This is a genomic window from Streptomyces sp. JLYT201 (assembly GCF_059448825.1).
The window spans coordinates 344,192-399,006 of sequence record NZ_CM182551.1; the positions used below are offsets into that span (position 1 = coordinate 344,192).

53 protein-coding genes (1 of these 53 cut by a window edge) are annotated in these 54,815 nt (G+C 73.8%); 23 read left to right on the top strand and 30 right to left on the bottom strand.

Annotated elements, in window-relative coordinates:
- From AC5WAM_RS01290 to AC5WAM_RS01305, 4 genes are all read right to left on the bottom strand, one after another.
- A protein-coding gene (locus AC5WAM_RS01290) for a non-ribosomal peptide synthetase (protein ID WP_495521207.1) crosses the window boundary here: on the bottom strand, positions 1 to 3,415 show its 5' end (the start). Its footprint begins 15,149 nt before the window's first position; 3,415 of the gene's 18,564 nt are visible here — the first part of the coding sequence; the start codon lies at positions 3,413 to 3,415; its stop codon lies off the left edge, out of view.
- A gap of 103 nt (positions 3,416 to 3,518) precedes the next feature.
- The gene (locus AC5WAM_RS01295) at positions 3,519 to 4,868 is read right to left on the bottom strand and encodes a serine hydrolase domain-containing protein (protein WP_495521208.1); all 1,350 of its coding nucleotides are present in this window, start codon (positions 4,866 to 4,868) and stop codon (positions 3,519 to 3,521) included.
- An 85-nt stretch (positions 4,869 to 4,953) separates the two neighbouring features.
- The gene (locus tag AC5WAM_RS01300; protein ID WP_495521209.1) at positions 4,954 to 6,174 is read right to left on the bottom strand and encodes a cytochrome P450; all 1,221 of its coding nucleotides are present in this window, start codon (positions 6,172 to 6,174) and stop codon (positions 4,954 to 4,956) included.
- A 1,113-nt stretch (positions 6,175 to 7,287) separates the two neighbouring features.
- Positions 7,288 to 8,007, bottom strand: a complete 720-nt coding sequence (locus tag AC5WAM_RS01305) for an RNA polymerase sigma factor (RefSeq protein ID WP_366795969.1) — start codon at positions 8,005 to 8,007, stop codon at positions 7,288 to 7,290.
- 146 nt (positions 8,008 to 8,153) lie between these two features.
- Between AC5WAM_RS01305 and AC5WAM_RS01310 the strand changes: the two genes are divergently transcribed.
- On the top strand, positions 8,154 to 9,176 hold the full coding sequence (locus tag AC5WAM_RS01310) for a MerR family transcriptional regulator (protein ID WP_495521210.1): 1,023 nt from the start codon (positions 8,154 to 8,156) through the stop codon (positions 9,174 to 9,176).
- Between the two features lie 48 nt (positions 9,177 to 9,224).
- Here the strand turns inward: AC5WAM_RS01310 and AC5WAM_RS01315 are convergent, their stop codons facing one another.
- The gene (locus tag AC5WAM_RS01315) at positions 9,225 to 9,884 is read right to left on the bottom strand and encodes a fasciclin domain-containing protein (RefSeq protein ID WP_495521211.1); all 660 of its coding nucleotides are present in this window, start codon (positions 9,882 to 9,884) and stop codon (positions 9,225 to 9,227) included.
- A gap of 236 nt (positions 9,885 to 10,120) precedes the next feature.
- On the opposite strand from AC5WAM_RS01315, the gene AC5WAM_RS01320 reads away from it, so the two are divergent.
- Positions 10,121 to 11,764: a molybdopterin-dependent oxidoreductase gene (locus AC5WAM_RS01320; protein ID WP_495521212.1), complete on the top strand. Its 1,644-nt coding sequence runs from the start codon at positions 10,121 to 10,123 to the stop codon at positions 11,762 to 11,764.
- A gap of 28 nt (positions 11,765 to 11,792) precedes the next feature.
- On the opposite strand, the gene AC5WAM_RS01325 is transcribed toward AC5WAM_RS01320, so the two are convergent.
- Positions 11,793 to 12,548, bottom strand: coding sequence for an anti-sigma factor (locus AC5WAM_RS01325; RefSeq protein ID WP_366795965.1), 756 nt, complete (start codon positions 12,546 to 12,548; stop codon positions 11,793 to 11,795).
- A complete protein-coding gene (sigK, locus tag AC5WAM_RS01330; protein WP_366795964.1) occupies positions 12,545 to 13,129 on the bottom strand; it encodes an ECF RNA polymerase sigma factor SigK in 585 nt (194 codons plus the stop codon). The genes AC5WAM_RS01325 and sigK overlap by 4 nt, the downstream gene beginning before the upstream one ends.
- Before the next feature lie 282 nt (positions 13,130 to 13,411).
- Here sigK and AC5WAM_RS01335 point away from each other — a divergent pair, with 282 nt between their 5' ends.
- Together AC5WAM_RS01335 and AC5WAM_RS01340 are read left to right on the top strand one after the other, a co-directional pair.
- Positions 13,412 to 15,031 (top strand): SDR family oxidoreductase, encoded by a 1,620-nt coding sequence (locus AC5WAM_RS01335; RefSeq protein ID WP_495521213.1) that lies wholly within the window; start codon positions 13,412 to 13,414, stop codon positions 15,029 to 15,031.
- A 112-nt stretch (positions 15,032 to 15,143) separates the two neighbouring features.
- Positions 15,144 to 16,520, top strand: a complete 1,377-nt coding sequence (locus tag AC5WAM_RS01340; protein ID WP_495521214.1) for a cryptochrome/photolyase family protein — start codon at positions 15,144 to 15,146, stop codon at positions 16,518 to 16,520.
- A gap of 51 nt (positions 16,521 to 16,571) precedes the next feature.
- Here the strand turns inward: AC5WAM_RS01340 and AC5WAM_RS01345 are convergent, their stop codons facing one another.
- From AC5WAM_RS01345 to AC5WAM_RS01360, 4 genes are read right to left on the bottom strand one after another with little or no spacing between them, the layout of a single operon-like run.
- Positions 16,572 to 17,174 (bottom strand): Asp23/Gls24 family envelope stress response protein, encoded by a 603-nt coding sequence (locus AC5WAM_RS01345; protein ID WP_366795961.1) that lies wholly within the window; start codon positions 17,172 to 17,174, stop codon positions 16,572 to 16,574.
- Entirely contained in the window at positions 17,171 to 18,196 is a 1,026-nt protein-coding gene (locus AC5WAM_RS01350) for a DUF6286 domain-containing protein (protein WP_495521215.1), read from the bottom strand. The genes AC5WAM_RS01345 and AC5WAM_RS01350 overlap by 4 nt, the downstream gene beginning before the upstream one ends.
- Positions 18,193 to 18,378: a hypothetical protein gene (locus tag AC5WAM_RS01355; RefSeq protein ID WP_030677279.1), complete on the bottom strand. Its 186-nt coding sequence runs from the start codon at positions 18,376 to 18,378 to the stop codon at positions 18,193 to 18,195. Before AC5WAM_RS01355 ends, AC5WAM_RS01350 begins: the two co-directional genes overlap by 4 nt.
- A 52-nt stretch (positions 18,379 to 18,430) precedes the next feature.
- Positions 18,431 to 18,943 (bottom strand): Asp23/Gls24 family envelope stress response protein, encoded by a 513-nt coding sequence (locus AC5WAM_RS01360; RefSeq protein WP_495521216.1) that lies wholly within the window; start codon positions 18,941 to 18,943, stop codon positions 18,431 to 18,433.
- A 180-nt stretch (positions 18,944 to 19,123) separates the two neighbouring features.
- Here AC5WAM_RS01360 and AC5WAM_RS01365 point away from each other — a divergent pair, with 180 nt between their 5' ends.
- From AC5WAM_RS01365 to AC5WAM_RS01390, 6 genes are all read left to right on the top strand, one after another.
- A complete protein-coding gene (locus AC5WAM_RS01365; RefSeq protein WP_366795958.1) occupies positions 19,124 to 19,711 on the top strand; it encodes an RNA polymerase sigma factor in 588 nt (195 codons plus the stop codon).
- A complete protein-coding gene (locus AC5WAM_RS01370) occupies positions 19,702 to 20,412 on the top strand; it encodes an Asp23/Gls24 family envelope stress response protein (protein ID WP_495521217.1) in 711 nt (236 codons plus the stop codon). The genes AC5WAM_RS01365 and AC5WAM_RS01370 overlap by 10 nt, the downstream gene beginning before the upstream one ends.
- The gene (locus tag AC5WAM_RS01375) at positions 20,406 to 20,777 is read left to right on the top strand and encodes an Asp23/Gls24 family envelope stress response protein (protein ID WP_495521218.1); all 372 of its coding nucleotides are present in this window, start codon (positions 20,406 to 20,408) and stop codon (positions 20,775 to 20,777) included. The genes AC5WAM_RS01370 and AC5WAM_RS01375 overlap by 7 nt, the downstream gene beginning before the upstream one ends.
- Positions 20,778 to 20,937: 160 nt before the next feature.
- Positions 20,938 to 21,426 carry a beta-class carbonic anhydrase gene (locus tag AC5WAM_RS01380; protein WP_366795072.1) on the top strand — a complete coding sequence of 163 codons (489 nt, stop codon included), beginning with the start codon at positions 20,938 to 20,940 and terminating at the stop codon, positions 21,424 to 21,426.
- Between the two features lie 472 nt (positions 21,427 to 21,898).
- Positions 21,899 to 22,408, top strand: a complete 510-nt coding sequence (locus tag AC5WAM_RS01385; protein ID WP_495521219.1) for a hypothetical protein — start codon at positions 21,899 to 21,901, stop codon at positions 22,406 to 22,408.
- Positions 22,405 to 22,575, top strand: coding sequence for a hypothetical protein (locus tag AC5WAM_RS01390; RefSeq protein ID WP_495521220.1), 171 nt, complete (start codon positions 22,405 to 22,407; stop codon positions 22,573 to 22,575). The genes AC5WAM_RS01385 and AC5WAM_RS01390 overlap by 4 nt, the downstream gene beginning before the upstream one ends.
- 65 nt (positions 22,576 to 22,640) lie before the next feature.
- On the opposite strand, the gene AC5WAM_RS01395 is transcribed toward AC5WAM_RS01390, so the two are convergent.
- Together AC5WAM_RS01395 and AC5WAM_RS01400 are read right to left on the bottom strand one after the other, a co-directional pair.
- Positions 22,641 to 23,351, bottom strand: a complete 711-nt coding sequence (locus AC5WAM_RS01395; RefSeq protein WP_495521221.1) for a LysE family translocator — start codon at positions 23,349 to 23,351, stop codon at positions 22,641 to 22,643.
- 26 nt (positions 23,352 to 23,377) lie between these two features.
- Positions 23,378 to 23,728: a helix-turn-helix transcriptional regulator gene (locus AC5WAM_RS01400; protein WP_366795074.1), complete on the bottom strand. Its 351-nt coding sequence runs from the start codon at positions 23,726 to 23,728 to the stop codon at positions 23,378 to 23,380.
- Positions 23,729 to 23,863: 135 nt separating this feature from the next.
- On the opposite strand from AC5WAM_RS01400, the gene AC5WAM_RS01405 reads away from it, so the two are divergent.
- A complete protein-coding gene (locus tag AC5WAM_RS01405) occupies positions 23,864 to 24,592 on the top strand; it encodes an anti-sigma factor antagonist (protein WP_366795075.1) in 729 nt (242 codons plus the stop codon).
- A 49-nt stretch (positions 24,593 to 24,641) separates the two neighbouring features.
- Here the strand turns inward: AC5WAM_RS01405 and AC5WAM_RS01410 are convergent, their stop codons facing one another.
- Entirely contained in the window at positions 24,642 to 25,406 is a 765-nt protein-coding gene (locus tag AC5WAM_RS01410; RefSeq protein WP_495521222.1) for a GNAT family N-acetyltransferase, read from the bottom strand.
- Between the two features lie 331 nt (positions 25,407 to 25,737).
- Between AC5WAM_RS01410 and AC5WAM_RS01415 the strand changes: the two genes are divergently transcribed.
- Positions 25,738 to 26,082: a hypothetical protein gene (locus AC5WAM_RS01415; protein WP_366795077.1), complete on the top strand. Its 345-nt coding sequence runs from the start codon at positions 25,738 to 25,740 to the stop codon at positions 26,080 to 26,082.
- The gene (locus AC5WAM_RS01420; RefSeq protein WP_366795078.1) at positions 26,079 to 26,414 is read left to right on the top strand and encodes a hypothetical protein; all 336 of its coding nucleotides are present in this window, start codon (positions 26,079 to 26,081) and stop codon (positions 26,412 to 26,414) included. The genes AC5WAM_RS01415 and AC5WAM_RS01420 overlap by 4 nt, the downstream gene beginning before the upstream one ends.
- Here the strand turns inward: AC5WAM_RS01420 and AC5WAM_RS01425 are convergent.
- The 5 genes from AC5WAM_RS01425 to AC5WAM_RS01445 form a co-directional block, all read right to left on the bottom strand.
- Positions 26,401 to 27,627: a hypothetical protein gene (locus tag AC5WAM_RS01425; RefSeq protein ID WP_495521223.1), complete on the bottom strand. Its 1,227-nt coding sequence runs from the start codon at positions 27,625 to 27,627 to the stop codon at positions 26,401 to 26,403. The two genes, AC5WAM_RS01420 and AC5WAM_RS01425, sit on opposite strands and share 14 nt — an antisense overlap.
- Positions 27,628 to 28,015: 388 nt before the next feature.
- Positions 28,016 to 29,290 (bottom strand): alpha/beta hydrolase family protein, encoded by a 1,275-nt coding sequence (locus AC5WAM_RS01430; RefSeq protein WP_495521224.1) that lies wholly within the window; start codon positions 29,288 to 29,290, stop codon positions 28,016 to 28,018.
- A 93-nt stretch (positions 29,291 to 29,383) separates the two neighbouring features.
- Positions 29,384 to 30,502: a serine hydrolase domain-containing protein gene (locus AC5WAM_RS01435; protein WP_495523779.1), complete on the bottom strand. Its 1,119-nt coding sequence runs from the start codon at positions 30,500 to 30,502 to the stop codon at positions 29,384 to 29,386.
- Positions 30,503 to 30,781: 279 nt separating this feature from the next.
- Positions 30,782 to 31,543: a GNAT family N-acetyltransferase gene (locus AC5WAM_RS01440; RefSeq protein WP_495521225.1), complete on the bottom strand. Its 762-nt coding sequence runs from the start codon at positions 31,541 to 31,543 to the stop codon at positions 30,782 to 30,784.
- Positions 31,544 to 31,595: 52 nt separating this feature from the next.
- Entirely contained in the window at positions 31,596 to 31,802 is a 207-nt protein-coding gene (locus AC5WAM_RS01445; protein WP_495523780.1) for an antitoxin, read from the bottom strand.
- Positions 31,803 to 32,071: 269 nt separating this feature from the next.
- Between AC5WAM_RS01445 and AC5WAM_RS01450 the strand changes: the two genes are divergently transcribed.
- Positions 32,072 to 33,445, top strand: coding sequence for an alkaline phosphatase (locus AC5WAM_RS01450; protein ID WP_366795083.1), 1,374 nt, complete (start codon positions 32,072 to 32,074; stop codon positions 33,443 to 33,445).
- 224 nt (positions 33,446 to 33,669) lie between these two features.
- Positions 33,670 to 34,017: a DoxX family protein gene (locus AC5WAM_RS01455; RefSeq protein ID WP_495521226.1), complete on the top strand. Its 348-nt coding sequence runs from the start codon at positions 33,670 to 33,672 to the stop codon at positions 34,015 to 34,017.
- 95 nt (positions 34,018 to 34,112) lie between these two features.
- Here the strand turns inward: AC5WAM_RS01455 and AC5WAM_RS01460 are convergent, their stop codons facing one another.
- The gene (locus tag AC5WAM_RS01460; RefSeq protein ID WP_495521227.1) at positions 34,113 to 35,150 is read right to left on the bottom strand and encodes an alpha/beta hydrolase; all 1,038 of its coding nucleotides are present in this window, start codon (positions 35,148 to 35,150) and stop codon (positions 34,113 to 34,115) included.
- A gap of 319 nt (positions 35,151 to 35,469) precedes the next feature.
- On the opposite strand from AC5WAM_RS01460, the gene AC5WAM_RS01465 reads away from it, so the two are divergent.
- From AC5WAM_RS01465 to AC5WAM_RS01480, 4 genes are all read left to right on the top strand, one after another.
- On the top strand, positions 35,470 to 36,063 hold the full coding sequence (locus tag AC5WAM_RS01465; protein WP_495521228.1) for a hypothetical protein: 594 nt from the start codon (positions 35,470 to 35,472) through the stop codon (positions 36,061 to 36,063).
- Between the two features lie 29 nt (positions 36,064 to 36,092).
- Positions 36,093 to 36,500, top strand: coding sequence for a hypothetical protein (locus tag AC5WAM_RS01470; RefSeq protein WP_138965567.1), 408 nt, complete (start codon positions 36,093 to 36,095; stop codon positions 36,498 to 36,500).
- Between the two features lie 442 nt (positions 36,501 to 36,942).
- The gene (locus AC5WAM_RS01475) at positions 36,943 to 37,482 is read left to right on the top strand and encodes a kinetochore Spc7 family protein (RefSeq protein ID WP_495521229.1); all 540 of its coding nucleotides are present in this window, start codon (positions 36,943 to 36,945) and stop codon (positions 37,480 to 37,482) included.
- Between the two features lie 163 nt (positions 37,483 to 37,645).
- Complete coding sequence (locus AC5WAM_RS01480) at positions 37,646 to 38,029, top strand: winged helix-turn-helix transcriptional regulator (protein ID WP_495521230.1); 384 nt, start codon at positions 37,646 to 37,648, stop codon at positions 38,027 to 38,029.
- 22 nt (positions 38,030 to 38,051) lie between these two features.
- Here AC5WAM_RS01480 and AC5WAM_RS01485 read toward each other — a convergent pair whose 3' ends face one another.
- The 5 genes from AC5WAM_RS01485 to AC5WAM_RS01505 all read right to left on the bottom strand — a co-directional run bounded on the left by AC5WAM_RS01485 (position 38,052) and on the right by AC5WAM_RS01505 (position 44,497).
- Positions 38,052 to 40,916, bottom strand: a complete 2,865-nt coding sequence (locus tag AC5WAM_RS01485) for a type 2 lanthipeptide synthetase LanM family protein (RefSeq protein ID WP_495521231.1) — start codon at positions 40,914 to 40,916, stop codon at positions 38,052 to 38,054.
- Positions 40,917 to 41,044: 128 nt separating this feature from the next.
- The gene (locus tag AC5WAM_RS01490) at positions 41,045 to 41,242 is read right to left on the bottom strand and encodes a DUF6229 family protein (RefSeq protein ID WP_172387876.1); all 198 of its coding nucleotides are present in this window, start codon (positions 41,240 to 41,242) and stop codon (positions 41,045 to 41,047) included.
- Between the two features lie 395 nt (positions 41,243 to 41,637).
- Positions 41,638 to 42,120 carry an NUDIX hydrolase gene (locus AC5WAM_RS01495; RefSeq protein WP_495521232.1) on the bottom strand — a complete coding sequence of 161 codons (483 nt, stop codon included), beginning with the start codon at positions 42,118 to 42,120 and terminating at the stop codon, positions 41,638 to 41,640.
- Between the two features lie 46 nt (positions 42,121 to 42,166).
- Positions 42,167 to 43,792, bottom strand: coding sequence for an amidohydrolase (locus tag AC5WAM_RS01500; RefSeq protein ID WP_495521233.1), 1,626 nt, complete (start codon positions 43,790 to 43,792; stop codon positions 42,167 to 42,169).
- 144 nt (positions 43,793 to 43,936) lie between these two features.
- Entirely contained in the window at positions 43,937 to 44,497 is a 561-nt protein-coding gene (locus AC5WAM_RS01505; protein WP_495521234.1) for a TetR/AcrR family transcriptional regulator, read from the bottom strand.
- Between the two features lie 149 nt (positions 44,498 to 44,646).
- On the opposite strand from AC5WAM_RS01505, the gene AC5WAM_RS01510 reads away from it, so the two are divergent.
- Both AC5WAM_RS01510 and AC5WAM_RS01515 read left to right on the top strand, forming a co-directional pair.
- Positions 44,647 to 46,104: a purine-cytosine permease family protein gene (locus AC5WAM_RS01510; RefSeq protein WP_495521235.1), complete on the top strand. Its 1,458-nt coding sequence runs from the start codon at positions 44,647 to 44,649 to the stop codon at positions 46,102 to 46,104.
- A 63-nt stretch (positions 46,105 to 46,167) separates the two neighbouring features.
- Positions 46,168 to 46,914, top strand: a complete 747-nt coding sequence (locus AC5WAM_RS01515) for an MgtC/SapB family protein (RefSeq protein ID WP_495521236.1) — start codon at positions 46,168 to 46,170, stop codon at positions 46,912 to 46,914.
- A gap of 45 nt (positions 46,915 to 46,959) precedes the next feature.
- Here the strand turns inward: AC5WAM_RS01515 and AC5WAM_RS01520 are convergent, their stop codons facing one another.
- Both AC5WAM_RS01520 and AC5WAM_RS01525 read right to left on the bottom strand, forming a co-directional pair.
- Entirely contained in the window at positions 46,960 to 47,661 is a 702-nt protein-coding gene (locus tag AC5WAM_RS01520) for a response regulator (protein ID WP_172387883.1), read from the bottom strand.
- Positions 47,662 to 47,666: 5 nt separating this feature from the next.
- Positions 47,667 to 48,797 carry a sensor histidine kinase gene (locus AC5WAM_RS01525; RefSeq protein ID WP_495521237.1) on the bottom strand — a complete coding sequence of 377 codons (1,131 nt, stop codon included), beginning with the start codon at positions 48,795 to 48,797 and terminating at the stop codon, positions 47,667 to 47,669.
- 154 nt (positions 48,798 to 48,951) lie between these two features.
- On the opposite strand from AC5WAM_RS01525, the gene AC5WAM_RS01530 reads away from it, so the two are divergent.
- Positions 48,952 to 50,778, top strand: a complete 1,827-nt coding sequence (locus tag AC5WAM_RS01530; protein WP_495521238.1) for an alpha/beta fold hydrolase — start codon at positions 48,952 to 48,954, stop codon at positions 50,776 to 50,778.
- 9 nt (positions 50,779 to 50,787) lie between these two features.
- Here AC5WAM_RS01530 and AC5WAM_RS01535 read toward each other — a convergent pair whose 3' ends face one another.
- Positions 50,788 to 51,156 (bottom strand): hypothetical protein, encoded by a 369-nt coding sequence (locus tag AC5WAM_RS01535; RefSeq protein WP_366795098.1) that lies wholly within the window; start codon positions 51,154 to 51,156, stop codon positions 50,788 to 50,790.
- Between the two features lie 152 nt (positions 51,157 to 51,308).
- The gene (locus AC5WAM_RS01540) at positions 51,309 to 52,277 is read right to left on the bottom strand and encodes a helix-turn-helix domain-containing protein (protein ID WP_495521239.1); all 969 of its coding nucleotides are present in this window, start codon (positions 52,275 to 52,277) and stop codon (positions 51,309 to 51,311) included.
- A 100-nt stretch (positions 52,278 to 52,377) separates the two neighbouring features.
- Here AC5WAM_RS01540 and AC5WAM_RS01545 point away from each other — a divergent pair, with 100 nt between their 5' ends.
- Complete coding sequence (locus AC5WAM_RS01545; protein WP_495521240.1) at positions 52,378 to 53,418, top strand: saccharopine dehydrogenase family protein; 1,041 nt, start codon at positions 52,378 to 52,380, stop codon at positions 53,416 to 53,418.
- A gap of 83 nt (positions 53,419 to 53,501) precedes the next feature.
- Here the strand turns inward: AC5WAM_RS01545 and AC5WAM_RS01550 are convergent, their stop codons facing one another.
- Positions 53,502 to 54,362 (bottom strand): calcium-binding protein, encoded by an 861-nt coding sequence (locus tag AC5WAM_RS01550; RefSeq protein ID WP_495521241.1) that lies wholly within the window; start codon positions 54,360 to 54,362, stop codon positions 53,502 to 53,504.
- Between the last annotated feature and the right edge of the window lie 453 nt (positions 54,363 to 54,815).

A 54,815-nucleotide genomic window follows, 5' to 3' on the forward strand; every position in this document is an offset into this window, starting at 1 on the left:
CGGCGGTGCGGGGCAGGCACAGGGCCACCAGCGTCTCGGGCCCGGCGCCACGGGCGACGAGCTGCCGGGCGATGCGGTTGGCGCGCCGGTTCACCTCGGTGTAGTCGAGGCGTGTGGTGCCGCAGTCCACGGCGGTGTGTTCGGGCGTGCGGGCCACCTGGGCCTCGAAGAGTTCCGGCAGTGTGCGCGCGGTGTCGTCTTTCCCGGTGCGCGCGGGCGGGTTCCAGGTCTCCAGGAGGGTGCGCCGCTCGCCCTCCAGGAGCAGGGGCAGCTCGGCCAGCGTCCGGTGCGGGCCGTCCGCCATGTCCTCCAGGAGGCGGTGCAGATGGCGGCTCATCCGGGCGACGGTGTCCACGTCGAACAGATCGGTGTTGAACTCGACGGTCAGCTCACGGCCGCCGTCCGGGCGCGGCGCGAACTCGAGCACCAGGTCGAAGCGGGAGGCCGGGCGCGGCAGCGGGTGTTCCTCGACGCGCACCGCACCGGCCCGCGGCGGGTGGGCGGGGGCCGTCTGCTGGACCACGAGGGCCTGCACCAGCGGCGTACGGCTGGGGTCGCGGGGCGGTGCCAGCTCCTCGACGACGCGGTCGAAGGGCACCCCGTCGTGGGCGAAGGCGTCCAGGACGGTCGCGCGCATGCGCTCCACGAACCCGCCGACGGTGGAGGTGTCGTCGACCTCTTCGCGCAGCACCACGGTGTTGGCGAAGAAGCCCGTCACGTCCTCCAGGTCGCGGCGTCCGCGCCCGTTGGTGACGGTGCCGAAGGCCACGTCCCGCTGGCCGGAGTACCGGGAGAACAGCACGGCCGCCGCCGCGGCGAACAGGGTGAACAAGGTCGTGCCGCGGCCCGCGGCCAGCTGCCGCAGCCGCTCGACGAGGTCCGCCGGCAGCGGGTGGCGGTGGGCGGCGCCGGCGGTGGTGCGCACCGGCGGCCGGGGCCGGTCGGTGGGCAGGTCGAGCTGCTGCATGCCCGTCAGGTGCCGCTTCCAGTACGCGAGGTCGTCGCTGTCGGTGCCGGAGGAGCGCTGCCGCCGCTCCCACACCGCGAAGTCCGGGTACTGCACCGCCGGCGCGGGCAGGCCGTCGGGCGTTCCGGTCGCCTCCGCGTGGTAGAGCGCGGTCAGTTCGCGGGTGAGCAGGCCCACCGACCAGCCGTCGGTGACGATGTGGTGCTGGGCCAGGAGCAGCAGGTGTTCCGCGTCGGTGACGCGGATGAGGAGCGCCCGGGTGAGGGGGCCCGTGGCCAGGTCGAAGGCGCGGCCGAGCTCCTCGGTGAGGAGCCGTTCGGCGACCTCGGCGCGCCGGGCGGCGGGCACGTGCGCCACGTCGGCCGTGCGCAGGGGCAGTTCGGCCGCCGCGCTCACGCGCTGCACGCCCTGTCCCTCGACGGTGGCGAACGTGGTGCGCAGCGCGTCGTGGCGGGCGGCGAGCCGGTCCAGGGCGCGGCGCAGTGCCGCGCCGTCGAGGTCGCCGCGCAGCCGCAGCGCCACGCCGGTGTTGTACTCCGTGCCGCCCTGGGTGAGGTCGTCCAGGAACCACAGCCGCTGCTGCGCGCTGGACAGGGGCAGCGGGCCGTCGCGCGGGGCGGGCGGTATCGGCTCGGGCGGTGCGGTGGCGGACGGGTCGCCGAGGAGCAGGGCGAGAGCGGCGACGGTCCGGGCGGTGAACACGTCCCGCACCGCGAGGCGTACGCCCAGTTCCTCGGTGATCCGGGACAGCGTCCGGGCGGCGAGGACGGAGTCGCCGCCCAGGTCGAAGAAGTCGTCGTCGGCGCCCACGGCGTCGACGGCGAGGACCTCGGCCCAGATGGCGGCCAGTGCCTCCTCCTGCGGGGTGCGCGGCCGGGTCCAGCCGTCGGCGGTCTCGCGGACGGGGGCGGGCAGGGCGCGGTGGTCCACCTTGTGGTGGCTGGTGAGCGGGAGTTCGTCCAGGACGACGACGGCGGCGGGGACCATGTGCGCGGGCAGGGCGGTGGCCGTCGCCGCGCGCAGCGCCGCGGGCTCCGGGGCGCGGTCGGCGTCGGTGGGCGTGACGTAGCCGACGAGCCGCCGCCGTCCCGGGTCGTCCTCGCGCACCACGACGACGGCCTCGCGCACGCCGGGGTGGCGCAGGAGCACGGCCTCGATCTCGCCGGGTTCGATGCGGAAGCCGCGGACCTTGACCTGGCGGTCGGCGCGGCCGAGGAACTCCAGCTCTCCTTCGGCGTTCCAGCGGGCGCGGTCGCCGGTGCGGTAGAGCCGGGCGCCGGGCGGGCCGAAGGGGCTGGCGACGAAGCGGGTGGCGGTCAGGCCGGGGCGGCCGTGGTAGCCGCGGGCCACGCCGTCCCCGCCCACGTACAGCTCGCCGTCGGCGCCGGGCGGGACGGGGCGCATCGCCGCGTCGAGGACGTGCACCTGGGTGCCGGACAGGGGGGTGCCGATGCTCGGTGCGCCGCCGCCCGCGGCGAGGGGGCCGGTCCAGGAGGCGACGACCGTCGCTTCGGTGGGGCCGTAGGAGTTGATCATCCGGCGGCCTGGGGCCCAGCGGTCGACGAGGGCCGGCGGGCAGGCCTCCGCTCCGACGATCAGGGTGCTCAGGTGGTTGCCCACGGCGCCGTGCGCCGGGTCGGGCAGGGTGGCGAGGGCGGCGGGCGGGATCAGGGCGTGGGTGATGCGGTGCTCGTCGAGGACGGCGGCGAGTTCGTCGCCGAGCCACGGTCCGTGCGGCGGCACCACGAGGGTGGCTCCGGACAGGACGGAGCTGCACAGTTCGAGGACGGCGGCGTCGAAGCTGGGCGAGGAGAACTGCAGGATCCGGTCGCCGGGCCGCACGGCGTACTGCTCGGCGCAGCCGCGGCTGAAGCCCGCGATGCCCCGGTGGGTGACGGTCACGCCCTTGGGGGTGCCGGTGGAGCCGGAGGTGTAGATGACGTACGCGGCGTGGTCGGCGCCCACCGGCTCGGGCCACCGGTCGGGCACAGGACCGGCGCCGTCGTCGAGGACGGCGCGGACCCGGGCCGGGTCGTCGAGGACCACCACCGGTGCGGCGTCGGCCAGCATCAGCGCGCGCCGCTCGGCGGGGTAGCCCGGGTCCACGGGCAGGAAGGCGGCACTAGCACGTGTCACGGCGATCTCCGCCGCGATCAGTTCCATTGATCGCGGCAGAACGAGCGCGACCGTGCGATCCGGTCCGGCCCCGCGCCGCACGAGGTCGGCGGCGAGGCGGTCGGCCCGTTGTGCCAACTCCCGGTAGGACCACGTCCGTCGGCCGTCGGTGACCGCGGGCGCGTCGGGCGTGCGGGCCACCCATGCGGCGAACAGCTCACCGAGCGACGGGTGCGGGTGTGCACCGGAGCTCCCGCTTCCGCCGCCTGGGGCGGCGTGGTCGGCCGACGGCGGGTTGGTCGCCGGGGTGGGCTTGTCATGCAGGTCCGTCATGGGGGGATGTCCTTCGGCGCGGGGACGGTGCGGGTGCGCGCGGGCACGGGTTGCTCCCCCGGCACGGGTGGGCCGGGGCGTGCTCACGCCGGAGCTGGTGTGCTCAGGAGGTGCGGGTGCGGCGGGCGGTGCGGCCCGAGATCTGCACGCGGTCGACGGTGCCGGTGGCGGCGTCGCGGTGGAAGCGTCCGCCGGGCTCGCGGCGACCGGTGGCCGGGTCGACCAGGTCGCACGTCAGGTCGGCGTAGCAGACCAGGGGCAGCGGAAGGTCGCCGTCCACGGACAGCGCTGGGGAGCCGTCGACGTCGAGGGTGATCCGGTATTCGAGGGCGCCGTTGCGGTAGGTGCCGACGCACTCGGGAAGGGCGATGGGTTCGCCCCGCTGTGCGGGTGCCGGAGCGGTCGGCACGCGCACCCCGGTGAGCCGGGTGAGGTCGTCGGCGAGGTCCTGCCACAGGGCGGTGGCGCCGCCGGCGTTGCCGGTGAAGGCGACCACCACGCCGCTGTCGGGCTCGGCCCGCAGGTGGCAGGAGGTGCCCTGGGCGTTCCCGTCGTGGCCGCACCACCAGCGGCCGTCCTCCTTGAACAGGGCGACGCCCAGGCCCCAGGCGTCCGCGAGGACCCCCGGGTCGGCGCCGGGCACGGGGGTCCGCATGAGCGCCGCGACGGCGGGCGGCAGCACGGCGGACCGGCCTATCAGGGATCTCCCGAGGGCCGTCAGGTCGAGGGCGCTGGCCAGCAGGGCGCCCGCCGGTGCCTCGACGGCGGCGAGGTTCTGCCGGGCCGGGCGCGGCTGTCCGGTCGCGGTGTTCAGCGCGTGGCCGACGGCGGCCGTGCGGGTGGGGGCGGGCTCGCCGAGGTAGGCGGCCGTGGTGCCGAGGGGCTCCAGGAGCAGGGCGCGGACGGCCTCCTTCCAGGTCATGCCGGTGACCGACTCGATGATCCGTCCGGCGGCGATGTAACCGGCGTTGGAGTACGAGAATCCGGCTCCGGGCGCGAACAGCGTGTCCCGGGCGGCGCAGACCTCCGCCAGGTAGCGCGGGACGGTCGTCCCGGCGGCGGTGTCCGAGTCGGGTCCGGTGGGCAGCCCGGCGGTGTGGCTGAGCAGGTGACGTATCGTTACCTCAGGTAACGCGCGTAGCTCGGGTATGAACGAGGCCGCGGGGTCGTCGGGCTCCAGATCGCCGTCGTCGGCGAGGAGCATCACGGCGGCGGCGGTGTAGACCTTGGTGACGGACCCCAGGGGAACGGCCGTGTCCGCGGTGAAGGGAGTGCCGGTGGAGGCGTCGGTGGTGCCGGTGTGCACGCTGACCACGTCCGTCCCGGTGTCCACGGCGAGGTGGGCACCGGGGACCCGGTGGGTGCGCGCGAGCACGTCGAGACGTTCCTGCAGGGCTTCGCGTAAGCGGGACGGCGACCGCTCGATGATCGTGGCGGCGGTGGTGTACGGCATGACGAAGTGGCTCCCGTTAACAGTGGCTCAGGGCGGGTGGCGCGACGGCCGGCGGGCTCCGGGCCGGACGTGAGGGCGCGGGTGCTTACGGTCTGACGACGTCGACCGGCAGGTGGCGGACGCCGACGAGGACGGCGGGGTTCTGGTACGTGACCTCGCCGTAGGAGGAGACGGAGAGGTCGCGGAAGCGGTCGAGCAGCATCCGCAGCGCGATGCGGGCCTCCAGGCGGGCCAGGGGCGCGCCGAAGCAGAAGTGGATGCCGTGGCCGAAGGTCAGATGGGGATTCGGGCTGCGGGTCACGTCCAGGACGTCCGGCTTGGTGAAGCGGTCGGGGTCGCGGTTGGCGGCACCCAGGTGGGCCATCACCAGGGTGTCGGCGGGCAGTTCGTGACCGCCGAGGACCACGGGGCGGGTGACACGGCGACCCAGCTCGGGGAAGGGCGGCAGCCAGCGCAGCACTTCCTCGATGGCGTCGGGCAGCCGCGCGGGGTCGGCGCGCAGGGCGGTGAGCGTGCCGGGGTTGCGGTCGAAGGCGACCAGGGCGTTGCCCAGGAGGGCGGTGGTGGTGATGTGTCCGGCCACCAGGAGCAGGGCGACGAACCCGACCATCTCCTGGTCCTCCAGGCGGACCCCGTCCACCTCGGCGGCGATGAGCTTGCTGATGAGGTCGTCGCCCGGCTCGGCGCGGCGGCGGCGGATGTGGTCCAGGACGTAGCCGTTCATCTCGCGCACGGTCGGGGCGATGGCTTCGAGGGCGCGCTCCAGGTCGGCCATGTCGGGCGACTCACCGAGCTGGTCACCGCCGAAGAGGGTGGCCGCCCACTCCTGGAACAGCGGGTGGTCCTCGGTGGGGATGCCGAGGAGTTCGGCGATCACGATGATGGGCAGGGGGTAGGCCAGCGCGTCGACCATGTCGATCCGGTCGCGGTCGGCCACGGCGTCGAGCAGTCGGGCGCAGACGGCTTCGATGCGCGGTTCGAGCCCGTGCACCACGCGCGGGGTGAACGCCTGGCTCACCAGGGTGCGGAACTTGCGGTGCTCGGGCGGGTCCATGCCGACGAAGTTGCCCTGCCTGAAGGCTTCGAAGTCCTCCTGGGAGGGGGCGATCGGGGTCATGTCCGAGGAGTACGTCGCCGAGTCGGCGAGCACGGCGGCCACCCCTTCGTGGTTGACGACGTGCCACACCCCCTGCGCCTCGTCGTGGCGGACCGGGCCGGCCTCGCGCAGGGATCGCCACTGTTCGGTCAGCTCGTCGAACAGTAAGTGGCCCTGTGTCGAGGAGCTGTTGGTCGAATTGCTGGTCACTTCTCTCCCTTGGGTGGGGGGATGCGGAGGCACGACGAAAGCAGGGGGTGGGGCGGTCGCTCGGGCTGAGTCGACTCCGGCACGCGGGGCGGGGCCACCGTGGCCGGTGCGGGCCGCATGTCCCCGCGCGCGCCGAAGGGCCCCACGCGGTGAACTGCGGTGTGCGGACAGGCCGATGGAGCGTCCGTCACGGAGGGCGGGCAGGCCCTAGCGACGGGTCGTGGTGTCCTCACCGACCCGCACGCCTGCTCTCCGCCGTCACCGGGGCCGCTTGTCCTGGCTCAACACGTCCGCCCCATCGCACTTCGGCTTTCGGTCCGCCCTTCGGCGAAGGGCGGCACCTGTTGTGCGAACCAAGCCGACATCACTCATCCCCCAGTGAAACGATCCTCGCGGTTGCGCGAGATTTCCCCTTGCTCGTACGAATCGGTGGCGCGGGCCCGCGAAGGCGGAACTCCCAGCTGCGGACGACAACGTACGCGCATCCCATGGATGCGGTCCTGTGCTTTGCACCACGCATATTCAGAGCACCCTCGCCCCAGTCTTCACGGTGGGTCACTCGATAGCAACCCCCAGAAGTTGAACGAAGGGTGCTTCCGCCGTCTGTTTTGCGTAACCGTCGAGTAGCTTTCGAACGGTCTCGTTCGAGCCTCAACAATCCAGTACGGACCGCCGCCACGCGTGTGCCCCACCGCCCCATGACCAAACACCCAACCATAGAAATCGCCGCCTTCCGTCCACCCGCATCCGGCCAGTAACGCCTTCGACCAGGCACAGCCGCCGAGGCCCGGCCATGAACGACTACCGCGATGGAAGATGCTGACCGAATACGCACCCTCGCTGCCCACTTGCCCTCCATCCCACGACATGGACGGATCGGGGATGTCCAGTCCCTGGAGGGCCCATCGGGCCGAGGTGCAGGCGTGGCTGAATTCCATAGGGGGCGCACAGGGGCGCACAGTCACGCATTGTGCGCGGGCACGCGCTTCCGGCAGAAACTTCTTCCCTTCTTCATCTCTGTGGAATTCTCTCCGGTTAACGGCGAATGTCGGGTTGATGGCCAATGCCTTGGCCAATGCTTGGGATATGCACGCGACAGTGACTGACCCGTTCTCAGTGATCGCGATCGCGTCCCCCCAGGTTTCCGTCATCGCCTTCCTCGCCCGCTTCCACGGCGCCGCTCTCCCGCAGTCGGCGGCGCAGTTGTTCCAGGCCCCGACGCGCGTGGCTCTTCACCGTGCCGAGCGGCCAGCCGGTGACGACGGCGATCTGCGGCTGGGTGAGGTCGTCGTAGAAGGCGAGCCTGAGCACGCGCCGTTGGGCGGGTGACAGACGGCTCACCTCGTGGCTGATCATCACGCGGTCGAGCACGGCCTCCGGGTGGTCGGCGCACCGGTCCGCGCGCGCGGGCGGCACCGTCGCCGCGAGCGTGACGAGGTCCGCCCTGCGGGACCGGGCCGCGAGAGCGTCGGCGATCTTGTGTCGGGTGATGCCGACGAGCCATCCGGGGAAGGTGCCCTTGCCGACCGTATAGGTGGCACGCGCCCGCCAGGCGGCGAGGAACACCTGTTGCGTGACGTCCTCGGCCTCGCGCGCGTCGCCCAGCGCCCGCCGCCCCCGCGCGTGGACCAGAGGTCCCCAGCGGTGGAAGGCGGCGGCGAGGGCGTCCTCCTCGCCGGACACGAAGCCACGGGCGATGTCCTCGTCGCACGGCTGCCCCTCGGCCCCGTCGGCGCCCAGGTGCCGCGGCCGGGGCGGCAGCCGGTCGGCCGCGAGCGCTCCCCGTGTGCCGCGGGTGCCGGACGTCCGGCGAACAGTGTGGGTGGAGGGCATGACTGCGGCTCCTTAGGCAGGGGGCTGTACCGGCGTGACGAACGGCCGGGGCGCGGTCCACCGGAGGGGTGCGACCGGACTCCCATCGTCCGCAGGCCGCGTCGAAGGCAGCAACATGCGTCGTTTATGCGTCGTATGGTGGCCGTGTGGTCGACGAACAGCAGGAAGATCGGGACGGGGACGACGGTGCCGCCGTGACGACCGGGGCGCTCGCTCGACGCCTCGGCGTCTCGCCGACCACCCTGCGGTCCTGGGACCGGCGTTACGGCCTGGGACCCGCCGTGCGCGCGGACGGCAGGCACCGCAGATGGAGCCGCCGGGACGTCGCGATGGTCGAGGACATGTGCCGCCTCACCGCCACGGGTGTGCCACCGGCGGAGGCGGCCCGCATCGCCAGGGAACGCGGCCCGGCCGAGCGGGCGGGCGGCGCGGCCCCGCCCGCTCCCGTGCTCGGCGACCGCGCCGGGGCCGGGCTGCCGCTCGGGGATGTGCGCCAGGAGTCCAGGGGCCTGGCCCGCGCGGCGGTGCGGCTCGACGCGCCGGAGGTGCAGAGCCGGCTCAACGCCCTGGTCAGGGGTCACGGCCTGACCGTCACCTGGGACGAGGTCATGGTGCCGACCCTGCGGGCCGTGGGGCGGAAGTGGGCGTCGTCCGGGGACCGTTACGTGGAGGTCGAGCACCTGCTGTCGTGGCACATCTCGACCACGCTGCGCAGCGTTCCGCTGCTTGTCCCGGCGGGGCCGCCCGTCGACGCCGCCCCGGTGCTGCTGGCCTGCGTACCGGACGAGCAGCACACCCTGCCGCTGGAGGCACTGCACGCCGCCCTGGGCGAACGGGGCGTGCCCACGCGCATCCTCGGCGCCGCCGTTCCCGTGGAGGCGCTGCTCGCGTCGGTGCGCCGCGTCGGCCCGGTGGCCGTGGTCCTGTGGTCCCAGGCGCGCTCCACGGCCAGCGTCCCGCTCGCCCAGCACCTCACCACCATGGAGTGGGGCGTGAAGGGGGCGCGGCGCAGCCCGGTGGTCCTGACCGCGGGCCCCGGCTGGGCGGGCAGGACGGTGCCGGGGCTCGTGCGCTGCCACGGCCTGGGGGACGCGACGTCGACGCTCAGCGCCCTGTACGGCGACCTCCCCGGCCCGGCGGCGCCGGGAGGGCCCGCGGCCGACGGCTGACCACCGCCCCGGCCGCGGGGATCACCGTGCGTGCGGTCCGCACGCGCCTCACTTCTTCGGCATCAGAACGGTGTCGATGATGTACACGTTCGCGTTGGCGGTCCTCACGTTGCCGCACACGACGTCGGCGGAGCCGTTGACCTTGTACGACTCGCCCGATCCCGAGGTGCGGATCCGGCCCTTCTCCAGGGTCGGGAAGGTTCCGTCCGCGAGGTCCGCGGGGGCGAGCCGCTTCCCCACGACGTGGTAGGTCAGGATGCTGGTCAGCTGTGCCTTGTCGTTGAGGACCTTGTCCAGGTCCGCCTTGGGGATCTTGGCGAAGGCGTCGTTGGTGGGCGCGAAGACGGTGATGTCCTTCGCGTTGTTCAGCGTGTCGGCGAGTCCGGCCTTCTTGACCGCGGTGACCAGGGTCGACAGGGCCGGGTTGTGCGAGGCGGCCGTGGCGACCGGGTCCTTGGCCATGCCGTCGAAGCTGCCCGCGCCGTCCTGGGGAACCGAGGCGCAGGCGGGGCCGAACGGCTCGTCCGCGCTCTTCGCGCCGTCGGCGGAGGCGTCCTTGCTCGCGTCGTCCCGCGCGGCGGAGGACTTCTTGCCGGAGGCGCTGTCCTTGCCGCCGCCGTCGTCCGAGCAGGCGGTAAGGGCCAGCGGCAGAACGGCCGCCGCGGCCAGGGCCGTGGCGACGCGGCGGATACGGAAGGTGCTGCTCATCATCTGCTCCTCGATGGGGGTGGAACTGCGGAAGCGGAACTTCTGGTGTGCTCCGTACGCCGGTGATTCGAAGCTGTGGCCCTTCCGGCTTGGTGATTCACCCGAGGAGATCGACACGTTCCGGATCCATGCAGGTCAGCGGGGAGCCGTCGGCGGAATTCGGGTGACGCGACACGGTGTGCTCCACCCGTGGCCCGGCACCAATCCGCCCCCGGGAGCGGCTACGGATGTCCCGTATGAGCGATGAACTGAGAACCTCTGGGCGGCGCAGGGCCCTCGGGCGGGGCGCCTTGGGGGCGTTGAGCGGACTGCTGGCGGGTTACACGGCCCTGGGCGTGGCCGAGCTGGTGTCGGCCGCCGTGCGCCCCGAGGCCGGGCCGGTGGTCGCTGTCGGCGGCGCGGCCATCGACCGGACCCCGACGTCCCTCAAGACATGGGCGATCCGCTCCTTCGGCGCGAACGACAAGCTGGTCCTGCAACTGGGCATCCTCGGCGTCCTGGCCCTGTTCGCCCTCGCTCTGGGGCTTTTGGCCGCACGGCACCGGCGGGTCGGCTCCGCGGGCGTGCTCCTCTTCGGAGCCGTCGGAGCGCTCGCCGCGACCAGCCGTCCGGACTCCGTGGGCGCGCGGGACGCGCTGCCCTCCGTCGTGGGCGCCCTGGTCGGCGCGGCGCTGCTGTACCGGCTCGCCGGGCGGCTGCGGCCCGCGCCGCGCACCGCCGGGCCCGGGGGCCCCGAGGGTCCCGGGGGTCCCTGGGGTCCCGGGGGTCCCTGGGGTCCCGGGGGTTCCGGATGGGACCGGCGCGGGTTCCTCGTCGCCGCCACCACCGCGGCCGCCGCGTCGACGGGTGCCGGGCTGCTCGGCCGGGCGCTGCACGGCGCGGACGCCGAGCGGGCGGTGAAGGCCCGCGACCGCGTCACCCTGCCGCCGCCGTCCTCGCCCGCCTCCCCGGTGCCCCGGGGAGCGGCGCTGCGCGTGCCGGGCATCAGCCCGTTCACCACGCCCAACGCGGACTTCTACCGAGTGGACACCGCCCTCGTCGTGCCCAAGGTCGTGCCGTCGTCCTGGAGCCTGCGCATCCACGGCGAGGGCGTCACCCGTGCGCTGCGGCTCTCCTACGACGACTTGCTGCGCATGCCCCTCATCGAGCGCGACATCACCCTCACCTGTGTGTCGAACGAGGTCGGCGGCCCCTACGCGGGGACCGCGCGCTGGATCGGCGTACCGCTGGCAGGGCTCCTCGCCCGATGCGGCGTCGAGCCGCCGTCCCGGGGCGGCCCCGCCGACCAGCTGGTCGCCCGCTCGGTCGACGGCATGACCCTCGGCACGCCCGTGGAGGACGTCATGGACGGCCGCGACGCGCTGCTCGCGCTCGGCATGAACGGCGAACCGCTGCCCTTCGCCCACGGCTTTCCGGTCCGCATGGTCGTGCCCGGGCTCTACGGGTACGTGTCCGCCTGCAAGTGGATCGAGGACATCGAGCTCACCACCTTCGACGCCTACGACGCGTACTGGGTCAAACGTGGCTGGGCCCGGCGGGCCCCCGTCAAGACCCAGTCCCGCATCGACACCCCCCGGCCCTTCGCCCGCCCCGAGCCCGGCACGGTCGTGATCGCCGGGGTGGCGTGGGCCCAGCACCGCGGCATCACCACGGTCGAGGTCCGCGTCGACGACGGCCCCTGGCGCCGGGCCGACCTCGCCGCGCAGGACACCCGGGACACCTGGCGCCAGTGGTCCCTCCCCTGGAAGGCCACGTCCGGGAGGCACACCCTGACCGTGCGCGCCACCGACGGCACCGGCACCCCGCAGACCGAGGAGCGCACCCGCACCGTCCCCGACGGCGCCAGCGGCTGGCACTCCGTGCTCGTCACCGTGCGCTGACGCCCGCCGGGGCGGCCGGGCGGGGCGGTCAGGCGGGGAAGTCCATGAGGGCCACGGGCGGTGAGGTCGGTTCGGGCGAACCGCCCGCGGGCTCCACGGTGATGCCCATGCCGGTGGCCCCGCCGACCGGGCCCGTCAGGAGGACCGCCGCGGTCGTGCGGTCGGGGTCCATGAGCCCGGCGGGGCGCATGGACCCCTTGTCGTCGAACCACAGCTGGTAGACCTTGCCGCGCGGCGGCCTCGCCATGCCGGACGCCAGGAGCGCGGCCCGGTCGCGGCTGCTGGAGACGACCACCGTCGCCCTCGCCCCGTCGGGCAGCTTCGCCGTGCGCGCCCGGGCGTCGGGCGCGGCCAGCAGGGCGGCCAGGTCCTCGGACCGCGCCTGGGCCCGGCGGGCCGTCTCGCGTGCCTCGTCGGCCTGCCGGTGCTGCCAGACGGCGGTGCCGCCGAGGCCCGCGGCCGCGGCGAGGCAGACGGCCAGGGCCCAGCGGGATCCGCGGCGGGCCCGGTGCCACGCGGTACGGGCCTGCGGTTCCTGCCGGGGCCGCGGTGCTTCCTGGCGGACCGTGGTGAGGCGCCGCAGCACCTCGTCCTTCAGCGCGCGGCGGGGTGCGACGGCCGCCGCGAGGCCGAGCCGCGCCGCGGCGGCCGTCAGCTCCCGCACCTCTTGGGCGCAGGACGGGCACCGGGCCAGGTGCTCCTCGAACGTGCGGCGCTCGTCGTCGTCCAGGGCGTCGGTGGCGTAGGCACCGGTGAGGGTGTGCGGGTCCGCGCCGATGGTCATGCGCTCGCTCCCAGGCAGTCGCGCAGCCGGATGAGTCCGTCGCGCAGGCGGGTCTTGACGGTGCCCAAGGGCAGCGAGAGGAGTTCGGCGACCTGGCGATAGGTCAGGCCGCGGTAGTAGGCGAGCGTCACGGACTGCCGTTGGACCTCGGTGAGCGTGCGCAGACACCGGCGGACCTGCTCGCGCTCGAGGCGGGTCTCGACCTGCTCGCTGACCTCGTCGTACTCCGGGGTGCGCGTGAGCAGCGCCGCCTTGTGCTCGCGGGCGGCGGCGGCCTCCACGGACCGGACGCGGTCGACCGCGCGGCGGTGCGCGAGGGTCAGGACCCAGTTCATGGCGGTGCCCCGGTCCTGCCGGTAGCGCGGCGCGGTGCGCCACACCTCGATCAGGACCTCCTGGGTGACTTCCTCGGACTGGGCGTGGTCGCGCAGCACGCTGCGCACCACCCCGAGGACGGCGGCGGCCACCGCGTCGTACAGGGACGAGAACGCCTGCTGGTCGCCGCGGGCCACCCGGGCCATCAGCTCCTGGAGGTCGGGCCCCGGTGCCGCCCGGGACCCGATGTGCACGACTTCCTTCACGCGATGGCCTCCCGGAGAGCGGCGGATGTTGTTCCGTATTCCGGAGCCGACGGCCTGATGGATTGGCCCGCCGCACGTTTTTTCGCGGCACCGCGCGATCGGCCCGGGCGCCGCCCGGCCGTACCGCACGCGGGTCGCGCTGCAGTACCGCGCGGATGGCGCTGTGGTCACTCGCGCAGGCCCCCGTACCAGGCGCATCCGTCCGGCACGCTCGCACCGTAGAAGTAAGGGAGAGCGCTACGGCGACGACGGACGACGAGCAGGCGAGCGGCGGGAGCCACCATGAGTGACGACGACACCACCCCGACCGGGCAGCGGGCGGACGGTGGTCGCACGTGCCTGGTGACCGGTGCGAGCGGCTACATCGGGGGCCGGCTGGTCCCGGAGCTCCTCGACGCGGGCCACCGGGTGCGCTGTCTGGCCCGTACCCCGGAGAAACTGCGTGATCACCCGTGGGCCGGGCGGGTGGAGGTGGTCCAGGGGGACGTCACGGACCCCAAGTCGGTCGCGCGCGCCCTGAGCGGCGTGGACGTCGCCTACTACCTGGTGCACTCCCTCGGCACCGGGCGGAACTTCGAGGACACCGACCGGCGGGCGGCCCGCGTGTTCGGGGAGCAGGCCCGCGAAGCCGGTGTCGGCCGGATCGTCTACCTGGGCGGGCTCACCCCCGACACGGTGCCGGAGCGGGAGCTGTCGCCGCATCTGCGCTCCCGTTCGGAGGTCGGCCGCATCCTGCTCGACTCGGGGGTGCCGACGGCCGTGCTGCGCGCCGCCGTGATCATCGGCTCCGGCTCGGCCAGTTTCGAGATGCTGCGCTACCTCTCCGAACGGCTGCCGGTGATGGTCACTCCGCGCTGGGTGCACACCCGGATCCAGCCGATCGCCGTGCGCGACGTCCTGCGCCTGCTGGTCGGCTGCGCGGAGCTGCCCCCGGACGTGAGCCGCACCTTCGACGCCGGCGGCCCCGAGGTGCTCACGTACCTCGACATGATGCGCCGTTACGCGGCCGTCGCCGGTCTCCCCCGGCGGCTGATCCTGCCCGTCCCCGTCCTCACCCCCGGTCTGTCCAGCCACTGGGTGGGCCTGGTGACACCGGTACCGACCCGGATCGCCCGTCCCCTGACCGAGTCCCTGCGGTACGAGGTGGTGTGCGGCGAGAACGACATCGCGCGGTACGTACCCGCTCCGCCGGGCTCTCCCCTCGGCTTCGACCGTGCCGTCGCCCTCGCCCTGCACCGCATCCGTGAGGCCGAGGTCACCACCCGCTGGTCGTCGGCCGCTGTGCCCGGCGCGCCCAGCGACCCGCTCCCCACCGACCCCGACTGGGCGGGCGGCAGCCTCTACACCGACGTGCGCGAACGGGCGGCCGAGGTCGCGCCGGAGGCGCTGTGGGACGTCGTCGAGGGCATCGGCGGGGAGAACGGCTGGTACTCCTTCCCGCTCGCGTGGGCGGTGCGCGGCTGGCTCGACCGGCTGGTCGGCGGCGTCGGCCTGCGCCGGGGCCGACGTGACGCGCACCGGCTCAGGGTGGGCGACTCGCTGGACTTCTGGCGGGTGGAGGAGATCGAACGCGGGCGGCTCCTCCGGCTGCGCGCCGAGATGCGCCTGCCGGGCCTGGCCTGGCTGGAGATGCGGGTGGACGAGGACGGGGCCGGGCGCGTGCGCTACCGGCAGCGGGCCCTGTTCCACCCGCACGGCCTGCTCGGCCAGCTGTACTGGTGGAGCGTCTCGCCCTTCCACGCGGTGGTCTTCGGCGGCATGGCCCGCAACATCGTCCGCGCGGCCGAGCGCGCGGCTCCCCCGGCGTCCGAGCCCTCGGCTCCCCCGGCGTCCGGGTACGACGGCACCCGACCGGACGCGGCGCCCCCGCATCCGGGCGGCCGTTTCCGGCCGAAGCCTTGAGTGGTCCGGAGCCCTGGGTGCCCGGGGTCCTGAGGGCCCGGGGTCCTGAGGGCGCGTAGCGGCTGCCCGCCCGCCGGAAGAACTCCCCGCCCACCGAAAGAAGCTGACACGCATGCATGTCTCGGTCGTCCTGTTCACCTCCGACCTGCGCCTGGCCGACCATCCACCGCTGCGGGCGGCCCTGGACGCGGCGGACGCCGTGGTGCCGCTCTTCGTCCGGGACAGCGCCGTGGAGGCGACCGGGTTCGCGGCGCCCAACCGCGCCGCGTTCCTCGACGGCTGCCTGGCCGATCTGGACTCCGCGCTGCGTGAGCGGGGCGGGCGGCTCGTGGTGCGCTCCGGCGATCTGGTGGAGCAGGTGTGCCGGGTCGTGACGGAGGCGGACGCCGACGAGGTGCACATGTCGGCGGGACACACCCGCTTCGCCGCGCGGCGCGAGGAGCGGCTGCGCTCGGCCCTGGAGGCGGCGGGCCGCCGGCTCTTCGTGCACGACGCGGTCACCGTCGCCGTGCCGCCGGGCACGGTGACCCCCGCCGCGTCCGACCACTTCGCCGTGTTCACCCCGTACTACCGGCAGTGGGCGCAGGTGCCGCTACGGCCGGTCGTCGGCACTCCGCGCGCGGTGCCCGTGCCCGACGAGGTGGCGGGCCAGAAGGTGTGCGCGCCCGACGTCAGCTCCGAGGTGTCACCGGCGCTGCCGCCCGCCGGGGAGAGCGAGGCCCGCAAGCGGGTGGGCGCGTACTGGCGCCGCGGTCTGGACGCCTACGAGGACACCCGCGACGACCTGGCGGCCGACGCCACCTCGCGCTTCTCGCCCCATCTGCACTTCGGCACCTTGTCCCCCGTGGAGCTCGTGCGGCGCGCGCACCGCCACGGCGGTCCGGGCGCGGAGGCCTTCGTCCGGCAGCTGGCCTGGCGCGACTTCCACCGCCAGGTCCTCGCCGCCCGGCCGGACGCCGCCCACGCCGACTACCGCACCAAGCACGACCGCTGGCGCACGGAGCGCACCGCCGCCGACGACATCGCGGCCTGGCGGGAGGGCCGCACGGGCTATCCGCTCATCGATGCGGCCATGCGGCAGCTGCGCCACGAGGGCTGGATGCACAACCGGGCACGGCTGCTCACCGCGAGCTTCCTGACCAAGACCCTCTATGTCGACTGGCGGGTGGGCGCCGAGCACTTCCTGCACTGGCTGGTGGACGGCGACGTGCCCAACAACCAGCTCAACTGGCAGTGGATGGCGGGCACCGGCACCGACACCCGTCCCAACCGGGTCCTCAACCCGGTCACCCAGGCCAAGAAGTACGACCCGGACGGCACGTACGTACGGCGCTGGGTGCCGGAACTGTCCGGTGTCGGGGCCCCGTCGGTGCACGAGCCGTGGAAGCTGCCCGGCCTGGACCGCGCGGCCCTCGACTACCCCGACCCGATCGTCGAGCTCCCCTACGGGCTCGACCGCTTCCGGCAGGCGCGCGGCAAGCAGCCGTAGCGGCCGCGCGCGTCTCCCGGCCCGCCGCCCGCGCGGTGAACGCCGCCGCGGTCACCGCAGTCGGCGCGGGGCGTGGGCACGGACCTCGAAGTGGATCTCGGCGCGGAGCGTCCGGGGCGCCGCGGCCGCCCGTGCCTCGGCGATCGCGTCGCGGGTGAGCCGCTGGAGGACGGCCCGCGGTGCGACGCCGGGCGCGAGCGTGACCGTGACGTGGGCCCGCAGGTGCCGTGGGCGGCCGAGGAGGCGCACCCGGGCCCGGTCGACACCGGGCGTGGCGCGGGCCCGGTCGGTGACCGCCGCCGCGAGGGCCGCGCCGGACAGGGTGATGTCACCGTGGCGCGCGTGCTCCGGCTCTCCGAGCGGCAGGTGCCGCAGTCGGCCCGCCCGCACTTCGTACGCCGCCCAGGCCGCCGTCGCGAGCAGCCCGAGCGCGAGCGCGGCGATCACGGCGGCGGCCCACCAGCCGTGGGCCCGCCACCGGTCCAGGGCGGCCCCGTCCAGCCACACCCGGTCGGGGTCCAGGCGGGGCAGGGCTTCGGGCAGCCGCCGTCGCACGGCGTCGGTCGTCGAGGCGAGGGCCGCGCCGCCGAGCACGGCGAGGGCGCCGGTCACCAGGAGAACCGCCCTGTTGGCGGCGGAGCGCAGGCCGCTCATTCCGGCACCCCGCCATCGGCCGCGACGCCCGGCCCCGGCCGCAGGCGCACGCGCAGCCGCGGGGGCCGCGCGAGGCCGCACCCGGCCAGGGCGTCCTCCGCCGCGCGCGTCACCGCTGCCAGGGCGCTCCGCCGGTCCCCGAAGGCCAGCTCCGCGCGCATCCGGACCCGGCGGCGGCCGACCCGCACCCGGACCCGGGTGACCCCGGGCTGCGCGGCGGCGGAGTCCCGCAGCAGGGCGGCGACCGCGCCCCGAGGGAGGTCGGCGTACGTGTGCGCGTCGGGCGGCGCCATCGGCAGGCTCGCGCGGCGGCCCGGGGTGAGGGCCAGCACGACCATCCACAGGCCGAGCACGACGGTTCCGGCCGCGGCCAGGCCGGTGACCGTGCCGCCGTCGGGCCCGTGCGCCGTGAGCCACGCGACCAGGCGGACCCGCCAGGCGGCGGGGGCGCGCCCGGCGGCGTGCACGGCCACCACGTCGTACAGGAGCACCGCGCACCCGGACGCGACCGCCAGGGCGCCCAGGGCGACGGGCAGGCGGCGCGGGGACCAGGGCCGCCGGGCCCGGCGCGCGGGGTGCGGGCCGGGCTTGGCCAGGCTCACGGGTGGGGACGCGGAGGGGGCTCCCGGCGGGCCGCCCGGCTCCTCGGGGCCCCGCTCGCCCGGCTGCCCGGGGTCCCGCTCGGGCCGGTCCGCGGCCTGCCGGTCCAGGGCCCGTACGCGCACGCTGACGGGCCGCACGGCCAGGCCCGTGAGTTCGGCGGTGCGCGCGGTGACGTGCCGCTGCACCGCCAGGGCCGAGGCGTCGAGGCCACCGGGGTACGGCAGCGCCACGGTGACCCCGACGCGGGCGTTCGCGCCCCGCACGGCCGCCGACCCGCCGTCGGCGCGTACGCCGCCGGGGATCGGTGTCTCCGCCGCGGCGCGCTGCGCGACCCGGCGGACCGCGCGGTCGGCGACGGTCGTCGTGCCGCGCCGCGCGGCGGGCGTACCTGACGCCGAGGGGCGCGGGGGCGCGGTCATCGGCGCTCCGAGCCGCGGCCGGTGAGGAACTCGTGCAGGCCGACGCCGTCGTCCACGAGCCGCCCCACCACGAAGCCCACCGCGCCGAGCGCGGCCACCAGCAGGAAGGCGCCGAAGCCGCCGAACCAGCCGGCAAATCCCAGGGCCATGCCCACGATCAAACCCACCAGGGCTGTACTCACGCTTCACCTCTTGTCAGGGGCAGGACGTCACGGCCGAAGGGCGCGCGGACGGTCACTCCACGCGGGCCGGGCCGTTGTCGGCGCTGTCGTCCTCGGGCAGGTGCACGTCGTTGACGGCGACGTTGACCTCGACGACCTCCAGGCCGGTGATGCGCTCCACGGCCGCGATGACGTTCTCGCGGACGTCGTGGGCGACGTCGGTGATCGGTACGCCGTACTCGACGACGACGTCCAGGTCGATGGCGGTCTGCCGCTCGCCGACCTCCACCTTCACGCCGCGCCCCACGTTCGAGCGGCCGCCCGGGACGCGGTCGCGCACGGCGCCGATGGCGCGGGACAGGCCGCCGCCCATGTCGTACACGCCGGGGATCTCGCGGGTGGCCATGCCCGCGATCTTGACCACGACCACGTCGGCGATGGACGTCTTGCCGCGCGTGGCGGCCGGCTCGTCGGCTCCGGTGCGGCCGGTGAGGGTGGTGACGCCCGGCGCGTTCTGCCGGGTGCCGCCGGTGTGCTCCGCGTTCTGGGGCGTGTTCGCCTTCGGGGCCAGCTCTTGTGTCGCCATGGGGCCGTCTCCTCGTCTCACGGTGTCCGTTGGTGCCTTCCTTCTGCTCTGACCCGTGTGCCCGGCCGGTTGTTACGCATCCGCGCGCACTTCTTCGACCGAATAGGAATCGGTCAGGGTCGCGTAACATCCGCGCCCCCGGCCGGGTCGTAGGGAGAGGACCACCAGAGAGGAGCGAGCGTGCCCGGGGACGAGGACGGGACACCGTGGGAGGCCGGCCCTTCCCCCCGGCACGACGACGCGTTGCTCGCGGTGCGTGCGGCGGAAGGGGACGAGGAGGCCTTCGAGGCGCTCGTCCTGCGCCACGGACCCCGGCTGTTGCAGCTGGCCACCCGGCTGCTCGGCAGCCCGACGGAAGCGGAGGACGCCGTGCAGGAATCGTTCGTGAGCGCCTGGCGCAAGCTGCCCGAATTCCGCCGCGACGCTCGCTTCGGCACCTGGATGCACCGCATCGTCACCAATCGGTGTCTCAATCTGCTCCGGGCCCGGCCGCGCGTCGCGGGCCTCGACGACGTGCCCGAGCCCGCCGCGCCCGAGTACCAGGTCTCGCCCCCACGGGCCGTGGAGGGCTTCGCCGCCGTCGAGGACCTGACGAAGGCCATGGAGGGCCTGTCGGTGGAGCAGCGCGTGTGCTGGGTCCTGCGCGAGCTCGACGACATGCCGTACGAGTCCGTGGCCGAGACGGTCGGCATCACGACGGGAGCGGCTCGCGCCCGGGTCTTCCGGGCGCGCCGCCACTTGATGGAGACGATGGCGGCATGGCGGTGAACGAGCACGGCGGGCCCGGAGCGGGCGACGAGACACCGGCCCCGTACGACGACGGTGACGGGCTTGTGCCCTCGGACGGCAGGGGCGGGCCGCGGCCCGCGTACGACGGCATGCGCGACGGGGCGGCGCCCGAGGACGAACGGCTGCCCTGCGGCCGCCGGCTGGCCGCCGTGTGGGAGGCCGGGGAGGCGGGCGAGCCGGATCCGCACATCGCGGACTGCCCGTACTGCCTCCCGGCCCTCGACGGCTTCTACGAGTTGCAGGACGTGGTGTGGCGGGCCCGGGACGCGCAGCGCTCCGCGTGGCCCGCGGACGCCTCGGCGCTCAGCGCACGGATCATGGACGTGGTCCGGCTCGAACTGCGGCCCGGCCGCACGCTCCCCCTGGGCGAGGCGGACGAGGACGCGTGGATCGTCGAGGCGGCGGCCGCGCGCACCTTCCGCGCGGCCGCCGAGACGCTGCCGGGCGTGCGGGCGGGCAGTTGCCGCGTGGCCCCGGCGGGGACCGGCGGGGCGGCGCGCGCCCCGGTGACCGTGCGCATCGAGGTCCGGACCGCGCCGACCTGGGACCTCCCGGACGTCGCCGACCGCGTACGGCGCCGGATCGCCGACGCGGCCGCGGACGCCCTGGGCCTGCGTGTGGCGGCCGTCGACGTGGTCATCACCGATCTGCTCGACGCGAACGGAGACGAGGCATGGTGACCCGGGCACACGACGGCCGGCGGCTCGTCGAGGCCGTCGCCGCGGCGGTGGGCGAGGTCCCCGGGGTGGCCTTCCTGCGGCCGGGCCTCGCCGGACGCCTGCGCGCCACCACGATGTCGGCACCCCGCACCAACGGCGCGCCGACGGCGTCGACTTCGGGCATACGCGTCCGTGGCGCGAGCAGCACGCGGGGCGCCCGTGACGCCGATGGGCTCGCCGTGGACGTGTTCGTGGTGGTGCACCGGGGCCACCGTGCCGTCGACGTGACCCGTGCGGTCCGCGAGGCGGTGACGCGGGCGGCGCGGACCACGCTGGCGACGACGGTCCCGGTGCGCGTGACGGTGACGGTGAGCGGCATCGTGTGACGGCTTCCCGGGCGGGCCACGGGGGGCGTACGCGCGTTCATTGCGGGGGCATTGCAGGACGATGACCGAACCGGCCGAAGGCTTCCGCCCCGCCGGGCCCGTCACTACGGTGCCGAGCGACGGATGCCGGGGAGGCCCGGCCGCAGAAGGTGAGGACGCCGTGTCCGCGACCGACGAGTACCTGACCCACAACACCGCGTACGCCGCGTCCTTCAGCGGCCCGCTGCCCCTCCCCCCGTCCCGGCAGGTGGCGGTCCTCGCCTGCATGGACGCCCGCCTGAACGTGTACGCGATCCTCGGCCTCAAGGACGGCGAGGCCCATGTCATCCGCAACGCGGGCGGCGTGGTCACCGACGACGAGATCCGCTCCCTGGCCATCAGCCAGCGCCTGCTGGGGACGCGGGAGATCATCCTGATCCACCACACCGACTGCGGCATGCTCACCTTCACCGACGAAGCCTTCGCGCGGCAGCTGGAGGAGGAGACCGGGATCCGCCCGTCCTGGGCGGCCGAGGCGTTCTCCGACCTGGAGGACGACGTGCGCCGGTCCGTGCGGCGCATCACCTCCAGCCCGTTCGTCCCGCACACCGACTCCGTCCGCGGCTTCGTCTTCGACGTCGCCACGGGGCGCCTGAGCGAGGTCAAGTAGCGCGGTGTTCCGCTGAGCGGAATAGGAACGTGACGTCCCGCGTCGCTCCGGCCCATCCTCTGCCTGATGCCTCCCAGGCCACGAGAGGATGCCATGCCACACCGATCGGCTCCGCGTGGGATCCGGCCCAAGTCCCGCGGCACACAGCGCAAGAGGGCCTTCGTCCTGGGGGCGGTGCTCCTGTTGACCTGCACCGCCGTCGCCGCGACCACGGGGGAGGCCGACTCGGCGAGCCCCCCCCCAAGCCGGTGCCACGCGCCGCGCCGGGAACGCCCGGGGCGCTGGTCCCCAAGGGCCCCGTGCCCGATGGATTCGCCACCTGGTCCGACCTGTTCACCATGCAGCAACGCCTCAACGCCAAGGCCACGAAGGTCCTCAGGGCCGCGCGCAGGGCGGGCCACGACAATCCCGTCGGCACACCGCCGCCCTGCGCTCGGCCGTGCGCGAGCTTTCCGCCTCGGGGGCCACGAGCATGGCCGCGCCCAAGCCCGACGGCAGCGGCGTCGTCGTGCGCTGGGCGCCCGGTCCCCGGCGGCACAGCCGCGCCGTCGGCGGAATCCCGGTGACGAGGGACCCGGGCTCAAGTCCCCGGGGCTCGCGGGCCGTTCCCCTCACGGGCGGGTGCGCCGACGGCGGCGGCAACGATCTGATGGGCGGGTACGGCAACCACAGCACAGGCGCGGACCACGCGACCATCGGGGCAGCGGGGTCCGGCAGGATGTGGGACGGGAACTGGCAGAACTCCACCTTCACCAAGCCCATCGACGGCTGGGGCGACACCTTCGTCGGCAACCACATCTGCACGTCCGGCTCGCGCTCGGGAGCACTGTGCGGGTTCACCATCAGCTCCATCGCCCCCCCCGAGCCCGTCAGGCGCTCCCGGTGCCGCTGGGTACGCGTCACAGGACGCCGCCCAGTACGGTCCCGGCCAAGGGACAGCGGAGGTCCGGTCTTCAGCTCGCGGGCGACCTCTCCCGGGTGATCGCCCTGGGCACGGTGACCTCCGGCGCCTCCGACGCGCGCGTGCCCTGCCGCGGGGAGAACTGGCCCGGCCGCATCTGCGCCTGGCACTTCCGGTTCGACCGCGTCGACTACGCGCTCAACAACACCTTCTCTCCCACCTTCGGCGGCCGGATCGTCACGGGCTGATCCCGCACTGCCCCTTCGCCCTCGGCTCGTACCGGTCCCCGCTTCAGGACCGGTACGAGCCGAGGTCAGCGATGCTCACCGGCCAGCCACCCGGCGAGCCCCAGCATCGCGGCCCCGGTGCAGGCGTCCAGCGCCCGCCGGGTCCGCCGCGTGATCCCCAGGCTCTTCAACCGCCCGCCCAGGGCGGCGTACCCGCACGCGCAGAGGAACTCCACGGCGATGTATGCGGCGCCGAGGAGCAGCAGCGGCACCATCGCCCCTTCGCCGCCGTTCCCCAGGAACTGCGGCAGGAACACGGCGAACAGCAGGAGCGCCTTCGGGTTGGAGGCCGCGACGACGAACTCCTGGCGGGCGAGCCGCCGACCCGTGCGCCCGCCGTCGTCCCTGGCGGGCGGGGTTTCCCGCGCCGTGTACGGGGTGTCCCTCGCGCCTCGCCGCCGACGTACCGCCGTGAGTACCGTGCGTCCGCCGAGCCAGACGAGACAGACCACGCCGCACCACTTGATGACGTGGAAGGCCACCGCGGAACCGGTCAGCACGGCCCCGAGGCCCGTGGCCACGGCGACGACCATCAGCGCGAACGCGCTGAAGCGGCCCGCGAGCGCGCCCACGGCGGGACGCGGGCCGTGCCGCAGTCCGTTGCGCAGGGCCAGCAGCTGATTCGCCCCGGGGGTGGCGGCGAGCAGCAGCGCGGCGGGAAAGAAGGAAGCCCACTGGATGCCGGAGACCATGGACTCCGGGTACCCCAGGGGCGCGCGGGGCTTCACTCGCGCCACGGCGGACGACGTCCCGCCCGTGGCGTTCAGCCGTCGGGCGCGGGGTCCCGGCCGGTGTGCGGCGCGGCCGCGTGCCGGGTGTCGACCTGGGCGAGCAGGCCCAGCAGCGAGGCCACGGTGAGCCCGGCCTCGGCGGGGTGGCGCAGGATCGTGCCCGGCTCGATCTGGTACGCGTTGGTGCGCCCCTCGCGGGTGTGGGACAGATAACCGCTGTGCTCCAGATCAGAGATGATCTTCTGCACGGCGCGTTCGGTGAGTCTGCAGTGAGCAGCGATGTCCCGGACACGCGCGTTCTGGTTGTCGGCAATGACAGCGAGTACCCGCGCGTGGTTGGTGATGAACGTCCATCCCGTGTGCGGTTCCGGTGCTCCACCCATGGGCAGATCGTACGCCAGCCAGTTCGTGCAAGAAAATACGTGAACTAGATTTCATGTATCCGTTGACGTGGGTCCGTCGGGCGGCGAACCTGGTGACGACAGATGCACAGGCGCTCCAGCCCAGGGGAGAAGACCATGCCGCAGGCGGCGCAGTCAGGGACCGGGCAGGCCGAAAGCCGCCCGGGACTCGCCGACGCCCGCAGCCCGGCTCCGCACTCCGAGCTGACGGTCCGTCTCCGCGCCGAGGGCGACCGCCTCGTGGTCACCGTCCGCGGCGATCTCGACCTCGACACGGAACAGGAGTTGCGCCGCGAGCTGTGCTCGGCCCTCACCCGCTCCGGCGAGGGCATCGACGTGGACCTCGGCGGCGTCGCGTTCTGCGACTGCTCCGGGCTCAACACCCTGCTGAGCGTGCGGCAGCGGGCCCTGGACGAGGCGAAGACGGTCGCGATCCTCGCGCTCAGCCCGGCCGCGGAGCGGGTCTTCGCGCTCACCGACGCCCTGCCCCTGTTCACGCCGGAGGCCTACGCGCAGGCGGGTGCCCCGGCCGCCGCCGACGGCTCGGACGACTCCGAGAACGGCCTGCGCGTCAAGGTCGCACAGCTGCGGCGCGCGATGCAGACCCGGGGGCCCATCGACACGGCCCGCGGCATCCTGATGGCCGCCTTCGCCCTCGGCGAGGAGGAGGCGTGGGACGTCCTGGTCATGACCTCGCAGAACACCAACGTCAAGCTGCACCTGCTGGCTCAGCAGGTGGTGGGATCCATCAAGGGCGCCCCGCTGCCGGACGCCACCCAGGCCCAGCTGTCCGCCGCCGTCAGCCACGTCACAGCCGTGAACGGCCGGGCCGGACGCGGGGAGTGAACCGCCGCCTCCAGCACGGCGACGGGCCGGGTTCCCGCGCCCCGCGGCCTCACGCGGCGCCGACGATGCGCGCCGAGACGCAGAGGTCCTCGTCGCGGTAGCCGAGCCGGTCGTACAACCGCCGCGCGGGGACGTTGTCGGCGAGCTGCCACAGCGTGCACAAGCCGTGCTCGCGCACCGCGTACCTGGTCAGCCAGGCGGTGAGCGCGGCACCCAGGCCCTGGCCGCGCTGGGCCGCGTCGGTGGCGACGGACGCCATCAGCGGCGCCCCGCTGTCGCGCAGGCTGCTCAGGGCACCGCAGGCGACGAGCCGCCCGTCGGCGTCGCGGATCCCGGCCCAGAGGCTGACGTCGGCGGAGCCGGGGCCCGTGGAGTGGGCCGGGCTGTGTGCGCCGAGGAAGGCGGCCAGCTCCTCGTGGTGCTCCGCGCCGAGCTCGACCACGCGCTCCTCATTGCGCATCGCGGGCGGCTCCACGAGCGTCCAGCGGAAGACCCACTCCACCACGTCGGAGAGCTCGCGGCGCTCCCCCACCAGCGCGTCGCTGCCGCGCGGTCCGGTGAACTCCCGCACAGCACCGGGTAGTTCATGCTCGGCGGCCAGCACCAGTTCCGCGGCCGTCGCCGCGTCGCCGACGCTCCACACATGGCCGCGCCGGACGTCCAGCCAGGCGACCGCGCCGTCGCCGGACCAGCCGGTCCGGTCGTCCCGGCGGCGGCGGGCGGCGCCGAAGCGCAGCAGGGCGGCGCCGGACCGACGCTCCAGGCCCTGGTCGAACAGGTCGGCGGTCCGGGAGACAAGAGTCGTAGCCTGCATCGTTCTCTGCCAAGGAAGGGGGTTCGGGTACACGGGAACGTCAGGCGCTCGGCCGACAGGACGGCCACTGTGACATACCGGCCCCGGGGTGGGGCAAATCGGCTCTGACGTGGCCTTATGTGAGATCTCCCGCATCAAAGCGGTGCACGGGTCACCCCGTCCGGATCCACCCCGGCTCGACCACGCGTTCCCTCCCTCGAATGGTGCGCGAACTGCCTTACCCACATGGGTGATGACAGGAGTCGCCCCTTCAAAAGACCTTGAAATCAGCGGACTCTCTCGGACATAGGGCCTTTCGTACGGATGAAGGCCCAGAAAGGGGGAACACGCTGTGGACACCTTGAGGCGTACCGGGCGACGTACCGCGAAGGCCGTCGCGGCCGCCGGTGCCGCACTCGCACTCGTCACCGGCCTCTCCGCCCAGGCCCAGGCGGCCAACGGCACGCTGAGCTTCCGCGACGCGAGCGGGATCGACCACGCGAGAGACAACCCGACCAACGGCGTCTGCTACAGCTTCACGGCCGAAGCGGTCAGCGTCGCCAACCTCACCGACACCGACGGCAGGCTCTTCACCGGCAGCCTCTGCGAGGAGAGCACCTTCCTCATCCCCATCCACGCGGGCTCGTCCCTGGTCTTCGGCGCGACGAAGCCCCGCAGTGCCAAGGTGGGAGCGTGACGGCGATGGGCGACACCCTGCGACGCGCGGGCCGGGCGGTCCTGGCACCGGCCCTGTCCTTCGCGCTCCTCGCCGGTTTCCCCGGTGAATCCGCCGCGGCCGTCGGCGTCCTGAAGTACACCGACGCACAAGGCGTGGAGCACCGCAAGGAGAATCCACCGGACGGAGTCTGCGCCTACTTCGAGTCCCCGGCGGTGAACGTCACCAACGGCACGGGAACGGACGCCGCGCTGTACCGGGACCGGGAATGCACCGACTTCCTGATCTACGTCTTCAAGGGGACGCGGCTCGAGTTCGGCGGCGACCGGCCGCAGGGCATCAGGTTCGGCTGACCGCATCGACGGAGCCGCCGGCCTCGGTAAGCTTCGCCAGGCGCTGTCGCACGTCCTCGCGGGCGCCGTCGCTGCCGGTGCCCCGGGTCCGCAGGCTGAGCAGTTCGGTGCCCAGCTCGCGGATCCGGCCGGTGTCGGTGACCCGGTGCCAGGCCTGGTGGGCGCGGTCGACGGCCTCCACGACGGCCGGGTGGCCCTCGGGCTGCTCGGCCATCAGGCGGGTCACGGCGCCGCGCATCCACAGCTCACAGGCCCGGTCGAAGGCGCCCTCGGCGAAGGCCAGGAAGGCGCGGACCTCGATCCAGTGCGCCACCTCGGGCGAGGTCGCGCCGTGGCCGCGCAGGGCGTTCTGCTCGCACGCGGCGGCGATGGCGGCGGCCTCGGCGTGCCGCCCGGCCCGGCTCGCCTCGCTGATGGCGCGGTGCGGATCCGCGACGGCCGGGGCCGCGGCGGGCGGCGCGGGGGCCACGGTCGCGAAGGGCGCGGCGGGCGCGGCCGGTGCCGTCCGGGGCGCGGGAACGCCGACCGGGGGCTGCGGCACCGTGCCTGCCGGAGCGATGCCTCCCAGCCAAAGAGTGGCAGCCTCGTCGACGTCGGGGGCGGCCGCCTCCACGGCCTGCTCGTGCAGCTCGTGCACGGGAGGTGTGGCCGGAACCGTGCGCAGGATGTGGGCGAAGGCCCGTGTGTAGGCAGGGGCGGGCCGATGGTGGCGGTCCTCCCACTGCACGGCTCCGTACAGGGCGTACGGGCCGTCGAGCACCTGCTCGCGGCGGACGAGAGCCTGCCACACGGCGGTGTCGGCGGCCAGGTCGGCGACCACGGTCGTCGTGCCTGGTGGCCGGTGCCGCAGCTCGGCGGTGAGCCAGTGCCACGGCAGGGCCGTGTAGCGGACCGTACGTGCCGTGGTGCGGGCGAGCGCCAAGTGGAGCAGGTGCTGGCGGGTGTCGACGACCAGGTGCCCGGCGACGTGGACGAGCAGGTGCCCCTCGGCGGCCGCGGCCGTCCGCAGACACGTCAGCACGGTCTGGGGATCCTCGGGATTGGCCAACTGGACCGCGCTCGCCTGCCGGGTGCCGACGAGCCGCGCCGGCGGCAGAGCGGCAAGGGGCGGCAGCTGGGCGGTGACGGCGAAGGGGTGGCGCACCGGTGGCTCGGCGGCAATCAGCAAGGCGTATCCGGGCAGGTCGTAGTCGGTGCTCGTGCTGTTCGCCATGCCCAGCACCGTATCTGGCCAGCCGTCGGGCGCCAGAGCCTTTCGTACGACTCCCCCGCCACGAGCGCGGCACTTGTCTCCTTCCAGGCCGAATGGTCCAGAACGCGGTGGGCCCGGCACCGGAGACACTCGGCCAAATCCGAAACCCGGGACGCATGGCCGGCGCTCGCTCGGGCACACTGATGGCCGGGCCCGCCGTGCTCCCCCGTCGCGGCGGGCCCACCTCTCGGCCTCTCGGCCCGGCTCTCCTGATCCGGACGCCCCGCCACAGCCGCGTGCCACTGGCGGTGACGGCGGCCTCCGCCGAGGGGGCCTGACGCGCACGGGCCCGCGGAGCACCTCGTCGACCGGCGGGGTGCTCCGCGTGTCCACAGCGGGCAGGGAACGCCTACTGCCGCCCCACCGCGTCGAACCACCGCACCACCTGCGGCGCCGACACCACGAACGACCGGAAATGGTCCACGGCGCCCTGGTTGACGATCCGTGCGGGCGCTCCGTGGCGCGCCAGTCGGGCCGCGCAGCTGCGCGCGTTGGCGATCGGGACGTCGGTGTCGGCCGTCCCCGCGTAGAGCCGCACCGGCAGGTCGGCCTTCCAGTCGCAGGTGTGGTCGTTCTCGCGCGCCGCGTCCAGCAGACCACCGCTCGGGTGCTTGAACTTCTCGTAGAAGTCAGGTGTGAGCAGGTCCTTCACCGTGGGCGCGAGGGCGCCGAGGATGTCCTCCTCCTCGTGCTTGCCGTCGAAGAGGCCCTCGACGCGCTGCGCGTACGGCTTCCGGAACACCTCGGCCGGGTCCTTGTAGATGGCGTGCAGACGGTTCTGCGCGACCAGCCAGTACGACACGTAGAGGACGCCGCTGACGTCGTTGACCCTGCCGTCGTACAGGGCCGGGATTTCCTGGCCCTCCAGGTCGTACGGACCGCTGACGGGGGCGAGGGCCCGGAGCCTGAAGTGCCGGTCCGCGCCCTCCCGCAGCGCCCGGCCGAGCCCCATCGCGACCTGACCGCCCTGTGAGAAGCCGGTGGCGTACACGTCGCCGTTGAGGGGGCGGCCCAGCTTTCCCGCCGCGGCGCGAGCGGCGCGCAGCATGTCGACCGAGGCGGTGACGGACGAGCGGGTGTCCATGTACGGATGGAGGCCCGGCCCGCCGCCGAGCCCGAGGTAGTCGGGCGCGGCGACGGCCCGCCCCGCGGAGGCGTGCAGATACGAGGCGACCCGCCCGAAGTCCTCCCCGGCCGAGGGCGCGTAGTCCCGGTTGACCATCGTGCCGTGCGTGTCGGAGACCACGTCGAGCCGGTGGGCCCCGCCCTTGGGCAGGGTCAGCAGGCCGGTCGCGGTGGTGGGCCGGCCGTGCGGGTCCACGGTCTTGTACGTGAGGCGGTAGGCCCGCACGCCGTAGCGCGTGGGGCCGCTGTCGACGTTCCGCCCGCCGAGGAAGGCCCGGACCTCCGTGAGGTCCCGGTCGGCGACGGGGGTGAGGGAGAGGAGGTCGCCGCGCCCCGCGCTCCGCTCCCCGGCACTCCGCTCCCCGGCACTCCGCTCTCCTGCGGCGGCGACGGGGGCCGCGGCCAGGCCCGCGAGCAGCAGGGCGGCCGCTCCGGCAAGGCCCTTCCGCATGCGTCGACTCGCCCTGCGCTCAAGGGCTTTGTGTGATTCATCGCTCATGCCCCGAACGCTACGGGCGCGCGGCTCACCCCGACATCCGAGAGCCCCCCGTGCCGGGGGTGGACCTGAGTGCACCCCCGGCCGTGCCGGAGGTCAGCGGCACAGAGCCTTGTCCACGACCTTCTCCACGCGCCGCATCTCCGCCTCGCTGTCCGGCATGCGCGTCACCGCGACGTTGGCGGCGCGGCCGTCCTCGGTGACGCCGCCCCGGGTCTCGAAGCCGTCGATGTCACCGCCGTGGTTCCAGGCCACGCCACCGCACGACAGCGGCCTGCTCACGAGCCCCAGGCCGTAGCGGACGCCGGGGCCGAGGGCCTTGGCCGGGATCGTGGTGCGCATCTGGGCGAGCTGGGCCTTCGGCAGCAGGTCACCGTCCAGGAGCGCGGCGAAGAACCGGTTGACGTCGGCGTTGGTGGAGACGAGCTGGCCCGCCGCCCAGGCCCAGGAGGGGTCCATCTCCGTGAAGTCGCGCGGCGGGCCGCCGTCCGGGTTCTTGATGTAGCCCTGGGGGTGCCGCTCCCGGATCGTCTGGTCGCCGACGGCCGGGAAGTAGGTGTGGCGCAGCCCGACGCGCTGGATGACGCGCTTGTCGATCTCCTCCGCGAGGGGGCGTCCTGTGACCTTCTGGATGATCAGCCCGGCGAGGACGTAGTTGGTGTTGTTGTACTCCCACTTCTCGCCGGGGGCGGAGCGGGCCTTGTGCTTCAGGGCGATGTCGAGGAGGTCGCGGGGTGCGAAGTACCGGTGCTGGACGGCCGGGAAGTCCAGGTAGTCGGTGTAGTTGGGCAGTCCGCTGGTGTGCTGGAGCAGCTGACGGACGGTGATGCGGCGCCCGTCGATGCCGTCCCCGCGGACGAGACCGGGCAGGTAGGTGTCGACGGAGGCGTCGAGCTTCACCTTCTTCTCGCCGACCAGTTGCAGCACCACCACCGCGGTGAAGGCCTTGGTGTTGCTGCCGATGCGCACCTGTCCGTCCCGGGGCACCTTCGCCCCCGTGGCCAGGTCGCCGACGCCCGCGGTGTAGCTGCGGGTGCGGCCGTCGCGGTCGGTCACGTTCGCCAGGGCGCCGGGCGGGCCGCCGTCGCGCACCAAGGCGTTCAGGCCCTTCTGCACGGGGTCCGGCCCGGTGGCGGGCGCGGCGGAGGCCGCCGACGGCGCCAGGGCGCCGAGCGACAGCACACCGGCGGTCACCGCGACCGCGGCGCGCGCGATGCCGCGGCGGCCGCCCCGCCGCTGTCCGCTCCGCTGTTGTCCGGCAGAGCTCTGCTGCTGTCCGGGAGCTCGGTATGCCTGTCCTGCCAGTTCACTCACGGGTCAACTCCGGGGGAATCGTGGGGATGTCGGCGGTGGGTGCCGACCCCCAGCATTTCCGGAAGTGATCATTCAGGACGATCCCGCTACCCACCCGCCTCGGGCGGGGGCTACCCCCCGGCGCGCCACCCGGCAGGCACCAGTCCCGGTGCCCGTCCGACACGGCGGCGGGTCGCGGGCTCAGCCCCGTTCGAAGCAGTGCGTGACGCCGATGGCGGAGAAGCCGCGGCGCTCGTACCAGTGGCGCGGCCAGTCCGCCGCGTCGGCGGTGAGGAACCGGGTGCCGCAGCCCTCGTCGACGGCCGTGCGCAGGGCGGTGTTCAGGACGGCGTCGGCGTGGCCGCGCCTGAGGTGGGCCTCCGAGGTGACCAGGTCCTCGATCTGGGCCAGGCCGGTCGCCGGGTCCAGATAGAGGTCGGCCCACGAGGCGACCTCGCCCCCGTCCGCGCGGGCACCGAGGAAGCGGACGACGTCCGCGCCACGCCGACGGGCCTCGCGCCGGTCGACGAGGTGGCGTACGACCTCGTCGTCGACGTCCGGAAGGAGGTCCCGCCAGCGCCGGGTGAGCGGAGCGCGCAGCGCGTCGAGGTCCACCTCGTCCGCGGCCCCGCCGTCGCGGACGGGGCCCGCGTGCAGCATGACGAGATAGGCGGAGTGGGAGTATCCGGCCCGGATCAGCGGCTCCGCGCAGGCCGTTCCGACCGCGTCGTCGAGGACGGAGACCAGCCGGTGCGGCAGGTGGCCGAGGGCCTGGTCCGCGAGGGCGGGCAGCGCCTCCGGGTCGACGGCCCCCTCGATGACGACCTGGTTGTTCGCGCGGGAGTGCGCGAAGGCGTCGTCGTGGACGGCGAACCCGCCGGGAAGGTCCACGACGCGCCCGGCCTGACGGCGGGCGAAGGCGGCCAGGAAGGCGTTGATCCGCTGGAGTTCCGATCGCGACATGCAGGGAGCCTAGGCAGCCGTGGCGCCGGCCGCCTTCGTATTTCCCGCCGGATCAGGCTTTCTTGTCGCCCAGCTTCCCGACGAAGCCCTGCGCCTTGTCCACGGCTGTGTCGATCTTGTCGCTGTGCTTGCCCGCGGTCTTGCCGTCGATGAAGTCGCCCACCTTCTCCAGGCCGCCCGAGATCTTGTCGCCGTGGGTCTGGGCCAGGTCCTCGGCCTTCTCCTTCAGGTTCTTGAGGTTCTTCAGGGCGTCGAACATGTACTGCCTCATCCTTCTATTTCTGGGTTTCCCCTGGTCAGACCATGATCCCATGCGGTTGGCCGGATGAGGCGCCGGGGGCGCACCCCGGTGGGCAGGCGCGGCCGGTGCGGGAAGGACTCAGAGGAGTGGCCGCGCGCCACCCCCGATCCGCAAGATCCACTTCGTGTCACGCGCACGTCAGGGAAACATCGCCGGAGCGTTCCTGCCGGTTCACCTAGCGCTGGTGAAGTGTCCGACAAGTCCAGTACTCGATCGAGGAGTCGTGCATGTCCAGACCGCGCCGGTCCCCCCGTACTCTCATAGTCGCCGCTTCCGTGGTCGCCGCCACCGCCACCGCCGCTGTCGCGGTCACCGCCGCGGCGGGGGCCTCGGGCGGCAAGGAGCAGGCCCAGGCCGCGATCAAGGGCGGGAAGGCGAAGAACGTCATCCTGCTCATCGGCGACGGCATGGGTGACTCGGAGATCACGCTGGCCCGCGACTACACCGTGGGGGCGGCCGGCCGCCTGAACATGGACAAGTTCCCGCTCACGGGCAGCTACACGACGTACGCCGTGCACCCCGACGGCTCCCCGGAGTACGTGACCGACTCCGCCGCCAGCGGCACCGGCTGGGCCACCGGCCACAAGACCGTGAACGGCCGCATCTCCAAGACGCCGGACACCGACAAGGCCGTGCCGACGATCCTGGAGCTCGCGCAGCGCAGGGGCTACGCCACCGGCTCCGTGACCACCGCCGAGCTCACCGACGCCACGCCCGCGGTGCTCGCCTCGCACGCCACCGACCGCAGCTGCCAGGGCCCCGCCGACATGGCCAAGTGCCCGGCCGACACCATCGCCAAGGGCGGCCCGGGCTCCATCGCCGAGCAGAGCGTCAACCACAAGGTGGACGTGCTCCTCGGCGGCGGCAAGCAGCGCTTCGACCAGAAGGTCACCGACGGCAAGTACAAGGGCCGCACGGTCACCGAGCAGGCGAAGAAGCTGGGCTACCAGGTCGTGACCGACAAGGCCTCGCTGAAGAACGTCAAGCCGGGCAAGCCCGTCCTCGGCCTCTTCGCCGACGGCAACGTGGCCACGGAGTGGACCGGCAAGCCCGCCGCCGTCGGCGGCACCGACCCGCAGCGCTGCGTGACGTCCAACCCGAACCGCCCGGACGGCACCCCGGCCCTCGCGGACCAGGCCACGCAGGCCATCAAGCTCCTCGAGGCCAAGCAGAAGAAGCAGCGCTCGAAGCAGGGCTTCTTCCTGCAGATCGAGGGCGCCTCCATCGACAAGCAGGACCACGCGGCGGACCCGTGCGGCCAGATCGGTGAGACCGCCGCGTTCGACCGCGCGGTGAAGGTGGCGCGCGCCTACGCCGCCAAGCACCCGGACACCCTCGTGGTGACCACCGCCGACCACGGCCACACCAGCCAGATCGTGCCGCTGGACGCGCAGCCGCCCGGCCTGACCTCCACCCTGGTCACCGACGAGGGCCAGCAGCTGAAGGTCAACTACTCGACCAACACCCCGGGCAAGGCCCAGGAGCACACCGGCACCCAGGTCCGCATCGCCGCCCAGGGCCCGCAGGCGTACCGCGTCCTCGGCGTCACCAACCAGACCGACCTGTTCACCACCATCCGCGAGGCGCTGCGCCAGCGCTGACGCGACCCGAGCACACGCGTACGGCACACGACCCGAGGGGTGGTGTGCCGTTCGCGCGTCCGGGGTTCGCCCGGCGGGCGAGAGAGCGGAAAGAAAGTCGCGCTGACCTGTCACATTCCTCGGCGCCGGTGCGTCAGACCCATGACGGCGACGCCGGCGAGGCCGGCAAGCAGTCGCCGCCGTCCCCAGCACCTGATCCGCTCAGCAGTCCCCAAGGAGTCCCCATGTCCACCACCGCCACCATCGTCACCGTGCTCACCGCCGCCTGGGTCGGCTTCTCCGGCTTCTCCCTGCTGCGCAAGGCCGCCTTCGTCGCCGAACCCCTCACCCAGTACGGCGTGCCCCAGTCCTGGTGGACCCCCCTCGGCCTGGCCAAGACCGCCGGAGCACTCGGCCTCCTCACCGGCCTCGCAGTACCCGCCATCGGCATAGCCGCCGCCATCGGCCTCATCCTGTACTTCGCCGGCGCCGTCATCACCGTGCTCCGCGCCCGCTCCTACAAGACCGTCGCCTTCCCCGTCCTCTACCTCGCCCCCGTCGTGGCCGCCCTCGCCCTCGGCCACACCGCCTGACAGCAAACCCCCTCCCCCGCGACACCCCAGCCCGCGACCGGCCCGCCCCGCCGACCGCGGGCTTTCGCATGGACAAGGCCCGCGTCAAGCGCCGTTCACGCGTCCGGCGCGTGCGACTGTGCGAGCAGCCGCCGCAGCCAGCGGGTGCGGGCGTCCCGGGCGTCCCGGCTCACGGCCGCCTTCGGGGCGATGCCGTCGAAGCCGTGGTAGGCGCCGGACCACACGTGCAGCTCGGCCTGGCCGCCGGCTCGCCAGATCGCGTTCGCGTACGCGACGTCCTCGTCGCGGAACATCTCGGCCGAGCCGACCTCGATATAGGCCGGGGGCAGCCCGGAGAGGTCCGTGGCGCGTGCGGGGGCGGCGTAGTACGGCAGGTCCGCGGTGCCGTGGCGCTCGCCGAGGGCCGCCTTCCACACGGTGGTGTGCGAGGTCAGGTCCCACAGCCCTCGACCCGACATCTGGTGGCTGGAGAGCGTGCTGTTGCGGTCGTCGAGCATCGGGCAGAGCAGCAGTTGCCCCAGCGCTCCGGGGCCGCCGCGGTCACGGGCCAGCAGGGCCAGGGCCGCGGCGAGCCCGCCGCCCGCGCTCTTGCCGCCGATGATGACGCGGTCCGGGTCGACGTCCAGGTCGGCCGCGTGCTCGACCGCCCAGACAAGTCCGGCGTAGCAGTCCTCCAGCGGCCCCGGGTACGGCGTCTCCGGCGCGAGGCGGTATTCGACGGAGAGCACCGCGAGGCCCAGCGGCAGCGCCCATTCGCTGAGGACGCGCGGCAGCACGGACCAGGCGTTGCCCATGACCATGGCGCCGCCGTGCAGGTAGTACAGCAGGGGCAGCGGGCCCGTGAGCCCCGCGGGCCTGGCGCTCACGAGCGTGACGTCGGGTGCGCCCGGCGGCCCCGGTACGGACAGCTCCGTCACCGCGAAGCGGCCGTCGGCGCGCAGGTCTTCGGCTGTCGGCCGGGGGCGCGACGCCGCGTCCCGCGCGCGGCGCTCCTGGAGGTTGTCCGGGGTGACCGGCTCCCTGGGGCCCGGGGCCAAGGTCGCGAGGGCCGCGCCCAGTTCGGGGTCGAACGGGGGCGCGGCGTACGTCTGAGGGGCGCGGCCGGGCGGATGCGGCGCGGGTCCTTCGCTCATGACCCGCCCTCCGTTCCGGCGGCCGAACACCCGGCCGCGGCCCCGCTACGCTCCCCCACCCCGGCGCACGCGCGCCCCGGGAACACTCGTCCGATATCCATACGGCGTACCCCATCACACCTCCCGCGCCGCACCTCCCCGGCGCCTGCCCGGGCACCTTGGTCAGCCATCGAAACGACATCCGGCCGACCGCTGAAGCATGACCGTTCGCGCAGGTCAGGAGGGTTTTCTCCGGGTCCTAAACCCGCCGGGAGCGCCGCTGAGTACGTTCGGCGTCAGTCCGAAATTCATCTCGCTCGGGACGTCACGGGAGGCCCCAGTGAGCTTCATCTTCCACCGACAGCTGCCGGACGAACGCGCCGTGTTCACGCTCTTCCGGGACGTCTACCTCGGTGGGGCACCCGTGTGGGACGTCCAGGAGTGGGTGCGCAAGGAGGCAGCCGAGTACCACGCCTCCGAGGCCCGCCGGTTCAGGTCGAACTGGGTCGAGTTCCGGGGCAGGACCATCGCCAAGGCGCGCAAGCACCGGAGCGCGATCCTGTCCGGCGGCTCGGAGCCCGTCACGTTCCATCTGGAGCACCTGCCTCCACTCCTTTCGAGGCAGCTCGACGAGCATCTGAACGACGCCGACCTGCCGCCGGGATGGGATCCGGCCGTCAAGAAGCAGACGATCCTCGGCGGCCTGCACTACGTGAGCGACGGAAACCTCACGGAGCGCCAGAAGGAGGTCTTCCACATGGCCGGGGTCATGCGGATGCCGCGGCCCGAGATCGCGGGCGCGATGGGGATCACGACCGACTGCGTCAAGGCCCACTTCAGCAACGCCTGGAAGACCATGACCGAGGACCAGGTCGACGTCGACGGTCTCGAGTGGCTCCTGTCCGGGCGGCGACGCGAGCCCGTGCCCACGTGACGCGGCACGTGAGTGACGAGAGGGAATCGATGACCAGGCCCTGCACCACCAGCACCGCCAAGGAGGAGGCTCCGATGGGTGAGTTCCGTACGTATTCGTTCGACCCGGAGAAGCATGTCCGGGCCTACGCCGACACCGTCCACAAGGCCTGCTGCGACGAACGCCGGTCCACCCGGGCACGGACGCACAGCACGATCGCCAAGGTGCCGAACGCGGCGATGCCGCTCGGCGCCGTGATGGTCAGCATCTGCATGACCGTCACGATGCTGCTGTTCTGGGGGATCTCCACAGCGGTGGCCCTACAGCTGGGTGCCGGGATGGCGACGCTGTACACCGCGACGAACGACGTGCGGATCTCGGTGGTCCGCAACAACCCGGGCTGGCGGCAGCGCCATCGGATCCTGGCACGCCTCATCCCCCAACACCCCGGGGACTAGCGGCAGCTCCGCACAGCGCCGCCGGGACCGCGCTGCCGAGCCTGCGGCAGACGCCGAGCGGCCGCGGCCCGTCCACGACCCCTGCCCCACTCCTCGACCCCATCACGGAAGAGCCGATGCCCTCCTTCCCCTCGTGGCCCCTCGTACGGAGAACGCATGACCAGGGAACACCGCAGTTCGTACGTGTCCGCGTGGCCGTCCGCCCGGAGCCGACCGCGTCGCCGCCCGGCTGGTCCGCGCCCCGGCGGCCGCGCGCGATAGCGCCGTCCGACGGGGTGCGACGGCCCTGAACGACCGCGGCCCCAGGCTTGGTGGAGCCCGAGGCCGCAGCTGTGACGTGCGCCGTGTCACCGCCGCACGGAGAACCTTCAGACGCTCGCCGGCCGATCTGTCCAGGACCTGGCCGCCGGGCATCCTCCTAGTTCCCGGTTAGGACAACCTCATGGTGCCCCCATGCTCTTCGTTTCCGTGGCAAAACACGGATGACACCTGCGGGAGCGGTCTGTTTCAGGCCGGCACGGCGGCTTCGGGCGGCTTCAACGACACGTTCACCTGGGCCGCTCTCCTCGCCGCGATCGGCCTCGTCGCCGCGGCCGTCTACCGCTGGCGCGACAAGCGGGCCAAGCTCCTGGAGAAGGACTACGTGGTGCTCGACAAGGTCGTCGTCGAGCTCGACACCCTCCAGTCCCTGGCTGCGACGCACGCCGATCTGGATGGTCTGAAGAGGCAACTCAGCCTCGTCAGGCAGGCGCAGAAGCGCTTCCCGGAGATCCCGTTCGGTGCCGTCGTCGCCACGATCGAGGCGTATCAGACGACCGCCTTGAGCACCGAGTGCGCCAAGAGGCTCACCAAACGCATCTCCGACAAGAAGTCGGTGACCGAGGCCCTCGAACTCTCGCGCCAGCAGGGCGCGAAGATCGCGGACATCCGTGTCGCGATCAACTCCGCGCAGCGCGTCATCGACCGCAGGCTCAGGCGCTGACCTCAGCCGCCCGGCCGGGCGTCGCCGACCAGCGGGACAGGGCGGAGCCCGGGGGCAGCGGATGGACCGGCTCCACCGAGCTGCTCTCTTGTGGTTACTCAGGAACCGTAGGAGAGTCAACGTCGGCCTGGTAGAACGCACTTTTCCGTAACGGGGGAGCCAGATGGTGACCAAGCAGCAGCTCAAGGGCCTGCCCGAGGACGCCGATCTGCGGCGGGCGGACTCCCTGGCGCGGGAGATCTTCTCGGACATCGCCAACAAGTGGGCGCTCCTGATCATCGAGGCGCTCGGCGAAGGCACCCTGCGCTTCAGCGCGTTGCGCAACGAGGTCGAGGGCGTCAGCCACAAGATGCTCACCCAGAACCTGCGCATGCTGGAGCGCAACGGCCTGGTGGAGCGGACCGTGCACCCCACCGTGCCGCCACGCGTCGAGTACGCCCTCACCCCGCCCGGCCGGGCCCTGCGCGCGGTGGTCGACGGCATGTGCGGCTGGACCCACGCCCACCTCGGCGCCATCGAGGCCTCCCGCGACCGCTTCGACGGCTGACGGCACCGGCCGGGCCGACCCGTCAGTCGAGCAGCAGGGGGTTGGGCAGCTGTGCCGCGGGGTGCATGCGCAGGAGGGTGTGGAGCACTCCCGCGAGGCCGGACATGAGGCTCGGTGAGAACGCCTCGCGGGCCAGGCCGCCGACCGGGCCGCGCTGTTCGAGGCCGGTCAGGATCTCGCCGTCGAGGCCCTGGGGGTCATCGGCGCCCAGATCCGTCAGGAACTCCCAGAGGCCGAGGTCGCCGTGGCACAGGGTGTGGCTCCAGCCGAAGCCCTCGGCGGCGCAGGCGCGGGCGGCACGCCGGGCCATGTCCAGGTGGGCCGGGTCGCCCGTGCGCCGGTGGAGGTCCAGCAGGCCGATGCCGATGCCCGTGCTGCCGTGGCACCAGCTGGTGAAGAAGTCCTCCTCGGCGCCGATGCGCACGTCGAGCCAGTTGCCGTGCTCGGGGCGGTAGAGGGACTCCTGATAGGCGAAGGCCCGTTCGGCGAGTCGGGCCCAGCCGCGGCGTTCGCCGGGCGATCCGGCGTCGGTGAGGGCGAGCCGCAGCAGGGCCCAGCCGATGCCGGTGGCACCGTGGGCGAAGCCCCCGATGCCCTCGGGGTTGAGCCGGGTCGTCCAGCGGGCACCGCTCTCGTCGACCACGGCCAGGCCGGAAAGGCGGCGGCCGATGCGCGCGGCCGCGCCCAGCCAGCGGTCCTGGCCGGTCGCCGCGGCCAGACCGAGCAGGGGCACGACGCCGCCCGCCGCCCCGTTGAGGAGGTCCACCTCGACGTCGTCGTCGACCAGCGGGCCCTCCTCCAGGAGCTGGGCCCTCGCGGCGGCCCGCTCCAGGAGCCAGTCCTCGCCGAGCACCCGGTGCAGCGCCAGCCACGTCCACACCTGGGACGCGGCACCGCTGAACGCGCCCGCCGACGGCGTCGGCGTGACGTCCTCGGTGCTCACCAGGACCCGCAGGGCCCCCGCGAACGTCTCGGCGACGCCCGGCACCTCCTCCGCACGCCCGGCCCGCACCTCCTTGTCGTACTCGGCGAGCGTCAGCGCCACCCCGCCCTGCCCGGTGTAGAGGTCGGCGGGCAGCACCCTGATGGACCATCCGGCGGGGGTGAACACCGGGCTGATCCAGGTGACCGTGGAGTCGGCGCCGCGCACCGCGCCGTCGCACAGCCGCCGCACCATCTGCGCCGCCAACGCGCGGCGGCGGCGCTCCCGGTCGCGGGCGTGCGGGTCGCGGGCGGCGGCCTGCACCCGCGCGGGCAGCGACCGCTCGTTCAGGTACGCGCCCACCAGGGCGTCCTGGATCACCGCCTCCTCCAGGGCCAGGTCGGCGGTGCGCCAGTCCTCGACGGTGGCGCGGACGACGGCCGCGTCCACGGGGAAGGTGACCATCGGCACGTCGCCGACCAGGAGGTCCGCGATCTCGCCGTCGATGGCAGCGCGGTCCGTCGGCGCGCCCGGCAGCACCTCGGCGTTGCGGCGCAGGATGTCGCGGGCCCGCTCGACCGCGGCAGGCTCGTCGTGCAGCGACGCCGGGTGCCACAGCATCCGGCCGATGTCGACGTACGCCTGCGTCGGCCGCGGGATCCGCCGCGCCTGCGTGCCCTGGAAGCGGCGAAGGAGCGCGTGCGGGTCGGTGCCGGGCCGCCGCAGGTGCCCGGTCATCTCGCAGAAGCCCGCCAGGACCCGGTCCCAGTACGCGCTCAGGACCGGGGTGGGGCTGGGGTGGTTGCCCGCCGTGGGCATGGCCACCAGGTCCACCTCGAAGCGGGCGGCCGCGGTGCCGCCGCCCGCGATCACCGGGTGCGGGATCAGCGGCTGCTGGCCGGGCAGCGCCCCGACCCCGGAGATGTCCACGCCGCCGAGCGCGAAGCCCGTGCCGCGCACGGGCAGCAGTCCGGTGCGCAGCACCGTGCGGCGGATGGCGGCGGCCGCCACGTCGACCGCGTCGCCGCGGCCGCTGGGCGGGAACGGCGCGGGTGCGTCGAAGAGCGTCTCCGCGTCCACGATCACCGGGACCGGGCCCGCGGCGATCATGTTCTCGGCGTGCATGTCGGTGCCGCCGGTGCAGCGCAGGACGGCCAGCCAGTGGCCGACGCCCCGGTAGAACGCGGCGAGTTCGGCGTCGTCGGCGCAGTAGCGGTGGGGGACGAACTCGGCCCAGCCGTAGCCGTCCCGGGCCAGCGTCCGCGGCACCCGGATCCGCTCGTGGGGCGGCGGGGCGCCGGGAAGGTCCGCGAACAGCTCGTCGAGGAGCGCGCCCAGGGCCACGTCGGCCGCGGACGGCCGTGGCTTGTACATGACGCTCCCGGCGGCGAAGTCCACGCGACTGACGGTCAGTCCGCCCCGGTGGCTGTCGCCCGCCCCGAACGCGACGGCGCGCACCTGGCCCGTCGGCGCTCCGAGCAGCGGCCCGAGCAGCTCGCGGTCCGCGGCGAGCCGCTCAGCGAACCGGGCCGTGGCCGCGACCGAGAGCCGCGCCACCGACGCGACCCGCGCGCCGAGGGTCGGGTAGCGGTGGGCCAGGGTGTCGAGGTAGCCGTCCGCGCCCGCCTGCTCGATGAACGCGGCCCAGGTCCCGTCGTCGGGTCCGGCCGCCGTGCCCGCGTCGGCCCGGCCCGCGGCCGTCGCCATGCGCAGCGCGTGCAGTTCGATCAGGAAGAGGCGGGACAGCTTCGCGTGCAAGGAGGTGGCCAGGGCGGTGTACCCGGCCTCCAGGATCACGTCCCGCTCCTGCCCGCCGAGTGCGGCCACGGCGGCGAGGCGCCGGGCCAGCTCCTCCCGCCAGGGGCGGGCGAGGTTGTGCACGGGCCGGGCGAACCACTGGGCCTCGTCGCGTTCCCTCCCGGATCCGTCCCGCTGTCCGGGCTCGTGCGGTGCCGATCCGCTCACGGGCCACTGCCCCCATTCCGCGCCGCGCTCCGGCGCCTTCGAGCCGCTTGGACGAGACGCGGGGAGCCGCGGGGCCCGGCGCGCTCCCCGTCACGGGAGTGCCGTGGCCCGCGGCTCCCCTCGGGGAATCAGCAGCACCAGCTGCCGTGCGACCCGCTCGGGCTGGAACAGAAGCCGTACAGCGAGTCGCTCGGGTCGGTCAGCGCGGCTTCGGCCGCGCTGCCGCCGACGTAGAGCGGTCCCGCGGGGTTGGCCTGGCCGTACGCGCTCTCGGCGCCCGACAGCCACGCTTCGACAACGGCGTTCTGCACACTGGTCTGGGGCATGAGCGGCCTCCGGAAGTAGGAGTTGGGGACGGATTGCCGAGACCTGAGTATCACCGGACTCAAAGGCTCCTCAGCCGACTGATCCAGCCACAGTCACACGGGATTCATGAGGCTCAGAGTGCCTTCTGGGGCGGTCGGGACCGGCGGCGCCCGGCTCGCGTCCCCCGGCTCCACGCCCCGTCCCGGGCCATGACCTGCCGCCTTGCCACGTGCCCCGAAGCCTGAAGGATCTCGGCCAGGTTGGCGAGAGCGCCCGCCTGAAGCGCGGGCTCCGGGCACGCGCGCGAGCACGGCATGCAGGGGCTCCAGGACCCCTGGGCCCACCGGGGGCCCGGGCCAGTCCGCCGGGTCGGGCCAGTCCGCCGGGTCGGGCCCGTCCGCCGGGTCGGGCCGTCTCAGGCCACGGGCACGAGCCCGTCGCGCCGCAGCATCGGCAGGATCTGCTCCGCCACCGCCGGAGCGAGCCGGATGTCGGTCTCGGTGCCCGTGATCCACCGCAGGTGGGCCAGTTCGGCCGCGGGGCGGGGCACCTGGCTGAGGCCCGCGGTGAAGACCGTCAGCTGGAGGGGCACCCCTTCGAGGGCGGCCGTCGACGCGATCTCGGCCAGGAACTCCGGCGCCACCGGCCGGACGCCCAGTTCCTCGTCGAGCTCCCTGGCCAGGGCCTCCAGCGGCTCCTCCCTTGCGTCGGGCTTGCCGCCCGGCAGATAGAACACCTCCGGCGCGGCCTTCTTGCTCACCACCAGCAGCCGCCCCTCCTGGACGACCACGGCGGCCACGACGACCAGGGGATCCGGCGTGCCGTGGCCGCCGTGAGCGGCCGGGGAGCGCCACGCGTCGCGGCCGCCGCGAGCGACCGCCTCACCGATATGTGCCATACCCATCATTCTCTCAGGCGCCTGCCGCCACGCCTGAGCCGACCGGTCACAGCCGGGCGTCTCGATGCGTCGGCCTGCCGTCGACGGCGGTGAACAGCACCGGTAGGTCCGGGAGTTCGGTCGCGGGCGTGGTGAGCGGGTCGGCGGCGAGGACCGTCAGGTCGGCGCGGTGGCCGATCGCGACCCGTCCCGCCTCGTGCTCCGCACCGGCCGCGTAGGCGGCGTTGACGGTCATGCCCTGGAGTGCCTCCAGGGCCGTGAGGGCCTGCTCCGGGCGATGCGGGGGCTGACTGAGGTCACGGCTCGGGCGGCGGTGGCGGGCCCCGGCCATGACGCCGAGCGGCGGGGCGGGCGCGATGGGCCAGTCGGAGCCGAGGACGACGACGGCCCCCGAGTCGTACAGGTCGCGGCAGCGCCAGGCACGGGCGGCCCGCTCCTCGCCCAGGCGGCGCGACCAGTTGTCGGTGTGGTCGGCCCGGGTGAAGTCGCAGCAGTGCGTCGGCTGCATGGAGGCGACGACGCCGAGTTCGGCGAACCTGCGCAGGGTGTCGTCGGGGACGGTCTCGATGTGCTCGACCCGGTGCCGCACCGCGCGCCAGTCGTCGGCCTGGGCCTTCTCCACGGCGTCGAGGACGTGCCGTACCGCCGCGTCGCCGATGGCGTGGGTGGCGGTGGGCACTCCGGCGCCGTGGAAGGCGCCGATGACGCGGGTGTACTCCTCGGGGTCCGGCCAGAAGGCGTGCCGGGACTCGCCGTGGCAGTCGGGCCGCTCCAGCCACGCGGTGCCGTTGTCGATGGTGCCGTCCATGAAGATCTTCACGCCGTCGGTGCGCCACAGGCGGCCGCCCTCACCCTGCTGCTCGATGAGCGCGCGCACGCCGTCGGCGCCGGTCCCCGGCTGGCACCACGGGGCGACCCGCAGCCGCAGCGGAAGCTGCCCGGCCGCCTCGAGTTCGGCGTAGAAGGCCAGGCTGTCGCCGCCCGCGTCCATGACGTGGCCACCGGTGAGGCCCGCCGCGGCCATCGTCTTCAGCGCGGCGGCGACCCGGGCGCGGCGCTCCTCGTAGGTGGGTTGCGGGGCGACCCGCTGCACGAGCTCGCAAGCGGCCTCCTCCAGGAGCAGCCCGGTGGGCCGGCCCGCGGTGTCGCACACCACCTCGGCGGTCGCCTGCTCGAAGGTCCGCGGCCCGTCGATCCCGGCGAGTTCGAGGGCGCGGCGGCTGACCAGCATGGAGTGCGCGTCGAAGAGCAGCAGTTGGGCGGGCACGCCGTCGAGCACGGCGTCGAAGGGGGCGGACTCGACGGGGGCGCCCGCGAACACGTTGGGGTCCAGGCCCCAGCCGCGCAGCCACGCGCCGGGGGCGAGGTCCCGTACCTCGCGGGCGAGCGCGGCGCGCACCTGGGCCACGTCGGTGCAGGCCGACAGGTCCAGGCCGTGGGTCAGTTCGGCGCCGGTGACGGGGTGGATGTGCCCGTCGACCAGACCGGGTGTCACCACGGCGCCCTTGAGGTCGATCACCTCGGTGGCGGGGTCCGCGAGGGCGCGGACCTCCCGGTCGTCGCCGAGGGCGGTGATGCGTCCGCCCGCCGCGGCGAGCGCGGTCTGCGGCAGGAACTCGCCGGACTCCGGGTCGAGCAGACGGGCCGAGAGCAGGATGAGGGAGGTGCGCACGGGGGTCTCCTTGCGGGGTCGTCGGGTGAATGCCGCGCTGCGTTCGGCGTGCTGCGGGAGGTCGGCAGCGCTCGACTCGTCGTGGGGATCGGCGGTCTGCGGAAGGGGGCGGCATCCGGAGCCGTCCGGCCTGCCGCCGGAGCGTCAGTCGGGGGTCACCCCGCTCAGCGAGCCCGGTTCCAGGCCGAGTTCGCGCTCCGCCGTGGTGGCGGGCAGGCGCAGCACCTCGGGCGCGTCACCGATGGTGTCACCGCTGTTGACGAGCATGCCGAGGCCGTCGAGGACGATCAGGATGTGCGCGGTCGTCACCACCGGGTCCTCGGTGCGGAACTCCCCCCGTGCGACGCCGTCGCGGATGTGCTGCTCGAACCGGTCGCGCCAGGCGGCCTCCTGCGCGCTGACGCGGGCGCGCAGCGCGGGCCGGTAGCGGCTGAGGTGGCGGGCGTTGAGCCAGAGGCGGCTGATGTCGTCGTAGGCCTCTCCCGTGGTCCGGGCGAAGAACCGCGCCAGGTGCTGGACGCAGGTGGCGTCGGCGCGCTCGGCCGGAAGGAGCGCGTCGAGCTCGGCGCCGACGGCGGTGCCGTAGGCCTCGGCCACCAGGTCGTCCACGGCCGGGAAGTAGTGGCTGATCAGCCCCGGCCGCACGGCGAGCTCCTCGGCGATGCGCCGGAGGGTGATGCACTCAAGGCCGTCGGCCAGAGCCACCCGAGCCGCCGCCGCAACGATTTCCGCACGCCTTTCCGTTGGAGACTTGCGGATTCGCTTGTTCTGAAGCCTTGACGTCATGGAATCCATGCTATTGAGTGTGCGACCAATAAACAAGCAGGTGGGTTTCCAGCATCCGGAGGGGCCGCATGGCGTCCACGCTTCCCGACCCGCACGAAGTCCCCCCGAGCCCCCGGACGGCACACCGGGAGGAGCCGCCTCGAACGGGCGGGACGGGCCGCGTCGAGGCCCACGGCATCGACCACATCCCCGAGCACGAGCGCCACGGCCACCCCCGGCGCCTCTTCTCCGTCTGGGCCGCGGCGAACGTCAACTATCTGAGCCTCGTCGTCGGCGGCACCCTGATCCTGACGGGCCTGACCCTGTGGCAGGCCCTCGCCGTGATCGTGACGGGCAATCTGTTCTGGTCGCTCACCGGGCTGCTCGCCATATCCGGCCCGGCCGCGGGCGCGCCGAGCGAAGTGATCACGCGCGCGATGTACGGAATCCGCGGCAACCGGGTCAACAACGCGGTCGTCGGCTGGATGATCTCCGTGTCGTACTTCGCCCTGAACCTCGCCGCCGCCGCGACCGCCGCGTTCTCCCTCGTCGAGAAGACCGGTGTCACCGCGGGCACCGGCGTGAAGGTCGCCGTAGTCCTCGCCGTCGCTGCGCTCACCCTGACCATCGGCGTCTACGGCCACGCCACCATCCTGCGGCTGTATCTGCCGATCACCCTGGCGCTCACCGCCGTCTTCGCCGTCGTCGCCGTCCGCGTGTTCCAGCACGCCGACTACTCCTACGCGCCCGCCGAGCCGCTGACCGGCGCCCCGTTGTGGACGGCCCTCATCTCCGGCGTCACCCTGGTCGGCTCCGCTCCGCTGTCGTACACCACCAGCGCCGACTTCTCCCGCTATCTGCCGCGCACGACGTCCGCCGGGGCCGTCCTCGGCTGGACCGCCCTCGGCGGCTTCGTGCCCGGCGTCGCCGTGTGCTCCCTCGGGGCGCTGGCCGCGACCGCCGTCGACATGACGGACCCTCAGGCAGGGCTCCAGCAGATCCTGCCGGGCTGGTTCGACCCGGTCTTCCTGCTCGCCCTCGTCCTCGGCACGATCGCCCTCAACGCCCTGACCTCCTACAGCGCCGGGCTCGCCCTCCAGGCCGTCGGCATCCGCATCCGCCGCTCCCGCAGCGTGATCGCCGACGGCGCCGCCGCGGTCTCCCTCACCCTGTACGCGCTCCTCGTCTCCGACTTCCTCGACACCGTCAGCAACGTCCTCCAGCTGACCGTCGTCCTGCTCGGCCCCGCCAGCGCCCTCTACGCCACGGACATCCTGCTGCGCCGCAACCGCTACGACGGTCCGGCCCTGATGGACGAGACCCCCGCCGGCCCCTTCTGGTACACCGCCGGGGTCAGCCCGGCCGGTGCCCTGGCCCTGGCGGGCGGCGTCACCGCGGCGGCCCTGTGCGTCGACACCGCCTACACCGGGCCGATCGCGCACGCCCTGGGCGGCATGGACCTCTCCCTGCCCGTCGGCATCGTCACCACCTCGTTCCTGTACGTGGTCCTCACCCGGGCCGCGGGCGGAGCGCGCGTCCCCCGCTGAGGCGGCGGCAGGTGTGCCCGCCGCCGTCCGGGGCAGGGGCGAGGGCGGTGACAGGAGGTGTGCATGGTCCATCTGGCGGTGCCCCTGTGGGGCTTGCGGAGCGGGCAGGGTCCGCGGCAGCTGACCGAACTCGGCCTGGCCCTGGTCCTGTCGAGCCTCATCGGCTGGGAGCGGGCGGCCCGGCACAAGAGCGCCGGGCTGCGCACGCACACCCTGGTGGGCATCGCCAGCGCGCTGATGATGGAGGTCTCCCAGCACGGCTTCGCGGGCGCGCTCGACCTGCCCGGCGTCTCCTTCGACCCCTCCCGGGTGGCCGCGCAGATCGTCTCCGGGATCGGCTTCGTCGGCGGCGGCCTGATCTTCGTGCGCCAGGACGCCGTGCGCGGGCTCACCACCGCCGCCACGGTCTGGCTCACCTGCGCGGTGGGCATGGCCTGCGGCGGCGGCCTGCCCGTCCTCGCCCTGGCCGCCACGACGCTGCACTTCCTCGTCGTCCGCGGCTATCCGCGGCTCGCCGCGCGTCTGCTGCCCCGCGCGAGCGGCTCCCCCATCGAGCTGCGCCTGACATACCGCACGGGCACGGCCCTGCTGCCCCAGCTGATGGAGACGTGCACCCGGCACGGCTGCCGCATCGGTCGGGTCAAGGTCGACCGGCTGCCCGGCGGGGCCGACCCCGACGCCCGCGTCCTGCTGGCGCTCGAGGGCACCGCCGACACCGGACGGCTGACCGCCGAACTCTTCGAACGGGACGACGTGATCGAGATCGAGGTGACCGCCGCCACCGACGACGAGGAGGCGGCCGCGCCGTGACCTCGACCGAACGGCCGACCGGGGTGCGGTGGCTCACCCGAAGCGTCAGGCGGGGCCCATCTGGCCCGACTCCCAGGCCCAGGCCGCGATCTCGACGCGGTTCCGGACGGCGAGCTTGGCCTGGATGTTGACGAGGTGGGTCTTCACGGTGGCGACGGAGATGAACAGCTCGGCGGCGATCTCCTGGTTGGTGCGGCCGCGCGCCACCAGCCGGGCCACGCCGAGCTCCCGCTCGGACAGCTCGTGCGGCGCGCCTCCCGCGGCCGCCGCGCCGCACCGCGGGCCGTGCCGCTCCGCCGTGCGCCGCAGCAGGCGCAGCGTGACGGCGGGCGAGACCAGGGCGTCGCCGCGCGCGGCGGCGCGCACCGCCTCGACCAGGAGGCCGGGTCCCGCGTCCTTCAGCAGGAAGCCGACGGCGCCGCAGCGCAGGGCCTCGTCCAGATAGTCGTCCTGGTCGAAGGTGGTCACCACGACGACGTGCAGGGGATCGACCGCGTCCGGCCCGGCGAGCAGCCGGGTCACCTCCAGGCCGTTGAGCTTCGGCATGCGGACGTCGACCAGGCAGACGTCGGGGCGCAGCCGCCGGGCGAGCTCCACGCACGCGGCGCCGTCCGCGGCCTCGCCGACGACCTCGATGCCGGGCTGCGCGGCGAGGATCAGCCGGAAGCCGGTGCGCACCATCTCCTGGTCGTCGGCGATCAGGACGCGCAGGGGCGCGGAACCGGTCTCGGGGGTCGTCACGCTCATCGTGGTCAGTGTGGCAGGTGCGCCGGGGGAAACGCGGCGCGGACCCGCCAGCCGCCGCCCGGGGCGGGCCCGGCCGCGAAGCTGCCGCCGACGGCCTCCACGCGCTCGCGCAGGCCCACCAGGCCGAGGCCGCCGCTGCCGCCGGGCGGCGGGCGGTCACCGGCGGGCGCGGGGCCGTTGGTGACCTCGACGCACAGACGGCCGTCGGCGGCCGTCAGCCGCACGCGGACGTCGTCGGCCTCCGGCGCGTGGCGGCGCACGTTGGTGAGGGACTCCTGGACCACGCGGTGCGCGGACGTCTCGACCTCCGGCGCGAGGGCGAGGTCCCGGGCGTCGGCGGAGACGTCCAGGGTCGCCGCCGCTCCCCCGCTGTCGCCGTGCGCGGCCACCAGGGCGGCGAGTTCCGTGAGCAGATCGGCGGGCCGGGTCGGGGCGTCGGGCGCGGCACGCAGCACGTGCACGAGGCGGCGCATGGAGGCGAGGGTCTCCGTGCCCGCCCGCTCGATGCCCGCCAGGAGCGGATCGAGCTGCTCGGGCGCGCTCTCCCGGATGGTGCGGGCCGCCTGGGCCTGGACGACGATGCCGGTGACGTGGTGGGCGACGAAGTCGTGCAGGTCACGTGCCAGGGCGAGGCGCTCCGCCTCCTGCACGGCGGTCACGGCGTCGGCCCTGCGCCGGTCCAGGGAGCGCAGATAGCAGCCGAGCGCGAGCGCGCCGCCCGCCGCGACGGTGAGCAGGAACGCGAAGGTCTGCGCGTCCGAGGGGAAGCCCATGCGCACCGGCGCGACCGCGACCGCCACGGCCAGGAGCGGGCAGAGCGCGTACGCGGCCGGGACCCGTGCCGTCCGGGCCGCCACGGTGAGCAGCCCGAGCAGCGCCGCCGACTCCAGCAGGCCCCAGCTGCCGCCCGCGGGGGCGAGCCACAGCATGCCGAGCGTCAGCGCCCCGGACGCCAGGGCCGCCCCGGCCGTCAGCGGCTCGACGGCGACGCGGCGGCACGCGAGCAGCGCCCCCAACGCCAGCGGCCCGGACACCAGCGGGAGCCAGGAGCCGTCCGGCTCGTTCGAGACGAGGTCGCCGAGCCAGAGCAGCAGGGCGGGCGGCAGAGCGAGGAGCAGCATGCGACGGCGGTTCACACAGTGAATGTACGGACCAGGTCGTACGCGAGGGGTCAACCGAAAGCCGGACCGGCGCGGGTCCGATCCATCGAACGGCTGAGGCGGCGCCCGGCGCCGCGCGGCCACCGTGGAGGAACGCAGCATTCCAGGACTCCCGAAGAGAGCGACGCCCATGCCCCGAATCCCGCGCACACCGGCCTGTGCCCTCGGCGTGGCCGCGCTCGCCGTCTCCTTGACGGCGTGCGGCGGCTCGTACAACCCCTTCGACGACCACCAGGAGAAGGCCACGTACAGGACCGGCGCCGAGGCGAAGAAGGACCGGGCGTCCGTGCCGCGGTGGCTGCCGGACGACGCCAGGGACATCTCGTACGTGATGTCGACGACGGGCGGGGACCGCATCATGCGGTTCACGGCGAGCGGCGGGTTCCCCGCCTCCTGTGTGCGCGGCGAGCCGCAGGGCAAGCCGCGCCTGACGGCCGACTGGTTCCCCTCCGACGTGGCCGCGAAGGCCGACGTGAACTGCGGCACGTGGTCGGGGGCGCGGGTCGGCGGCGCCCTGTACGCGTGGCAGGACCGCGACGTGGTGTCCGGGGCGCGGGACACGGCGGCGGTGCGGATCCCGGAGCAGCGGATCGCCTGGAAGGCCTGCCGCGCCGAGGAGGGCGTGCCGAAGGGGGCCGACTGCGGCACCGTGCGGGTGCCCGTCGACTGGCGGAAGCCCGACGGCAAGAAGATCGACATCGCGGTCGCCCGGCGCTCGGCGGCCGATCCGGACCGGCGCGTCGGCACGCTCGTGTTCCTGCCCGGCGGCCCCGGCAGCTCCGGTGTCGACACGGTCCGGGCCACCGACACCTGGGGCGGTCTGGAGCGGCGCTTCGACATCGTCAGTCTCGATCCGCGCGGCGTCGGCGCGAGCAGCCCGGTGCGCTGCCCGGCGAAGCCGTACGTCGCGATGGCGCGGGACAAGAAGCCCGCCGCCTCCGCCGTGGAGTTCGCCCGCGAGCGGGAGCGGGCCGGTGCCTTCGCCGAGGGCTGTGCCCGCGCGTCCGGGCCCGTGGCCGCGCACACCGACGCGACCAGCGTCAGCCATGACGTCGAGGCCGTCCGCGCCGCGCTCGGCGAGGACCGCGTCTCCCTGTACGGGCACTCGTACGGCACGGTCTACGGTCAGCGGTACGCGCAGCTGTACGGCGAGCGGGTGCGGGCCGCCGTGCTTGACGGCGTGATGGACCCGGCGGTCGGCCGGCGCGACTTCAACGTCACGAGTGCCCGCGCCCTGGAGCGGGCCTATGGAGAGTTCGCCCGGTGGTGCGAAAGGAGCGACGCGTGCGCGCTGGGCGACAAGGATCCGCGCGCGGTCCATCGGCGCGTGGCCGCGAAGGCCGCCGACGGCACCCTGCGCAACGACGGCAAGCAGGTCACGCTCGCCGCGCTGAACGGCTCGCTCGACCAGATGCTCCTCACTCCGTCCTGGCCGGTGGTCGGCGAGTACCTTCAGGCCCTGGACAGCGGGAAGCCCTGGCAGGAGGACGGCGAGGGGCCGGTCGGGAAGCTGCTGCCCGTGGCCGACCAGTCGGTGTGTGTCGATCTGAACCTGCGCGCCCCGGACGTGGCGGCCTACCTCGCCGACCAGAAGGCGGCCCGTGCGGCCGCGCCCGCCTTCGGCTTCTCGCCCAACGCCGTCGGGTACGCCCATCTGTGCCTGGGCCTGCCGGAGCGCCCCACGCCCCGGCCCGCGACGCCGGGCGACTTCCGCACCGAGCACCCGATGCTGCTGATCAATGCCCGCCACGACAACGCCACGCCCGTCGACTGGGCCCGCTCCGTCGCGCGGCACCTCGGCGACAAGGCGGCGCTCGTGGAGGTCGACGGCTGGGGCCACGGTGCGAAGATCTTCAACGGCGGGGCCGAGCGGAAGGCCGTCGCCGACTACCTCACGCGCCTGACCACGCCCGCGCCCGGCACCGTGATCAAGGGCAGCGTGCCGCCCGGCGCCTGACCGGTCGGTTCACGGCCGGGTGAGGCGGTGCGGGCTCTCGTGGGTGTCCCGCACGGTGACGGTCAGCCGCTGCGAGGCGTGCCAGTCACCGGCGGGGTGGCCCACGAGGTAGCTCACCTGTGCCGTGCCCGGGGCGGGGCGGACGGTGAAGACCTTGGCCTCGCCGACCTCACCGGCGTCGATGATCTGCGTGTCGATCCGGGATGTGCGCAACACCCCGGTGTCCCACCTGAGTTGGACCTGATCGCCCGCGGCCATCCCCGCGTACGGCTCGATCCGCACCACCAGTTCGGGTTCGTGCCCGCCGAGGGTGACCACGCCGTCGGCGGCCTCGTGGATCCTCGGCGCGGCCAGTTGGTGTCCAGATGCGTCCTTCATCTCCCGGCCCCCTGCGACTCGACCTCCGGCCAGGGGAATCACGACGATCCGGTCCCCTGACGCCCCTCTCCGTCACCGTCCATTCTCGACGAACTCGGCCCCGCGTACCGGTAGCTCGTCTGACATTTGCCCATCGTTTGCTGTAGCGGCGACTATGCGCCGCGTGCGGGGCCCTTGACCGGGCCGCGCGAGCGGAACGTGCGGCGGTAGGCGTCCGGCGGCACGCCGACGGCGCGGTGGAAGTGACGGCGCAGCGTCGTGGCGGTCCCCATGCCGGTGGCCGCGGCGATGGCGTCGATGCCGTCGTCGGTCGCCTCCAGCAACTCCTGGGCGCGGCGGACGCGTTGGGTCAGCAGCCATTGCAGCGGGGTGGTGCCGGTCGCCGCCTTGAAGTGCCGGCCCAGGTGGCGCGAGCTCATCCGGGCCCGGCGGGCCAAGTCCTCCACGGTCAGCGGCTGATCGAGGTGCTCGATCGCCCAGGGGAGCAGCCCGGCGAGCGGATGGTCGTCCCGGGCGGGCACCGGGGCGGTGACGAACTGGGCCTGGCCGCCGTCCCGGTGCGGCGGCACGACCAGTCGGCGGGCGACCGCGTTGGCGACCGACGAGCCGTGGTCGAGGCGGACGAGGTGCAGACAGAGGTCCATCGCGGCGGCCTTGCCCGCGGAGGTGAGCACGCTGCCGCCGTCCACGTAGAGGACGTCCGGGTCGACCTCCACCCGCGGGTGGCGGGCGGCCAGGGCGTCGGTGTGCGCCCAGTGCGTGGTGGCGCGCCTGCCGTCCAGGAGGCCCGCGGCGGCCAGGACGAACGCGCCCGTGCACAGGGAGGCCACGCGCGCACCCGCCTCGTGGGCCGCGCGCACCGCGTCGACCAGGTCGGCGGGCGGCTCCACGGCGACGTCGGCCCAGCCGGGGACGATCACGGTGCTCGCGTGGCGGAGCCGGTCGAGGCCGTGGTCGGGCTCCAGGCGGAACCGGCCGAACCGCACGGCTTCCGAGCCGTACACGCCGATGTCGTACCAGGGGCCGGGCACGGCGTCCGGGGCGGAGCCGAACACCTCGTACGCCACGGACAGTTCGAAGTGCAGCATCCCGTCGGTGACGGCGAGCGCGACAGAACTCATGTCCGGAATTGTACGTGGCGTGTCGTTCCAGACACTCACGCGTGGTGTCCGCACCAGCCAGGATGTTCCTCGTTGATCGTTCAAGCACAGAGGAGAGGTCATGGCAACGGGGCAGATCGTGGCGGTGTACGGCGCCTACGGGCACACCGGTCGGTTCGTGGTGGCGCACTTGCGGGAGCGCGGTTTCGTCCCGGTCCTCTCCGGCCGGGACGCGGGCAAGCTGCGGGAGTCGGCCGCGGCCCACCCCGGCCTCGACGTCCGGCCCGCGCCGGTCGACGATCCGGCCGCGCTCGACCGCGCGCTGTCCGGCGCGGCGGCCGTGGTCAACTGCGCCGGGCCCTTCGCCACGACCGCCGCGCCCGTGATCGAGGCGGCGCTGCGCGCCGGGATCCCGTATGTGGACGTGGCGGCCGAGATCGAGGCCAACGCCGATACGTTCGCCCGCTTCGCGGACCGGGCCCGCGCCGCGGGAGCGGTGGTCGTGCCCGCGATGGCCTTCTACGGCGGCCTCGGCGACCTGCTGGCCACGGCGTCGATGGGCGACTGGACCGAGGCCGACGAGGTCCACATCGCCTACGGCCTCAGCGGCTGGCACCCCACCGGGGGGACGCGGGCCGCGGGCGCGGTCTCCCGGGAGCGGCGCGGCGGCCGACACGTCCGCTTCGCGGAGGGACGCCTGGAGTACCGCGACGACGCCCCGCCCACCCTGGAGTGGACCTTCCCCGAACCGACGGGGACCCGGTCCGTCATCGGGGAGTTCACGATGGCCGACGTCGTCACGGTCCCGAGTCATCTGCCGGTTCCCGAGGTGCGCACCTATATGACCGTCGAGGCGGCCCGGCAGGTGTCGGCCCCGGACACCCCGGCCCCGGCCGCCGTCGACGAGCGGGGGCGGTCGGCGCAGACCTTCGTCGTCGACGTCGTCGTGCGCTCCGGCGGCAGGGAGCGGCGTGCCGTGGCCCGCGGCCGGGACATCTACGCGGTGACCGCGCCGCTCGTGGTGGAAGCGGTGCACCGCGTCCTGACCGGGCAGGTGCGGGCGGAGGGCGTCGTCTCCGCGGGCAGCGCCTTCGACGCACCCGGCTTCCTGCGCGCACTGGCGCCGCACATCACCGTCGAGACCCTGGCGGCGCGCCCGTAGCCCGCGGCGCCGCTCGCGCGGCGCGCGGGCCCGGGGCGGGCCTCTGGGGCGGCCGCCGTCGACGGCCGCGGGCGCGTGGCGGGTCAGTCCTGGTGGACTTCGTTCCTGCCGGGGCCGCCGGACAGGGTGTCCGTGCCGGGGCCGCCGTACAGCTTGTCGTCGCCGCTGTTGCCGTAGATGGTGTCGTTGCCGCCCTCGCCGTACAGGACGTCGTTGCCCTTGCCTCCGTAGAGGAAGTCGTGGCCTGCTCCGGCGCGGATGGTGTCGTTGCCGTCGCCGCCGTTCAGGTTCTGCCGGTTCCCGCCGCCGCGGATCACGTCGTTGCCCGCTCCGCCGTCGGCGTCGCTGCTCTCGCCGCTGACGTGGAGCGTGTCGTTGCCGTTGCCGCCCATCGAGATGGCGCCCCTGCCCGCGCGGATCGTGTCCTTGCCGTCACCGCCGAGCACGACGGTGTACGCGCTGACCGTGAGGGTGTCGTCGCCCGTACCGCCCAGGACCGAGTTGCCCTGGACGCCGGCGGCCTCGGTGAGGGTGTCGTTGCCCTTGCCGAGGTCGAGGCGGGCGAAGTAGTAGGTGTTGTCGGTCTTGTTGGTGTACTTGACCGTGTCGTCGCCGTCCCCCGCGGACAGTTCCAGGGTGGCGTACGGGTCCTGGCTCTCGGAGGTGGCGACCGTGCAGGACACCTTCGTGTGGTCGGAGCCGCTGGGGTAGGTGCAGCCGGTGCCCGCCTTGATGGTGACGACGTCGTCGATGAGGTAGGTGAGGTTGTCGAGGCCCGTACCGGTCCGCGACGCGGTGATGTCCAGCTTGTTGGTCTGACCTGCGGCGGCCGTGTAGACCACCGACTTCCCGTCAACCGCGGCGGTGGCCGACGGCGCGGCGGCACCTGCCGTGCCGGACAGCAGCACCGGTGCGGCGATGCCCGCGCCGAGGGCCAGTGTCACCGCGGAAGCAGCGCTTAACGTACGGCTGCTGAAGGGTCGAGAGCGCATTTCCTGACCTCCATGAGGAGTAAGTGGTTTCAACAACCACAGGGGACTCGTGGGGTGAGCACTTGGTTGCATTCCGACCGATTGGCACATCCGCAGCCGAGTGCGACCACATCCTCCTCATAGGCCTCTGACCTGTGGCTTTCATATGCCATCAGGGAAATTGACGGCACCCGGAAAGGGCGGGTTCACCGCGAATTCACCCGCCCGTCCATGGAATCCGCCCCGAACTCAGGGGCCCGTAATGACATTTCGCACGCCGCCATCCGGCTGGCAACCCGGCCACCCTTGCCGGATCGGCCGCCCCGGGCACGTCGAGCCGTCCCGGGCGAGGCGGCACGCACGCCCGCGGACCCGCCCCTCGGTCACCACGCGGCCACCCGGCCGCCCTGGCGAGAAACCGACCCT

What these genes read in the sequence shown, in the direction of transcription:
- AC5WAM_RS01400 (WP_366795074.1), bottom strand. Translation starts at nt 23,728, where the DNA reads ATGGGTGGAGCACCGGAACCGCACACGGGATGGACGTTCATCACCAAC.
- AC5WAM_RS01325 (WP_366795965.1), bottom strand. Translation starts at nt 12,548, where the DNA reads ATGACCATCGGCGCGGACCCGCACACCCTCACCGGTGCCTACGCCACC.
- AC5WAM_RS01370 (WP_495521217.1), top strand. Translation starts at nt 19,702, where the DNA reads ATGGCGGTGAACGAGCACGGCGGGCCCGGAGCGGGCGACGAGACACCG.
- AC5WAM_RS01520 (WP_172387883.1), bottom strand. Translation starts at nt 47,661, where the DNA reads ATGAGCGTGACGACCCCCGAGACCGGTTCCGCGCCCCTGCGCGTCCTG.
- AC5WAM_RS01295 (WP_495521208.1), bottom strand. Translation starts at nt 4,868, where the DNA reads ATGCCGTACACCACCGCCGCCACGATCATCGAGCGGTCGCCGTCCCGC.
- AC5WAM_RS01490 (WP_172387876.1), bottom strand. Translation starts at nt 41,242, where the DNA reads ATGCCCCAGACCAGTGTGCAGAACGCCGTTGTCGAAGCGTGGCTGTCG.
- AC5WAM_RS01335 (WP_495521213.1), top strand. Translation starts at nt 13,412, where the DNA reads ATGAGTGACGACGACACCACCCCGACCGGGCAGCGGGCGGACGGTGGT.
- AC5WAM_RS01315 (WP_495521211.1), bottom strand. Translation starts at nt 9,884, where the DNA reads ATGAGCAGCACCTTCCGTATCCGCCGCGTCGCCACGGCCCTGGCCGCG.
- AC5WAM_RS01495 (WP_495521232.1), bottom strand. Translation starts at nt 42,120, where the DNA reads ATGGCACATATCGGTGAGGCGGTCGCTCGCGGCGGCCGCGACGCGTGG.
- AC5WAM_RS01440 (WP_495521225.1), bottom strand. Translation starts at nt 31,543, where the DNA reads ATGTCGCGATCGGAACTCCAGCGGATCAACGCCTTCCTGGCCGCCTTC.
- AC5WAM_RS01535 (WP_366795098.1), bottom strand. Translation starts at nt 51,156, where the DNA reads ATGAAGGACGCATCTGGACACCAACTGGCCGCGCCGAGGATCCACGAG.
- AC5WAM_RS01375 (WP_495521218.1), top strand. Translation starts at nt 20,406, where the DNA reads ATGGTGACCCGGGCACACGACGGCCGGCGGCTCGTCGAGGCCGTCGCC.
- AC5WAM_RS01305 (WP_366795969.1), bottom strand. Translation starts at nt 8,007, where the DNA reads ATGCCCTCCACCCACACTGTTCGCCGGACGTCCGGCACCCGCGGCACA.
- AC5WAM_RS01345 (WP_366795961.1), bottom strand. Translation starts at nt 17,174, where the DNA reads ATGAGCGGCCTGCGCTCCGCCGCCAACAGGGCGGTTCTCCTGGTGACC.
- AC5WAM_RS01470 (WP_138965567.1), top strand. Translation starts at nt 36,093, where the DNA reads ATGACCAGGCCCTGCACCACCAGCACCGCCAAGGAGGAGGCTCCGATG.
- AC5WAM_RS01385 (WP_495521219.1), top strand. Translation starts at nt 21,899, where the DNA reads ATGGCCGCGCCCAAGCCCGACGGCAGCGGCGTCGTCGTGCGCTGGGCG.
- AC5WAM_RS01405 (WP_366795075.1), top strand. Translation starts at nt 23,864, where the DNA reads ATGCCGCAGGCGGCGCAGTCAGGGACCGGGCAGGCCGAAAGCCGCCCG.
- AC5WAM_RS01545 (WP_495521240.1), top strand. Translation starts at nt 52,378, where the DNA reads ATGGCAACGGGGCAGATCGTGGCGGTGTACGGCGCCTACGGGCACACC.
- AC5WAM_RS01475 (WP_495521229.1), top strand. Translation starts at nt 36,943, where the DNA reads ATGGTGCCCCCATGCTCTTCGTTTCCGTGGCAAAACACGGATGACACC.
- AC5WAM_RS01455 (WP_495521226.1), top strand. Translation starts at nt 33,670, where the DNA reads ATGTCCACCACCGCCACCATCGTCACCGTGCTCACCGCCGCCTGGGTC.
- AC5WAM_RS01425 (WP_495521223.1), bottom strand. Translation starts at nt 27,627, where the DNA reads ATGGCGAACAGCACGAGCACCGACTACGACCTGCCCGGATACGCCTTG.
- AC5WAM_RS01460 (WP_495521227.1), bottom strand. Translation starts at nt 35,150, where the DNA reads ATGAGCGAAGGACCCGCGCCGCATCCGCCCGGCCGCGCCCCTCAGACG.
- AC5WAM_RS01450 (WP_366795083.1), top strand. Translation starts at nt 32,072, where the DNA reads ATGTCCAGACCGCGCCGGTCCCCCCGTACTCTCATAGTCGCCGCTTCC.
- AC5WAM_RS01530 (WP_495521238.1), top strand. Translation starts at nt 48,952, where the DNA reads ATGCCCCGAATCCCGCGCACACCGGCCTGTGCCCTCGGCGTGGCCGCG.
- AC5WAM_RS01410 (WP_495521222.1), bottom strand. Translation starts at nt 25,406, where the DNA reads ATGCAGGCTACGACTCTTGTCTCCCGGACCGCCGACCTGTTCGACCAG.
- AC5WAM_RS01540 (WP_495521239.1), bottom strand. Translation starts at nt 52,277, where the DNA reads ATGAGTTCTGTCGCGCTCGCCGTCACCGACGGGATGCTGCACTTCGAA.
- AC5WAM_RS01430 (WP_495521224.1), bottom strand. Translation starts at nt 29,290, where the DNA reads ATGAGCGATGAATCACACAAAGCCCTTGAGCGCAGGGCGAGTCGACGC.
- AC5WAM_RS01510 (WP_495521235.1), top strand. Translation starts at nt 44,647, where the DNA reads ATGGCGTCCACGCTTCCCGACCCGCACGAAGTCCCCCCGAGCCCCCGG.
- AC5WAM_RS01340 (WP_495521214.1), top strand. Translation starts at nt 15,144, where the DNA reads ATGCATGTCTCGGTCGTCCTGTTCACCTCCGACCTGCGCCTGGCCGAC.
- AC5WAM_RS01515 (WP_495521236.1), top strand. Translation starts at nt 46,168, where the DNA reads ATGGTCCATCTGGCGGTGCCCCTGTGGGGCTTGCGGAGCGGGCAGGGT.
- AC5WAM_RS01445 (WP_495523780.1), bottom strand. Translation starts at nt 31,802, where the DNA reads ATGTTCGACGCCCTGAAGAACCTCAAGAACCTGAAGGAGAAGGCCGAG.
- AC5WAM_RS01480 (WP_495521230.1), top strand. Translation starts at nt 37,646, where the DNA reads ATGGTGACCAAGCAGCAGCTCAAGGGCCTGCCCGAGGACGCCGATCTG.
- AC5WAM_RS01360 (WP_495521216.1), bottom strand. Translation starts at nt 18,943, where the DNA reads ATGGCGACACAAGAGCTGGCCCCGAAGGCGAACACGCCCCAGAACGCG.
- AC5WAM_RS01350 (WP_495521215.1), bottom strand. Translation starts at nt 18,196, where the DNA reads ATGACCGCGCCCCCGCGCCCCTCGGCGTCAGGTACGCCCGCCGCGCGG.
- AC5WAM_RS01320 (WP_495521212.1), top strand. Translation starts at nt 10,121, where the DNA reads ATGAGCGATGAACTGAGAACCTCTGGGCGGCGCAGGGCCCTCGGGCGG.